Below are 57,671 nucleotides of genomic sequence, written 5' to 3' on the forward strand. Positions count from 1 at the left end.
ATTTGAAGCGGTTGAACCCCGCACCGGGGCGGCAATTCGATACAAGCCCCACACCCCTGGCCATGCCCGATATCATCGTTCGCTACGACACCGCAGACGACTTCAAGGTCGAGTTGAACACCGATCTCTTGCCCAAAGCACTGATCGACCGGGACTACTATGCCCTGATACGCCGCCATTCACAGACGCGCAGCGACAGAAAATTCATTGCCGACTGCATGAAGAGCGCGACCTGGCTGACCAAGAACCTGGACAGGCGCGCCCAGACCATATTGCAGGTGGCCAGTGAAATCGTCATCCAGCAGCGCGATTTCTTCGTCCACGGCGCGGACCACCTGAAACCGCTGTCGCTCAAGGATATTGCAGAGTCGGTTGGCCTGCATCAGTCCACGGTGTCCCGCGCCATTGCCAACAAGTATATCCTGAGTCCGCGCGGTCTGACCTCACTGAAGTTCTTTTTCTCCGAGGCGGTTCCGGTGTCCCAGACCCGCACGCAGGTCTCGGGCGAGGCCGTCCGCAACAAGATCAAGGGCCTGATCGAAGCGGAAATCGCCGGGGCGGTCCTGTCCGATGACGGTATCGTGGAGGAGCTATCGCGCAACGGCATCAACATCGCCCGCCGCACCGTTACCAAGTATCGCAAGATGATGCGCATCCCGTCCTCGGCGGTGCGCAAGAGGATCAAGAGAACACAGAGCGTTTCCATTGCCTGACGACCGGATCACCGACATGCCGTTCCGGCTTTCGAGGGATGCAAGCCCCGTGTCAGGCGACACCCAAACCGAAAAGCGCCCGTTCGTATCGGGTCTCCCCGACCTCCATCCGCACACACGACACCCTTCAGATAACAGGAACACATGATGCAAGACGTCTTTATCTGCGACTACATTCGCACACCGATCGGCCGCTTCGGAGGCGGGCTGTCCACAATCCGGCCCGACGATCTCGGGGCCGTCCCGCTGCAGGCCCTGATCACCCGAAACACCGCGGTAGACTGGGCGGCGGTGGACGATGTGATCTATGGCTGCGCCAACCAGGCTGGCGAAGACAACCGCAATGTGGCGCGCATGTCCCTTCTGCTGGCCGGGTTGCCGGAAACGGTGTCGGGCACCACGATCAACCGGCTCTGCGGATCGGGCATGGATGCGGTGATCACCGGAGCGCGCGCAATCCGCGCGGGCGAGGCCGATCTGATCGTCGCCGGCGGCGTCGAAAGCATGAGCCGCGCACCTTTTGTCATGCCCAAAGCCGAAAGCGCCTTCTCGCGTTCGAACGCGGTGTATGACACGACCATCGGCTGGCGTTTCGTCAATCCGCTCATGAAACAGCAATACGGCGCGGATTCGATGCCCGAAACGGCCGAGAACGTGGCCGGGGATTTCGACATCAACCGTGAAGATCAGGATGCCTTCGCGCTCCGCTCACAACAGCGCGCTGGGCGGGCGATGGAAAACGGACGCCTTGCACAGGAAATCACCACCGTGTCCGTTCCGCAGCGCAAGGGCGATCCCCGTCAGGTGACAACCGATGAACACCCGCGCCCGGACACCACACTCGAAAAGCTCGCGAAACTGCCTGCACCGTTTCGCGACGGCGGGACCGTTACGGCGGGCAACGCGTCGGGCGTGAACGATGGGGCTGCGGCCCTTGTTCTGGCGTCCGAACAAGCCGCCAAGGCGCACGGCCTCACCCCCATTGCCCGCGCCCTCGGCGGGGCGGCTGCCGGCGTCGCCCCTCGCATCATGGGGTTCGGCCCGGCCCCGGCCTCACGCAAACTGATGACCCGGCTCGGGATGACCGCCGAGGATTTCGACGTGATCGAACTGAACGAAGCCTTCGCCAGCCAGGCCCTGGCCACCATGCGCGACCTGAAGATCGCCGATGACGATCCTCGTGTGAATCCCAATGGCGGTGCCATCGCCTTGGGTCATCCCCTGGGCATGTCCGGCGCCCGGCTTGCAGGCACGGCGGCCCTGGAACTCAAACTGACGGGCGGGAAAAAGGCACTCGCCACCATGTGCATTGGCGTCGGCCAGGGGATCGCCATCGCGCTCGAGGCGGTCTGACGCCTCATTTTGCGCCCTCCGACAGCGGATACTTCATTGCAATGTCCGCTGTCGGCCAGCACCGGATGACCTGAATCAAGACACTTTAAATTCAGGCATACCGACCGGGAACAAGCGCCGCGCAAATCATTTTTCTGCCGCCGCGCCGACACCGGAAAAAATTGCCCGATCACGCCCCGCCCCCGCGATAAAGACAAAAATGGAACAGGTCTTTAACCCAAAAACGCCAGTTCCCCGGCCACAGCACACGAAACAAGGGTGCCGCCGACATCTCCCGCCCTTTCCGGGATAAAAATTCACGCCCAAAATTAAATAATGGCACGCATTTTGCGTCACTCCCTGTGGCCGTCGCAGTGACGTGACCTTCAGTTTACCTGACCCTAGGGAGGAGACCAGAAATGAAACTTTTGACAGGAGTAACCGCGACAATCGCGCTGTCGACCGGCATCGCCATGGCACAGGAAGTGTCCGGAGATGCGGTCAAGATCGGCGCCATGGTCGATATGACCGGCGTCTATTCCGCGAATGGCGGCATGGGTGCCGTCCTCGGTGCGGAAATGGCCATCGAGGATTTCGGCGGCGAAGTGAACGGCAAACCGATCGAACTGCTCTCGGCAAACTACCAGAACCGGGTCGACGTGGCCTCCAACCTTGCGCGCGAATGGGTCGATCAGGAAGGCGTGGACATGATCATCGAGTCCACCGACTCGGCTGCAGCCATCGCCATTCAGAATATCGGCAAGGAAAAGAACATCCTCACCGTCGCTGCCGGTTCGGCCTCGACGGCGCTTACGAACAAGGAATGCACGCCGACCGGCATCCACTATGTCTATGACACGTTCGCGCTGGCAACCGGCACGGGCAACGCCATCGTCAAAAGCGGCCTCACCGATTGGTACTTCATTACCGCCGATTACGCGTTCGGCCATTCGCTTGAGGAAAACACCGCATCCGTCGTCAAGGAACTGGGCGGCAATGTCGTCGGAACCGTTCGTCACCCGTTCAAGGCAACGGATTACAGCTCGTTCATCCTTCAGGCGCAATCCTCGGGCGCGGATGTCGTCGCCTTTGCCAATGCCGGCACCGATTTCAGCACCGCGCTGAAGCAGGCCAGCGAATTCGGCGTGGTTCAGGGCGGACAGACGATCGCCGGTATGCTCGTCTTCCTGACCGATATCTATGCCCTTGGCCTCGACGTTGCACAGGGCCTGACCTACACCACCGGGTTCTACTGGGATTACAACGATGAAACGCGCGCCTTCGCCGAACGCTTCAAGGAACGCCACGGCAGCATGCCCACGATGATCCATGCCGGGTTCTACTCGGCTGTCACGCATTACCTGAAGGGCGTCGAAGCCACCGGTTCGGACGATCCCGCAACGGTGCGTGCATGGATGGGCGAAAACCCGATCAACGACTTCTTCGCCAAGGATGGGTATATCCGCGAAGATGGCCGCATGATGCACACGATGTACCTGGCACAGGTGAAATCGCCCGCGGATTCGCAGGGTGAGGATGACGTTGCCAAGGTTCTGCGCGAAATCCCTGCCGAGGAAGCCTATATGCCGCTCGCCAAGAGCACCTGCTCCTTGGTGAATGGCTGACATCATTTCCAAAGCGGTGCCTTTGCCTCAAAGGCACCGCCAATCAGCAAGGACATCCTTCCCATGACATCCCGCCATGATGACGGGGCCGATTATGTTCTCACGGCCAAGGGTTTGACCAAGGTCTTCGGGGGCATAAGGGCCGTAGACAACGTGGATCTTTCAGTGCGGCGCAACTCCATTCATGCGCTGATCGGTCCGAACGGGGCAGGCAAGACGACCTGTTTCAACCTTCTTACGAAATTTCTGACGCCATCCAGGGGCACCATCACTTACGAAGGCGAGGACGTCACCAATCTGGCCCCTGCAGCCATCGCCCAAAAGGGATTGGTGCGTTCGTTCCAGATTTCGGCTGTATTCGGTGGCATGACCGTTCTGGAGAATGTTCGCCTCGCCCTTCAGCGGCGCCTGCACGGTCGCTCCTTCGATTTCTGGCGGTCCAGCAAGTGCCTGAACAGCCTTGAGGACGAAGCCGTTCAGCTGCTCGAGGACGTGGGACTGGAGGATTTCCTTCACGATCGCGCCGCAGACCTGCCCTATGGCCGTAAACGGGCGCTGGAGATCGCGACGACCCTGGCGCTGGACCCGCGCCTTCTGCTTCTGGACGAACCGCTGGCGGGTATGGGCCAGGAGGATATCGGCCGCACGTCGGATCTTATCAAACGTGTCGCGGAGACGCGGACCGTCCTGATGGTCGAACACAACCTTTCGGTCGTCGCCACACTTTCGGATCGCATCACGGTGCTCGCACGCGGCGCGGTGCTGGCCGAAGGAAGTTATGCCGAAGTGTCCGAGGACCCGGCCGTTGTGGAAGCTTATATCGGAGAGCCGAATGACACATACGATTGAGAAATCCCAAGCGGACGCATCCGGCCCCGACGCCCAGACCATGCTTGAAGTTCAGGGGTTGAACGGCTGGTATGGCGAAAGCCACGTGCTGCATGACGTCAACCTGACCGTCAACAAGGGCGAGGTCGTCACCCTTCTGGGCCGCAACGGCGCCGGGAAGACGACGACGCTCAAGGCCATCATGGGGCTCCTGAAATCCCGCAGCGGCAGTATCCGCTTCAATGGCACCGAACTCATCGACCTGCCCGCGCGCGATATCGCCAGGCTCGGCATCGGGTATGTGCCCGATGATCGCGGGATATTCGGCAGCCTGTCGGTGCTCGAAAACCTGCTTTTGCCGCCCAAGGTGGCGGATGGCGGCTTTGACCTGCCGGCGATCTACGAGTTGTTCCCGAACCTGGAGGAACGTCTGGACAGCTATGGCAACAAACTGTCGGGCGGGGAACAGCAGATGCTGTCCATCGCGCGGATTCTCCGCACGGGCGCATTGTTCGTTCTCATGGACGAGCCGACCGAAGGGCTGGCCCCGGTGATCATTCACCAGATCGGCCACACCGTCCGGCGCCTCAAGAAAGCGGGATTCACGATCCTGCTGGTGGAGCAGAACTTCCACTTCGTGCGCGAACTCGCCGATCGTCATTACATCGTGCAGGAGGGCAAGGTCGTCGACCAGTTCCGCAACGATGAGATCGCGGACAACCTGGAAAAAATCCAAGGCTATCTTGGCATATAAGGAAACTAACTATGTTCGAGCTATTGGGAATTCCGCCACAGGCTCTTTTCGGCCAGGTGCTCCTTGGACTGATCAACGGATCCTTCTATGCGGTTCTGAGCCTTGGTCTTGCGGTCATTTTCGGCCTGCTGAACATCATCAACTTCGCGCATGGGGCCCTTTACATGATGGGCGCTTTCGTGTCGTGGATGCTCCTGACATATCTGGGCATTCCATTCTGGTTTGCCCTGGTGATCTCGCCCATCGTGGTGGGCGCACTGGGCATGGTGATCGAACGCACCATGCTTCGCCCGCTGCATGAGCTGGATCACCTCTACAGCCTGCTTCTGACCTTCGGCCTGACACTCGTCATCACCGGGGTGTTCCAGAACTTCTATGGCGTCTCCGGCAAGCCCTATCCCATTCCGGCGGCCCTGACCGGCGTCATGAATCTGGGCTTCATGTTCCTGCCCATATATCGCGGCTTCATCATCGTGATGGCGGTGATCGTGTGTTTCGCCACCTGGTTCCTGATCGAGAAAACGCGACTCGGCTCCTACCTGCGCGCCGCGACCGAAAATCCGGAGATGGTCAGCGCATTCGGGATCAACGTCCCGCTTCTGGTCACCCTGACCTATGGCTTCGGCGTTGCCCTGTCGGCATTCGCGGGGGTGCTGGCGGCGCCGGTCTACTCGGTCAACCCGGTGATGGGCAACGACCTGATCATCGTGGTGTTCGCGGTCATCGTGATCGGCGGTATGGGTTCGATCATGGGGGCGATCATCGGGGGATTTGCCCTGGGTCTGGTCGAGGGGCTTACCAAGGTTTTCTACCCGGAAGCCTCGACAACGATCATCTTCATAATCATGGCGCTTGTTCTGCTGTTCAAACCCAGCGGCATCTTCGGGCGGGAGGTTTAAATCATGTCAAAACAAGCCGAGACAACGAACCGGACCACGGTAATTCACCAAAGCCGCCCGCCTTCGGATGCGCGCGCACGGATGACGCGCCATCACATGATCATCTTTGCCCTGATCGGGCTGTTCGTCGTGATCGCACCGCAGTTTCTGTATCCGGTGTTCGTGATGAAGCTGCTTTGCTTTGCGCTGTTCGCAATGGCCTTCAACCTGATGCTCGGGTTTGGCGGGCTGTTGTCCTTCGGGCACGCGGCCTTCTTCGGCGGCGCGGCTTATGCCGCGGGTCATGCGGCCAAGGTCTGGGGGTGGCCGCCGGAACTGGCCATCGCCTTCGCGGTGCTGGTCGCCGCGATCATGGGCGCAGCGTTCGGGTTCCTGGCGATCAAAAGCAGGGGCATCTATTTTGCCATGATCACGCTGGCCTTTGCCCAGATGGTGTATTTCTACGCATTGCAAGCCCCCATAACGGGCGGCGAAGACGGCATGCAGAGCATTCCGCGCAACGCCCTTTTCGGCCTTGTGGACATGTCCGAGGACGGCCCCTTCTACTGGATGGTGGTGGCGATCTTCTTCATCGGCATCCTGTTCATGTACAGGGTCATCCACTCGCCCTTCGGCGAGGTCCTGAAGGGTATCCGCGAGAACGAGCCGCGCATGATCTCGCTCGGGTATCAGGTGCAGCGCTACAAGCTTCTGACCTTCGTGATCTCCGCCGCCCTGTCGGGCCTTGCGGGGGGCACCAAGGCGCTGGTCTTCCACCTGGCGTCACTGGTGGATGTTCACTGGACCATGTCCGGCGAAGTCGTTCTGATGACCCTGATCGGTGGAATGGGAACGATCTTCGGCCCGATTGTCGGGGCGACGGTCATCGTGACGATGCAGAATTATCTCGCCAATCTGGGCTCGCTCGTGCTGATCATTCAGGGGGCGGTATTCATCGTTTGCGTTCTGACCTTCCGCGAGGGGATCGTGGGCGTTATTGCCAAATGGCTCAAAACACGCATGTAATCGAAAACGTGGCCCGCCTGCGGGCGGGCCGCCTCTGCGAACCACTCGAAACTTCAAAACCTCCGAGGCAAACTCATGGCAACCCCATTGGACAATATCCGCGTTCTGGATTTTTCGACCCTTCTGCCGGGGCCGATGGCAACGCTTTTCCTGGCCGAAGCCGGAGCGGAAGTCATCAAGATCGAACGCCCCGGGCGCGGCGAGGAAATGCGCAGCTATGTTCCGAAATGGGGCGAGGACAGCGCCAATTTCGCCATGCTGAACCGCGGCAAGAAATCGCTGGCGCTAAACCTCAAGGAAGCCGGGGAACGTGAGCGCCTGATCCCTCTCCTGAAAGAGGCCGATATTCTGGTCGAACAATTCCGGCCCGGAGTGATGGAAAGACTGGGATTTGGCTATGACGATGTCGCCGCGATCAATCCCGGCATCATTTACTGTTCCATCACCGGCTACGGACAATCCGGGCCAAAGGCTTCGCGCGCCGGGCATGACCTCAACTACATCGGGGACAGCGGATTGCTGGCCCTCGCTTGCGGAACCCCCGACACGCCCGTCATCCCCCCCGCCCTGATCGCGGACATCGCAGGCGGCACATATCCTGCGGTGTTCAACATCCTTCTGGCGCTGCGGGAACGCGACCGGACCGGCAAGGGAGCCCATATCGACATCGCCATGTGCGACAACCTTTTCCCATTCATGTACTGGGCGCTGGCCGAAGGGCAGGTTGCCGGCGACTGGCCCGGCAACGGCGACTCTCTCGTGACCGGGGGCTCCTGTCGGTACCGGCTCTATCCGACGCGTGACAACCGTTTCGTTGCCGCGGCCCCCCTCGAACAAAAGTTCTGGGATACATTCTCCGAAGCCATCGGGCTGGACCCCGCTCTTCGTGATGACGGCAACGACCCGCAAGCCACAACCGATGCCGTGGCCCGGATCATTGCCGCGCATGACGCCGAACACTGGCAGGCCGTTTTCGAAAAGGCCGATTGCTGCTGTTCCGTAGTTCAATCGCTGCAAGACGCCGTGTCAGATCCGCATTTCAAAAGCCGTGGGGTCCTAGACCGCACAGTCGAAAACGCCTCGGGCGAGCGCACCATGGCGTTGCCCGTACCGGTAGCCCCGCAATACCGCACTTCACAGGAAACATCCCGCGCCCCGTCCCTCGGCGCCGACAACGATATGGTGCCCCGAACCGGAGCCTCGGAAACAACGGAGAAGCCGCAATGAAGGCCGTTCTTGTCCGTGAATTCGGCCCCGTGGAAACGGCCCGCGTCGAAGACCTTCCCGAGCCGAAACCCGGCCCCGGCGAGGTTGTCGTCGACCTGCGCGCCGCCGAAGTGAATTTTCCCGACATTCTCGTGATGGAAGGGAAATACCAAGTAAAGCCCCCCCTGCCCTTTTCGCCGGGCAAGGCCGGGGCCGGAGTGATTTCGTCGATAGGGCAAGACGTAAGCGGCCTGCGGGTTGGCGATCATGTCGCCATTCAGGCCGAATACGGCACCTATGCAGGTCAAATCGCGATTGCCGCAGACAACTGCCACCCGATGCCGGATGATATGCCATTCGAGGTCGGGGCGGCGCTCGGCCTTGTCTACCAGACAGCGCATTTCGCGCTGATCGAGCGCGCCGCGATGAAACCCGGCGACACAGTGCTGGTATTGGGGGCGTCAGGCGGTGTCGGATCGGCCGCCGTGCAACTGGCGCGCGCGATGGGGGCCGGTGTCGTGATCGGTGGCGTCAAGGGCGCGCGAAATGCCGAACTCGCGCGCGCGGCAGGATGTGACGAAACGGTCGACCTGGGGATGGACAATCTGCGCGACGGGCTGCGCGACAAGGTTCGCACGGCCACTGACGGGCACGGTGTCGATGTCGTCATCGACCCGGTCGGCGGCGCTGTGACCGAGGCCGCGCTGCGGGCGATGGCCTGGCGCGGGCGACTGGTAGTCGTGGGCTTTGCCGCAGGGGAGATTCCCACGATCAAGGCCAACTACCTGCTGGTCAAGAATATCGCCGTGTCGGGCCTGCAATGGTCGGATTACCGCGAACGCGACCCGGCATGGGTACATCGCGTGCAACAGGACATCTTCGACCTCTGGTCACAGGGCAAGCTGTCGCCGCAAATTGCCGACACCCTGCCGCTGGATCAATTCTCGGACGCGCTGCAACGCCTGCAAGAAGGCCGCGCACATGGCAAGATCATCCTGACCCCTTGAGCCGGACGCGCAGGGCCCGCCCCCCTGTCAGGCGGGTGCGGGGTTGCGGCTCGGCGGCTCGTGCAGCACGAAAATCAAATCGTCGTCAGGATGGGCCGGATACAGCCCGGCCACCAAAGGATCGTGGCCGGGGATCAGCCGGTCATACCCCCCGGCAAGTTCCAGAATGCGGTCATGGCCATCCAGCGCCTGCCCCACATGCGTCGTGATCCGAAACGGGCTGCCAAGCGTGAGATTGTCGAAAAAATGCACCGTGTCCGACGCAAGGCACAACCGGCCACGACGGGTATCGACCGTCACCGCCTGAAGACCCGGCGAATGCCCCGGCACATGATGAAGGCGCACGCCATCCGTCAGATCATGCGCACCGTCCACGAAACGGACCCGTCCCGCATAATTCTGGCTGACCATCTCGAGCACATCCGACAACGCGAACGGCACCCGGATCAGATCGTGGCGCATGTAGCGCCCGGTCGCAAAACGCATCTCTTCTTCCTGCAGAATGAACCGGGCGTTCGGGAACAGGTCAAGATTTCCGGCGTGATCGTAATGCAGATGGGTGATGACCACCGTATCCACATCCTCCGCCCGAACACCAAGCGCACGCAACCCGTCGCTCGGGCATCGCAGAAAATCCCGCCCGCGTTCGCGGGCCCGCATTTCGCTGAATCCGGTATCGACCAGAATGCAACGCTCTTCGTTCCGGATCAGCCAGACGTAATAATAGATCGGTGCAGGCCCGTCATGCGGGTCCGCGCCCAGAAAATAATCCGAAGAAGGCCGGATCGAGCGGGCATACTGGATGGCGTGAACTTCGAATTCAGGGATAGTCGTCATGGCTGCATCCTTTCGACATGGCGCAACGCGCTCAGGAAATGGGGCCGAAACGCCGTCGGGTCTTCGATCATCGGAAAATGACCAAGTCCGGGCATCTCGGCAAACCACAGGGCCTCCGAGGCCACGGCCCGACACAGGCTGCGGGTGTTGTCGGGCGATGCGGAATAATCGTAACTGCCCGTCAAAAGGGCCAGCGGGCGGGCACTGTCACGCAGCGGCCCGGCAATGCGCGCGCCATCGTATTCCTCGCTGTAATATGCCAGATCGCCCATATAGACGCCCGGTCGCGCCTGCGCGTAGATCGCGCAGGCCTCGTCGCGCTGGCGCTGCGGACAGGCCGGCCCCAGCATGGCGCGCACATAGGCCGGGTTGTGCTGACTGTCGGCGATGCGCGCATCGGTCAGCAGATCGCTGCGTCGGCCCGGCGCGGCCATCGGCGCCTCGAGCGCGATACAGCCGCGTATCAGTTCGGGGTGCCGCGCGGTCACCGTCAGCGCCATGGTCGCGCCCATCGAACAGCCGACCAAGATCACGGGTTCCCCGGCAGTTTCGCTGATGAACGCGCAAACCCACTCCAGATAGGCCGCCTCGGTCAGCCGGTAATCCGCCGTTATCTCATACCCGTTCTCGCCCGAAGAGACCCCGTGCCAGGGCAGGTCAAAGGCCATCATCCGATACTGGCCCTGCAATTCTGTATCGGCCAGTTGATGAAGATACTGGCGGCTGTCGGCCCCGGCAGTATGCAGAAACACCACCGGCGGCCCTTCCCCCGATTCAATCCAGTGAATCAGCGCCTCTTGCCCACCCGCACGGCGCAACATCCGCCGCCACCCCACAACGGAGGTGGCGTCATGTGCAAACTCGTGCCCCTCGAAATAAGGGGCTTCGGGACGCGCCAGTTCGATCAGACGCTCCAGCGCGGCCAATGACTGGGCCTGCGGCAGCGGATCGGCGGAAATCGCAAGCCCCGTGTCATGGCGCAAAAGCGCCCCGAACGAATGGCTTCCCGGTGGCGGGTCGGCCTGCCCGACCTGGTCAAACGCCTCCTGCGGCCCTTCGATCAGAATGTCGGGCCGCTCCAGGTCTTCGGCTTCGAGCGGTCGCGGCGCATCGGACAACAACAACCCGCACATCCCTTGCGTTGATCGCAGGACAAGATGCAAGGACAGGCCGCGGCAATGCCACGCAAAAACGCGATCCGCCGCGGCCCGCCCGATCCAGTCACCCAGATCAAGCGCCATCGCGTTCGGCCAGTGTTTCGAGATAGCTGAAGATTTCCGTGTGATCGGCGTCTTTCTCCAACCTGTTCCGGGCGTCGGTCCACAGATCGCTGACTTCGTCGATACAGGGCAAATCGAGCCCCAGATCGGACGACAAGGACTTGGCCAGCGCCACATCCTTGGCCATCAGATCCAGCGAAAAGCCCGCCTTGCGGAATTCGCCGTTCAGCACGAATTGCTTCAGCTTGTTTTCCGTGGAGTTGTTGCGCCCGGTCGAAACATTCAGAACATCGACAAGCGTTTCGGGGTTCAAGCCAAACTTGCGCCCCACGATCAACGCCTCGCAAGCGGCCGCCAGACCGGCGGCAGACACGTAGTTGTTCAGCGCCTTCGAAGCATGCCCCGAGGCCAGCGGCCCGGTCAGGATGACATTGCCCATCGCCTCGAGCACCGGCGTGACACGACCTGCGGCGACCTCATCGTCACTGCCCAGCATGATGCTCAGGCTTCCGGCGATCGCCTTGCGCAAACCACCCGACACCGGCGCATCCATCAAGGTGACACCGGCCTTTGCCAACTCGCCTGCCAGCTTGCGGGTTTCCATCGGATCGGATGAGCTCATGTCAACCACGAGCGCACCCTGTTTCAGCCCGTCAACCAACCCCGGAGCATCGTCACCCGATCCAAGGCAGACCATGCGCACGATTTCCGAACGCGGCAACATCAGGATCACCAGATCGCAGGCCTGGCCGATCTCGGGCAGATTGCCCATCACATCCAGCCCGTTTTCATCGGCAACCCTGCGCGCCGCCTCATGATCGACATCGAACAGCGCCGGGCGCAAACCGGCCTTCACAAGGCACCGGACCATGGGTGCCCCCATGGTCCCGATCCCGACAAACCCGATCTTCATGTCCGGCTCAGATTTCATCCATCTCTCCCAGAACGGTGCGGGCCACGCGGAAACTGTCGACCATTGCCGGAACCCCGGCATAAATTCCGACCTGAAGCAGGATTTCCTTGATGTCGTCCGGTGTCAGCCCATTGTTGATCGCACCACGGATATGGGCGGCCAGTTCGTGCTGACGGTTCAGCGATGCGATCATCGCGATATTGATGGTCGAGCGCGTCTTGCGATCCAGCCCTTCGCGGCCCCAGATCTCGCCCCAGCAATAAGTCGTCACCAGTTCCTGGTAGTCACGTCCAAAATCGTCGGCATTCGCGAGCGCCTTGTCGACATACTCGTCGCCAAGCGTCGCGCGGCGGATTTCAAGACCCTTTTCATAGGTTGCCTTGTCCATGGTGGGGTATCCTCTTCATTGGTTAGGTGTTCGTATTCATGTCCAGAAAGCTCTGATCTGCGGCCCTGGCGGCCGAGGCCACATGCACCTCTGCCAGACGGCGCGCCGCCTTGGCATCGCGCCGCATGATCGCGGCGACAATGTCCTGAATTTCCGAGAGCATCCTGGGCAAGCGGCCCTCTTGAGACAGCGACCGGCGACGCAAAAGAACTACGCGGTTGTTCAACTGGTTGAGAATCTTTTCAAGCGGCTGATTTTGCGCCCCCGCGAACAGGCAGCGGTAAAAATCGTTCTTCGCAGCGACCAGCGCCTGTTCGGGCGCACCCTCGGCCACCAGTTTCGCCATACGCGCAGTGATCGCCTCAAGCTCGTGAAACTCTTCCGGCGTGGCATTGGCCGTAAATTCCGCACAGGCCAACCCTTCGACAGCCCCGCGCACACGGTAGAGATCCTGTGCCGATTTGCGGTCGAGGCGGGTCACCATCGGCCCCTTGTGAGGCACATGTGTGATCAGATCCTCGGCGGCAAGCGCCTTGATCGCCTCACGCACAAGGCTGCGGCTGACCCCGAACATATCGCACAGAGCACGCTCGCTCAGGTGCTGGCCCGGCTCCAGCACACCGTCCAGGATGGCGTCACGCATGGAGCTCAGCAAACGCCCGCTCAGTGTAACGCCGTCTCTTTTCAGGAACAGATTCTGCTGTGGGATGTCGTCCATCATGGCAAGACATCATCATATTGTCCTACAATATGTCAATTACCTATTTCCGTAATGCGATCCAGTATCGCCCGCAGAACAACCTCAAGACCCGACGCGGGGCTCGCTGGCACCGCCCTGTCCAGCAAAGTTGACAGCCGCAACTCGCTCAAGGGTCCCAAGCACGCCCTCTGAGGGCGATCAGCAAGGCGGTTTCCTGTCGCTGCAAAATGTGAAGGATGCGTGCAAGCGGCCTCTACCCACGGCACGACTGCCGAAGCGGCAGGCATCCCCGGAGCTTCGGCGGCTAATAAAGGGCGTTGACCTCATGAAGGATCGGCGCCGGGGTCAGCGCTTTCAAATCGCCCTTTCCCGCCACGGTCCGGCAGCGTTCGGCGCGGGGCGAGCGCCCGTAGAGGGTTTCGTAGTGCTTCTTCATTGCCTGCGTCGTCCCGAAGCCGCAAATCAGGGCGATCTCCGTCAGGCTGTGGTCACTGTATTGCAGGAGTTGCCGCGCAAGCGACAAGCGGATGCTGCGATAGAATTTCTCGGGCGTTGCACCGAGTTCGGCTTTGAACTGACGCTCCAACTGACGCACGCTGGCACCTACATCCCTTGCCAGGTCCTTGATTTTCCGGGGTTCGCCAATGTGATCGTTCATGATCGCAATGGCATCCAGCAGCAGCTTGTTCGACGTGCCGTAACGAATGTGGGGCATCAGGTTCGGGCTGTCCCGCCCGTCACGGATACGATCCATGACCATCCGCGTGGCCACGTCCAGAGTCAGGTCAGACCCCAGTATCCGTTCGAGATATGCCAGCATCATATGCGCGCTGGCCTCACCGCCCGCGCATGTCGAAATGCGATCGCCCAGTTCGAAAATTCTTTCGGTCACATTGATCCTGGGATGATTTTCCCGCAGGCGGGGGCTGTCCTCCCAATGTGCGGCACAATCACGCCCGTCCAACAGGCCCGTGCGCGCCAGAACCATGACACCGGATGACACGGCCCGTATGCCGCCCCCCTGACGGTGATGGAACCGCAGCCAGTTTTCGACAGGCCGGGTGTGTGACAGGTCGGTTTCGCTGCCGGAAAACACTAGGACATCCGTCAGCCCCGGCACATTTTCCAGATCGTAATCCACCAGACAGGCGACACCGTTGGATGCCGACACCTGACGCATTCCATGCCCGATCAGGGACCATGAAAAAACCTCCCGCCCCATCAGGATATTTGCGCTTCTCAGGGGCTCCAGTGCCGCCGAAAAGGAATAATGCGAAAACCCCGGCAAAAGCAGAAAGCCGATGCGATGCTTGCGACCGGGATCACCTTTCCCGGTGGCCCCAGGAGACATTCGCGGCATACCCATCGTATTTCTCCTTTTTCGGCCTCGCGCCCCCCCTCGCGCCTGAGCGGTGGCGGGCTTTCGTCAGTGCACGGGGCCAGACAGCAGCCCCATGCGCCCGCCCCGCGCGGCGGGCACATCGCCCGCCATCAAGGTGGCAGATCCCTCGCTCAGCACTTCACGCGCTCCATCCGGGGATCATACAGCGGGCCAAGTTGCACCGCGCAAGGCACGCGTTCGGTCGCGACCTCAAGCTCGTAATCTCCGCTCAGAACGAAATCCCGTCCGATGGCCTCGGCGGCGCGGACATAGCCATAACCGATGGACTTGCCCACCGTGTACCCATAGCCACCGCTGGTCAGCCACCCGACGCGCTCGCCGTTGCGATAAATCGTTTCGCGGCCCGACAGCACGATATCGGGTTCAGTGGTGAAGCAGGCCAGTATCTTTTTGACTCCGCTGTCACGCTGGCCCTCGGCGGCCTTGCGGCCCTTGAAGTCGATGTTTTGCTTCAACTTCACGGCCCAGGCCAAACCAGCCTCGGCGGGCGTATGATCGGCCCCGATGTCAGAGCCCCAGGCGCGATATCCCTTTTCCAGCCGAAGGCTTTCGATGGCCCGGTATCCCGCATCCCGCAGGCCGGAGTCGCGCCCAGCCTCCATCAGCGCATCGTAAACGGTGGTGGCGTATTCCACGGGCAGGTGCAGTTCCCACCCCAGTTCGCCCACATAGGTGACCCGCAAGGCATTGACCGGGCAACCCGCGATGCCGATCGTTTTGGCGGTGCCGAACTTGAACCCTTCGTTCGACACGTCATCGCGCGTGACCTGTTGCAGGATGTCGCGCGCCTTGGGCCCCATCAGCGACAACACCGCATAGGACGAGGTGACATCGACAAGCTGAGCATTCATGCCCTCAGGGATATTGCGCGAAATCCAGTCGAAATCATGGGTGGCATATCCGGTGCCGGTCACGATGTAGTATTCATCCTGCGCGACGCGAACGACGGTCAGGTCGCATTCGATCCCGCCCCGGTCATTCAGCATCTGGGTATAGATGAGCGACCCAACGGGTTTGGCCACGTCGTTGGCCGCGATCCAGCTCAGCGCGGCCTCGGCATCCGGCCCCTTCAGGGTGAACTTGGCGAACGAGGTCTGATCGAACAGCACCGCCGCCTCGCGGCAGGCCTTGTGTTCATCGCCGACCGCACCAAACCAGTTCTGCCGCCCGAAGCTGTAGACATCCCTGGCTTCCATACCGTTCGTCGCAAACCAGTTCGGACGCTCCCAGCCCAGTTTTTCACCGAAACAGGCCCCTTTCGCGTTCAGCTTGTCATAAAGCGGCGATTTGCGGCAGGGCCGCCCCGAGCTGTGTTCTTCGAACGGCCAGGCCATGGTGTAGTGCTTGCCATAGGCCTCGACCGTGCGGGTGCGGACCCAGTCGGTATCGAAATGCGGACGCCCGAACCGGCGGATATCGACCGGCCACAGATCGAACGGCGGCTCGCCCTTGGCGACCCATTCGGCCAGCGCCATCCCCGCACCGCCGCCAGCGGCGATCCCGTAGGCATTGAACCCTGCCCCGACGAAAAAGTTCTTCAGTTCCGGCGCCTCGCCCAGAATGAAATTGCCATCGGGGGTGAAACTTTCGGGGCCGTTCACGAGTTGCTTGACCCCCGCCGTTTCCAGCGCCGGAACGCGGCCAAGCGCCAGTTCGACCAGTTGTTCGAAATGATCGAAATTCGAGTCGAGCAGCGTGTAGTGGAACCCCTTGGGAATGCCGTTCATCGCCCAGGGGATCGGGTTCGGCTCATAGCCGCCCATCACCAGACCGCCGACTTCCTCCTTGTAATAGGTCAGCCTGTCGGGATCGCGCAGCGTGGGCAGGTCCGAGGTGACGCCGTCGATCCGCTCGGTCACCATGTATTGATGCTCCATCGGCGCAAGCGGCACGTTGACACCAACCGTCCTGGCGAAATCACGCGACCACTGGCCGCCGCACAGCACCACCTTTTCACATTCGATAAAGCCCTTGTCGGTCATCACGCCCTTGATGACACCATCCTCAAGCTCGACCTTGGTCACTTTGGTGTCCTCAAAGATCGAAGCCCCCGCCATCCGTGCGCCCTTGGCCAGGGATTGCGTGATATCCGACGGGTTGGCCTGCCCGTCCGTCGGCATGTATGCCGCGCCGACCAGATCGTCGGTGGTCATCAGCGGCCACAACTCCTTGGCTTCGGACGGGGTCAGAAGCTGCATCTCCAACCCGAAGGAATGCGCGGTGGTCGCCTGCCGCTTGACCTCGGTCCAGCGTTCCTCGTTGCAGGCCAGTCGCAGACCGCCGTTCATCTTCCAGCCCGTGGCCTGCCCGGTTTCCTGCTCCAGCTTGTTATAAAGGTCCACGGAATATCCCAGAAGCTGCGTGATATTGGCGTTCGAGCGCAATTGCCCGACCAGCCCCGCGGCGTGGAACGTGGTTCCCGAGGTCAGCTTCTTGCGTTCGAGCAGGACAACATCGGTCCAGCCCATCTTTGCCAGGTGATAGGCGGTCGAACATCCCACGATGCCCCCCCCGATGATGACGGCTTTTGCGCTTGTCGGAAAATTGCTCATCTTGGTCCTCACATGGATTGAAAATCGGACAGGGCTGCCCGAAACCGTGACAGGTTTTGTTCGGTGTAGTCGGCGTAATCGAAGTCGATGTCCGAATGGATTTCAGAAACCATGCTCCACATCGTTTCCCGCAGAAGTGATGCGCATTTCATGGCATGGTATTTCCGGTTCAGTTCGCCGGTCAGCGGCGTCTCGAAATAGGTCTCCAGAAGCCGTGTTTCCTGCGCCGGGCTCAGTTCGTTGTTCGAGGCCAGACCGGCCAGGTCGAACAGCGGCGAGTTGAACCCCCCGTATTCCCAGTCCAGCAGCCACAGCCGCTGCCCGTCATCCAGAAAATTGGCGGCCAGCAGGTCGTTATGGCCCAGAACGATATCGACCTGACCCACCGCCTGTTCCAGACCAGCCGCGATCTGCAACAGCTCATCCAGCCGCGCGATATGGCACGAGCCGGCGTCGCGCAATGTGGCGGCATAGTCACGCAGCACATGAAAGACCCAGAACGCCAGGACCGGCCCGCGCAGATGCGCGGATGCTTCGGTATGGCAGCGTTTGAGAACCGGCAGGATACGCTCCAGCATCGCGTCGTCGCGAATGGCGGCCTCGTCGAGTGCGACGCCATCCACGAATTCGATCACCAGAATTCCGGGTTCGCTATGCCGGATGGCCGGGGCGATCCCGATGGATTGCGCCGCGCGATGCACCGCGAGTTCGTTGAACCGCATGATCTGATGCAGCACGATATCCTGCCCGACGCGCACGACATACTTGCGCCCCTTGTCGGTCAGTGTGACATTGAAATTCGTGATCCCCCCGCCCAGCAACCGAACATCCGTCGGCGCGCTCCAGATCGGAAGCGACGCGGCGGTTTCGAGGGCGGCTTTGGCTGCGTCGTTCATCATTCCAACCCCAGATTCTGACGTGCGCGACGGGCCGAGGCCGACAGGACGCGATCCGCACAGATGGCGATGAAGGCAACAGCCAGACCGGCCACGATACCCTGACCCGAATTGGCCTTGGTCAGCGCGATATAGACCTCCTGCCCCAGATCCCGCGTTCCGACGAGCGCGGTGATCACCAGCATCGAGAGGGCCAGCATGATCGTCTGGTTCAATCCCAGCAGAAGCTCGGGAACCGCCATCGGCAGCTTGATGCGCCACAGAACCTGCCGCGGCGTGCAACCCGAGACCAGCCCGGCCTCGATCAGTTGCGGGTCGATGCTGCGGATACCGTGAGCGGCATAGCGAACAGCCGGGGCCATGGCATAGAGCACCACGGCGATCATGGCGGAAAAGTCACCGACCCGGAACAGCATCACCACCGGGATCAGGTAGACGAAACTGGGCAGAGTCTGGAGCGTGTCGATCAACGAGCCGACGATGCGGTTCGCCATATCGTTCTGCGCGGCCAGTATCCCCAACGGAATTCCGATGACCGAGGCCACCAGCACCGAAACGCCGCACAGGTAAACCGTGGTCATGGCCTTGTCCCACAGCCCCACCGCAGCGACCAGCGCGGTCAGCATCCCGGTCAGCAGCGCCAGGGAAATCCCGCCGATACGCCAGCCGATGATGGTCATCACCAGGATACCCCAGGCCCAGGGAATGCCGGTGAAGAAGCGCTTGATGGGGAGCAACAGATAGGTCAGGAACGCCGTCTTGACCGCCTCGAACGCGTCGAAGAAATTCACGTTTATGTAGGTCATGAAATCCGACCAGAACGTCCCGGTCGAAATCGTCGCGCTTTCCGGATAGGTCTGGAACGCGGGCGATACTTGCGCCAACAGGAAAGTGGACACCGCGACCAGCAGAACGACAGAGGTCCAGGGGTGCCTGCGAACCAGGTTCTGGTCGGCATCTATGGCATGCAGATCCGCCGTGCGGGTCGCGAAGGCCTGGCTCAGACGGTCCAGTGCAATGGCCATGACCACGATGGCCAGCCCCGCCTCGATCCCGCCGCCGATGTCCAGACGCCGCAGCGCCCCCAGCACGTCAAAGCCAAGTCCCCCGGCCCCGATCATCGACGCGATGATGACCATGTTCAGCGTCAGCATGATGACCTGGTTCACCCCCACCATCAGCGTCGGCGCCGCCGAGGGCACGATCACCTTCCACATCAACTGCCGCCGGGTGCAGCCGACCATCACGCCGACATCGCGGATTTCCGACGGAACGCCATGCAGCGCCACCGTGGTGACGCGCACCATCGGCGGCATGGCATAGATGATCGTCGCGACGAGCGCCGCCACCGGGCCGAACCCGAACAGGAACAGGATCGGCACCAAATAGGCAAAAACGGGCACGGTCTGCATGAGGTCGAGGACCGGGCGAAGCATGGCCTCGAACAGCGGAACGCGATAGGCCAGAATGCCCAGCAACAGCCCCCCGACCGCCCCGATCGGTACAGCGATCAGAACCGAGGCCAGCGTGACCATGGCACTGTCCCACTGTCCGAACACCGCCAGATACAGAAAGCACCCACCGACCAGAGCCGCCAGTTTCCAATCCCGCGCATAGTGCCCCATGGCCCCAAGCGTGACGATAACCGCGATCCAGCTCAGCGACGGGGCGATCTTGACCGCATCGCTCCCGAGGCCGACCGAGAAGCCGTCGATCAGCAGGTCGCGCACGAAATCATAGGGGTATTCGATCAGCGCAGCGATGAACCGCGTCACATCGCGAAAGGAGAAAAGGCCGAAGGTCGCGTCCTCGACAAGCCATTGCATGAAGGCGCTGATCGACGTCTCGGCTTTCAGCAGGTAGGCGCTCGGGTATTTGACGATCCAGCGTGCATCGAGCGCCTTGTAGATATCCCATGAATAATGGGACAGCGCCCATGTGATCGCGAAAAGACCCAGCCAGAACCAGCCGCTGCGCCCCGGCAGAAGATCGCGCAGCCGGTTCATGAGGCGACCTTGCGACCGATCAGAACGTCGACCACGGCCTGACGACCGATCGTGCCGACGACAGAGCCGTCATTGTCCAGAACGCGGAACGGCAAGTCGCTGGCCTCGATCTGATCGGCAACCGCCTCGATGCGTTGATCCTGCTGCAAATCGCCCGCTGTCTCGCCTGACGGTGCGCCGGGCGTCATCACGCTGCGTAGTGTCAGAACCTTTGAACGCGGGATGTGGCGGGTGAATTCCTCGACATAGTCGGTGGCCGGGTTCAGCACCAGTTCCTCGGGTGTCGCGATCTGAACCACCTCGCCATCCTTCATGACGGCGATGTGATCCGCCAGCCGGATCGCCTCGTCAAAGTCATGGGTGATGAAGACAATGGTCTTGTGCAGCATGCCCTGAAGGCGCAGGAATTCGTCCTGCATCTCGCGGCGAATCAGAGGGTCGAGTGCCGAAAACGGCTCGTCCAGGAACCAGAGGTCGGGCTCGACCGCAAGCGACCGTGCGATACCCACCCGCTGTTGCTGCCCGCCAGAAAGCTGGCGCGGATAATAGGCCTCCCGCCCTTTCAGCCCGACCAGTTCAATCACCTCACGGGCGCGCGCCTCGCGTTCGGCCCTGGGCACGCCCTGCACTTCCAGCGGGAAGGCGGCGTTCTGCAACACCGTCAGGTGAGGCAACAGCGCGAAATGCTGGAACACCATGCCCATCTTCTTGCGACGGATCGCGATCATCTCCTTGTCGGTCATCGACAAGAGATCGCGCCCCTCGAACAGTATCTCGCCCCCGGTCGGCTCGATCAGGCGGGACAGGCAACGCACCAGGGTGGATTTGCCCGACCCGGACAACCCCATGATCACGAATATCTCGCCCTGCCGTATCTGGACCGAGGCATCCCGCACAGCGCCGACGAGGCCATGCGTCCTGATCTCATCGGCACTCAGCTTACCGTTGTTGCGGGAAAAAATATCCTCGGCGTGCGCTCCGTAGAGCTTCCAGATGCCCCGGCAGTCAAGCAAGATCGGTTTTTCCATATCTGTCCTCAGGCACTAATGAACCACCCGGGCCGCAACCGGGCCAGGAAAGGCTGTTCATGGTGGAAGGGCGGAGAACGGCGGACCGGCAAGACCGATCCACCGCAGACTATCGGATCAATCGGCAATCCAGGTGGACCAGACGTCCTTGTTCCCGGCAAGCCAGGCATCGGCCACCTCATCGACGGATTTACCGTTGAGATCGACATCGGCAACCATGGCGCCCATGTCTTCGTTATTGATATCGAACGCCTCGACCGCCTTCGCCGCACCGGGCCATTTTTCCACCACGCCGGACCATGCCACCTTCCAGATCGGGCCGGTGGGCTTGCCACAGTCATAGGCCATATCCGGGTTCGAGCCCCATGCGGGATCATCATAGCATTCCGCTGTATAAGGCGGGAATTCCACGAAGCTGCCTTCGTACTTGGCGGGGGCCCAATGCGGCGCATAAATCCAGAGAACGATCGGGGCCTTGCGCTGATAGGCGCTTTCCAGTTCCGCAAAAAGCGCGGCGTCGGTGCCTGCGTGGACCACTTCGAAATCCATTTCCAGCGCCTCGATACGTTCTTCGTCGAAACCACCCCAGGTCACGGGACCACCCAGATAGCGCCCCATCGGCGCGGTTTCCGGTGTCGAGAATTCACGCGCACAATCGTTGAGCGCCTTCCAGTCGGGCAGACCCGGACAGGTTTCTTCCATGTAGGCCGGATACCACCATTCCTCGATGGCGGTCATGCCGGTTTCGCCCATGTTGACGACATTGCCGGTGGCGACCGCCTCGTCCATCGCCTCGCGCCCGGTGGTTTCCCAGATCTCCATGGCCACATGCAAATCGCCGCTTTTCAGCCCGGCGAACTGCGCGATGTAGTCGGCCTGCACGTATTCCACGTTATATCCGGCCTCGGACAGAACCTTGCCCATGATGGTCGTGGTCAGCAACTGACCACTCCAGTCATGCAATGTCAGCTTGATGGGTTCTTGCGATTCCACTTCGGCAAAAGCCGCGCCGGCCATCGTGGCCCCGACCAATGCTGTTGCCGCCAATACATTTAAGCGCATCCTGAAACTCCCTGTGATTTCCCAGTATTTCGTCGATTGCCTGAGCCGGCTTTCGATTCTCCATTTTTGTGACATCCAACCTCCGACAAGACGCCACACAAATCAACAAAAAGTTTCACTCAATGTTGATTTATACGTTCTATTTGCGGCTTTATGTGGTTAACTGACCGAAAACTGCACAAAGCTTTTGCGGAGGGTCGTCAAGATGCCAGAAAATCCCACATCACCCGCACCGGACAAAAAGGTTCTTCCAGCTTCGCGCCGGGGCGCCGAAATCATTGATCTCGTGATGCGGGCGGGCGGTAGTATGCGCATCCAGTCGATTGCAACGGCGTTGAACGTGTCCGAGGAAACCGTGCGGCGGAACGTGCGGCGGCTCTCTGACGAGGGGCTGGTGCGCAAGGTGCATGGCGGCGTCCTGCTGCAGCACGGCTCGACCGAACTAAGCTTTGCGCAGCGCATGGCGGAGAATCCCTTGCCCAAGCAACGGATCGCCTCTCATGTGGCGGGACTGATCGGAAACGGGTCGTCCCTGTTTCTCGATATCGGATCGACCACGGCCTTTATTTCAGAGGCGCTCAAGGGCCATCAGGAACTGCTGATCGTCACCAATTCCGTTGCGGTCGCCTACAACCTGGCCGCCCGGAACAACAATCGCGTCTTCATGCCAGGAGGCGAGTTGCGCAATCACGACGGAGGAATTTTCGGCGCGCAATCCCTTGATTTCGTCAGCCAGTTCCAAACGGATTTCGCCGTGCTTTCCGCCGCCGCCATCAACATGCGCTCGGGCTTCATGTTGTTCGACATGGAAGAGGCGCTGTATTCCCGCGCGATCATGGCCAATTCCCAGACTCGCATCCTGGCCGCGGACAATTCGAAATTCGGACGCGCTGCGCCAATCACCCTTGGCGATCCGGCCACCATCGACCTGCTGATCACCGACGAACAACCGCCCGCCGATATTCGCGATGCTGCCGAGACCTGGGGCACGGAAATCGTGGTCGCGGACTGAAACAAAGGAAAACCCGATGCCCGATACCGCCGACCTGCGCCGTCACCTGGACATGGCCCTTGATATTACCGAAGCGGCAAGCCGCATCTCCCTGAGCCATTTCAATGGCGCATTCGAGATTGTTACCAAGTCCGACGCCAGCCCCGTTACGATTGCCGATCAGGAAACCGAACAGGCCATTCGTGCCGCCCTGCAACGGGCCTTCCCGGAAGACGGGATTTTCGGCGAGGAATACGGCACCGAGGGGCTGAACAATGAAACGGTCTGGGTCGTCGATCCGATCGACGGCACACGATCCTTCATTGCCGGAGTGCCGTTGTTCGGCATGCTTCTGGCCATGACGCGAAACGAGATACCGCAACTGGGCATCTGTCGGCTGCCCGCGTTGGGGCAGGTGTATGCAGGCGCGCGCGGCCTGGGGGCGACGCGCAACGGGTCGCCGATCCGGGTTTCCGGCTGCAATCGCCTGAGCAATGCGATGCTGTTCATCAACGAGGGCGAAAAAATCTATGCCGAAGACCCTGCGCTGTTCGATCGCCTGATGGCTGCCGGGCGCCTGCGGCGGCTGGCCTATGATTGCCAGCCCCATGCCCTGATGGCGGCCGGTCAGGTGGACGCGGTGGTGGATTTCGACCTGAAGCCTTATGACTACCTCGCCATGATTCCAATCATCGAAGAGGCTGGCGGGGTGATCACCGACTGGCAGGGCAAACCGCTCGACTTTTCCTCTGACGGGCGGGTGGTCAGCGCCGCCACGCCCGATCTTCACGCTGAACTCCTTGCGATGCTGGCAAAATAAAATGGGCGCGCGAAACACTCCGCGCGCCCCAGTTTCCAGAGAGAAGACACTCCCAGGAAGAGACTTACCCGGCCCGCACGGCCTCGACATGGCCGGCAAATGCCGGATCGGACATCAGTGCCTTGCAGCGTTCGAACCGCCCTGTTGAATAGGCCCAGAAATCCTCGGCCGGGTTGCCGTCCGCATGCTGGATCAATCCCCAAAGCGTCCAGAGCAGATCGCACATCGCCTTGTAGATCACTGTCCGGCCAATCTGTTCGGGCGTCGGAGCCTGCCCGAAATAGGCGGTCAGCATCTCGATATCCTGCTCATCGCTCAGCCCCGCCTCGACCGACAGATCACCCAGATCCCAAAGCGGGTCGTTCATGCCGGAATATTCGTAATCCACGATCCACATGCGCGCGCCATCGTCGAGGAAGTTTTCGCACAGCGGATCGCAATGGCTGGGCACCAGATCGCCCGGTTTCTCGGCCAGAAGCCGCTTGATCGGCTCGGCCTCGGCCACCACCTGCGCATAGCCTTCGGGCAGGTCGGTCTCTTTGGTGGACAGCACTTTCAGATAGTCGTCGATCATCGAAAACAACTCGAAGCGAAACTTGAACGGCTCCCTGGCGTCGTGCAACTGGCGCAACGCGGCCCCGGCCCGCGCCGGAGACCCGGCCCGGCTCTGGAACAGATCGGGCGTCATGGTGACGATCCCCTCGATACAATCGCACACCATGTTCCCCGTATCCGGGTCGGCCCACAGCACCTCGGCGGACACGCCCGCCGCCGCCGCGATGCGCGTGTTGTGAATTTCCACGGCCCGGTCGATATAAGATTCCGTTCCCTCGCCCGGAATCCGCACGATCACGCTGCGCCCGCCGCTTTCCACGCGGTAGACAAGGTTTGTCAGCCCGCCAAGCCGCTCAACGGTCACGGTCTCGGGGGTCACGCCCCCGAAACCTTCGACATTGCGCAAGACAGTCAGCACTTGTTCGGTATTGGTCTTTGTCATTTTTATACCTCCCCGTTTTCTTCAGGCTTTCAGGCGTTCATTCCTCGGATCATAAAGCGGCCCCTCGACCCGGCGGATCGCATGGCGTTCGCCGAAAAGTTCCAGTTCGAACTCGGTCTCGCCAGCGATATCCATCGGCAAATAGCCAAGAATGATCGTCTTGCCGACAGTGTGGCCATATCCCGCACTTGCCGCCAGCGACACCGTTGCGCCGTCCTTCAGGATGGTTTCGCCGCCTGTCGTTGGCAGTTTGTCATCGCAAGTAAAGCTGCACAGCTTTTTGCCGGTGCCGTCTGCCTTTTGTTTCTCCAGAACCGCACGCCCGGTGTAATCCCCCTTGCTCTTAAGATGAACGCGAAAGCCAAGTCCGGCCTCGACCGGGGTACAGTCGGGCGTGATATCGGCGCTCCAATAGAGATACCCCTTTTCAAGCCGCAGGGATTCGATGGCGCGGTAGCCGACATCGCGAATGCCGTGCGCCTGTCCTGCCTGCCACAAGCAGTCATAGACGTGGCGGGCGAATTCGGTGGGAACGTGCAACTCCCACCCTAGTTCCCCGACATAGCCGATACGCACGGCCTGCACATGGGCTGCGCCGACGACAATGCCCTGCGCGGTGCCGAACGGAAATGCCGCGTTGGACAGATCATTCTCGCTGACGGCCTGCAACACGTCGCGCGCCTTGGGTCCACAGATATTGATCACCGCCCGCCCCGAGGTCACGTCGATCAGATGCACTGACCCGTCCTTTGGCAAGGCGCGGCGAATCCAATCGCTGTCATGCATGCCAAAGCCCGATCCGGTGACGATATAGAACCTGTCCTCGCCCAGCCGGGTGATCGTCAGATCCGCCTCGATACCGCCGGTCTCATTGCAAAGCTGGGTATAGATCACGCTGCCCACGGGCTTGTCCATGTTCGACACGGCCATGTGCTGCAGGGCCTCCAGCGCCCCTTTGCCGAACAGTTCGAACTTGGCGAAACTCGACTGGTCGATCAGGGCCACGCCTTCGCGCACGGCCTTGTGTTCTTCGGCGGCGTATTTCTGCCAGCCCGGATCGACAAAGGCCAGTTGGTCGACCGGTTCCACCCCTTCGGGCGCAAACCACAACGGGCGTTCCCAACCGTTTTTCGACCCGTAAACCGCCCCGTGTTCCTTCAGCCGGTCGTAAAGTGGGCTCAGGCGCAACTCACGCGCCGTCTCGGCCTCCTGCCCCGGATAGCGCATTTTGTAGTGGTGCGCGTAATGCTCCACCGCACGCGGATACATGAAGGCGCGCGTGGCATGGTGCGGGCTGAAGCGGCGCACATCCAGCGGCCACAAATCAAGGCTTGGCCGCCCGTCGAGAATCCATTCCGCGATCATCTCGCCCGCGCCGCCGCCTGCGGCAATCCCGTAAAGGAACCCGGTGGACAGCATCAGGTTGTCCAGTTCGGGCGCCCATCCCATGACGAAATCACCGTCGGCCGAATATGGAATCGGGCCATTGATGACCTGCCGGATACCGACCTCGTTCACCACCGGCGTCACCTCTCCGGCCATTTCCGCCAGAGGCGCAAAACGGTCCAGATTGTCGGGCAGAAGCTGGCGCACGAATTCGCCCGGTATCCCCTTGTCGCCAAAGGGCAAGGTGCCTTCTTCATAGCCGCCGATCACGAGGCGGCCACCGGCATCGGGCTTGTAATAGACCAGCCGTTCGGGATCGCGCAGGGTGGGCAATCCCTTGACCAGATCGGGATTGGGCAGCGGCTCGGTCACGATATACTGGTGTTCGACCGCACAGGCAGGCACCGTGACGCCCAGCTTGTCGGCCAGTTCGCGGCTCCACATCCCGGCGGCAAGGATCACGTTCTCGGCTTCGTAATCCCCTTCCGAAGTCATGACCCTGGTGATCCGGCGCCCGGTAATCTCGAAATCGGTGACCTTAACGCCCTGCCGGATCTGTACGCCGCGATTGCGCGCACCCGCCGCGATCGCCTGGCACAGGCTGGCCGGATCGACATGCCCGTCCGACGGAATAAACGCCGCGCCCTCCAGCCCATCGGCGTCGATATACGGGAAAAGTTCCTTGGCTTCGGCTGGCGTGATGATGTCCATTTCAAGGTCGAAACTGCGCGCCATGGTCGCCAGCCGCTGCGCTTCCAGAAGGCGCTCCTTGGTGGCGGCAAGACGCAGGCTGCCGACCTTTTTCCAATCGAACGCCATTCCCGTTTCCGCCTCGAGCGCGTCATACATCGCGACCGACCGTTTGAGCATGCGCGTCGTGTTTCGCGACGACCGCAACTGCCCCACCAGACCGGCAGCATGCCAAGTGGCACCTTCGGTCAGCGACGCCTTTTCCAACAAGACGATGTCCTTTTCGCCGGATTTGGCCAGATGATACGCGATGGAGCATCCGATGATCCCCCCGCCCACGATAAGGTGCTTTGCCGCATGCGCCGCCATGTCTGATCATACCTTCTGTAAAATGGTGTCGAGGAAAATACATCCGAACTTTCAACATAAATCAACATTTTTGTATTATTTATGTTGAATTATGTTGATCACGCTGAAATTTTCCGCTCAAACTTTCCGGGGAAGGTGCGTAAAATAGTCGAACCATGTCCAAATACGAACACGATATCCTGAGTACGGTGAACTTGCGCGGCACGGTTTCGGTCACGGAACTGGCGCAGATTCTCGATGTGTCGGATCAAACGATCCGGCGCATCGTCAAGCCATTGGTCGAGCTTGGAAAAGTCCGCAAGGTGCACGGGGCGCTGGTCAGCACGCAAAATGTGATGGACCCGCCTTTTCTGGCCCGCATGAACGAGAACCGTTCGAAAAAGGTGGCAATCGCCAACAGGGTTGCGCAACTCATCACCGATGGCGGATCGGTCATGATCGACACGGGATCGACCTCTGCTTTCGTGGCTCAGGCCCTGGCCAACCGGAAGAATCTCACCGTGATCACCAACTCGGCCTATATCGCAAGCAAACTCGCGATGATCGAAGGAAACCGGGTGTTCATGGCCGGCACGCAATTGCGCAACCATGACGGCGCCGCCTTTGATCGGGCCGCGTTCGAGGTCATCGCCAGCGCATCCGTCGAGATGTCGATCATTTCCGCATCTTCTGTGCATCCCAAGCGCGGGTTTCTGGCATTCGACCAATGCGAGGTGGATATCGCCCAGGCGATGATGGAAGTCTCCGCCCGAACCGTCATGGCGGTCGATTGCACGAAATTCAAGGAAACCGGAACAAAAGCGTCATTGCGCATGCCGCCTCTCAGAGCCCAGGACATCGTTGTCTGCGACTCGCGCCCTGCCGAAAGATTCGATGATCTGCTGAACGCACAGGAATTTATTTCTGCAGACACATAAAGACAGGGCGGCAAGTCCATCGTAAATCCGGAGTCTGCGTGTCCTGACCACGGCACCGGCTTGCGGGAAGGCCCCTGCGATCTCGGGCCAATATGGCAAAGACCGCGCCATCGGTTCCGAGTGTCATCTAGGTTTTACTTGGAAAGCGGCCCATTCCTGCACTAACAATAAATTGGACCAATCGGACAAATCCGTTCAAGACAGGGAAGTCTCATGAAAACCTACGCTACACAGTTGAAATTCGCTGCCGTCATCACCGGTGCCTTTACACTTGCCGCCCCCGCCAATGCGGACACGCTGCGTCTTCTGACATGGGGCGGCTATGCGCCCGAGAATGTCATCGAGAAGTTCGAGGCCGAAACCGGCCACACCGTCGAAGTGACGCTGTCGAACAACGAGGAAATGATCGCCAAGCTGCGCGCCACCGGCGGCGGCGGTTTCGATCTGGCGCAACCCAGCCAGGACCGCATCGCCGGGCCGCAGGCCGAATTCGGCATCTACAAGCCCATCGACCTGTCCAAGATCGACGAGTCGCAATTCATCCCCTCGATGCTGATGGCCACCAAGGCCAACACCACCGTTGGCGATGAAATCTACGGCGTGCCGCATGTCTGGGGCACCTCCGGGCTGGTTCTGGACACCGCAAAGGCCAACATGGTCAAGGATTACACCGATCTCTGCGCACCCGAGGTGTCGGGCAATGTCTCCTATCGCCTGCGCCGCCCCACGCTGATCGGCTTTGCCTTTTCGATGGGGATGGACCCCTTCGCCGCCTATGGCGACGAGCAGGCCTATACCGAGATGATGGAAAAGGTCGAAGCCAAGCTGAAAGAGTGCAAACCCAACGTCAAAGCCTACTGGTCGGGCGGTGATGAGCTGATGAACCTGCTGCGCTCGGGTGAAGTCGTAGCTGCGATGGCATGGGACACCGGCGGTTGGAAGCTGAACGACGACAATGCCGATATCACCTTTGTCGCACCCGCCTCGGGTGCGCTTGGCTGGATCGACACCTTCGTCCTGCCCGCCAAGGGCCGCGCGGACGATGCCGCCTATGACTGGATCAACTTCGTGATGCAGCCCGAGGTATCCGCCATGATCACCGATTCCGTCGGCAACTTCACCGCCTCGCAGGGCGCCGACGAATATGTTTCGGACGCCCTGAAAGCCAAGTATCAGGCCAGTTTCCCGCCCGAGGCCGTGGACAACATCAAATGGTACCCCCCGGTTCCCGCCGGGCTCGAGGTGATCGAGGGCGCTGTACTGGATCGCGTCAAGGCCGCCAACTGAGACCGGACATACTCTGAAAGCCCCCGTTCAACCGGCGGGGGCTTTTTGCTTTGCAAGGACAACGATACCCCATGACGGCACCTGATCTTGAATGCACTCACCTGACCAAGCGTTTCGGCGATACCACCGCCGTTCAGGATGTCAGCTTCGAGGTACCACCGGGCTCTTTCTTTTCGATCCTCGGGCCGTCGGGCTGCGGCAAAACGACGATCATGCGCATGATCGCCGGGTTTCTGGCCCCCACCAGTGGGGATATCCGCATCAAGGGCCATTCGGTTCTGGATGTCGCCCCCAACAAGCGGCCGGTGAACATGGTGTTCCAGCATCTTGCGCTGTTTCCGATGATGACGATTTCCGAGAACATCGGTTACGGGCTGCGCCGCAACGGCCTGCCAAAGGCCGAAATCACCCGCAAGGTGGGCGAAGTGCTGGAACGCATCGGCCTGCCCGACATCGGCGCGCGCAAGGTCGATGAACTTTCGGGCGGGCAGAAACAGCGCGTGGCCATCGCCCGCTGCATGGTTCTGGAACCCGATGTGCTGCTGCTGGACGAACCGCTTGGCGCACTCGACCTGAAACTGCGCGAGCATATGAAAATCGAACTCAAATCCCTCCAGGCCGCCTTCGATACCACCTTCGTCTACATCACCCACGACCAGAGCGAAGCCCTGGTCATGTCCGACAACATCGCTGTGATGAATGCCGGGCAGTTCGAACAGGTCGGCAGTGCACGCGATCTGTATTACCGCCCTGAAACGGCCTTTGTCGCCGGGTTCGTGGGCGACAGCAACCGCTGGCGGGGGCAGGTCACGGGCGTGTCCGGCGACACGTTGCAATTGCGCAGCGAAAACGGGCTCGAGTTGCGCGGAGCCTGTCACGGACGCACCCTGGCCCGGAACGATACCGCCGAAATCTTCGTCCGCCCCGAGGCCATTCGCCTTGGCCACAGTGCACAGGACGTTTCGCATTTCGACAACCGCCTGTCCGGCGAGGTCACCAGCCTGCTGTTCAATGGCGCGGCCAGCCGCATCCTGATGCGCCCCGACAGCGGCGGCGAGGAAATCGAGGTCACCCTGCCCCAGTCGGGCGAATTCGCCCATCTCGACCGCGGCGCACAGGTGCATGTCGGCTGGTCCAGCGATCAGGGAAGCTGCTTTGCAGCGGGGGCAGCCTGATGCAGACCGCGCATCGCCTCGGCTTCGTGCTGCTGCTGACACCACTGGTTCTGTGGCTCGCCCTGTTGATCATCATTCCCCATATCGACATGTTCTTCGTGTCCCTGCGCGAACGTGTCGGCGTGGGGGAATACCAGACCAGTTTCGCCAACTACCGGACCTTCCTGGAAGAACCGCTTTACCTGATGACCTTCGCGCGCACGGCGGTCATGTCGGTGCTGGCCACCGCGCTCACCCTGCTGATCGGCTTTCCCGTGGCCTATTACATCGCCAAGATCGCCCGCGGGCGGGTTCGCTCGGCGCTGTTCCTGTTGTGCCTTGTGCCGTTCTGGGTGTCCGAACTGGTCCGCACCTTCGGATGGATGATCCTGCTGCGCGAAACCGGGGTGTTCTCGTCGTTCTTGCAGTGGGCCGGCCTGGCGCAAGGCCCGGTCGAAATGCTCTATAACGACGCCGCGATCATGGTCGGGCTGGTCTATACCTCGATGCTGTTCATGGTGGTGCCGCTGGTGACGACGCTGGACAGCCTCGATGACGCCGTGATCGAAGCCGGGTACGACCTTGGCGGGTCCGGTCCGTCGATCCTGCGCGAAATCGTGATCCCCCATGCCATGCCCGGCATCGTTTCGGGCTCGATCGTGGTGTTCATGCTGTCGCTCGGCAATTACCTCACACCGATCATGCTGGGCGGTAAGGACAGCCTGTGGTTCACCGAACTGATCTATTCGCAGTTCATCGTCCGCTTCAATTGGGAACTGGGCGCGGTGTTCGGCTTCATGCTGCTCATCCTGTCCTCGGTCATCGTCTGGGGCACATTGCGCCTGACCGGCCAGACCCTTGAAAAGACGATGGGATAAGGAGGCGCGCCATGATCCCTACCATCCCGCAAAGCCGCCTGATCCGCGCCACCTATGGCGCTTATGTCGCTCTGTTCTTCATCTACCTCGCCCTGCCATTGGCCGTCGTCGCCATCTTTGCCTTCAACGACAGCCAGTTCCCGTCGCTGCCGTGGGAAGGTTTCACATGGGACTGGTTCTTCGGCGACGAGCGCCCCAAGATCGGCGTGTTTCACGAACGCCCGATCCTGCGCGCCATCGGCACATCGGCCTTTGTCGGGCTGTGTGTTTCGCTCTTGTCCGTGGCGGTCGGGACTTCGAACGCCTTCCTGTTCAACCGCTATGATTTTCGCGGCAAGGGAGTGTTCTATGTCCTGATGCTGCTGCCACTGGTCATTCCCGGCATCGTTCTGGGTATCTCGATCCTGGTATTTTCTTCGACCGTGGCAAATGCGGCGTGGAACGTCATGGAGTGGGACATCATGGCGCTGCGTCCGGGGTTGTTGCTGGTGATCCTCGGGCAATTCTCGTTCATCACCACCATCTCCACCCTGGTTATCGCGACCCGGCTTCAGAAATTCGACCGCTCACTGGAAGAGGCCGCGCTGAACCTCGGGGCTGGCCGGTTGACCGCCGTGCGCACCGTCACGATCCCCTTCCTCATGCCCGCGCTGATCGGCGCTTTCGTCGTTGCCTTCCTGATGAGTTTCGAGAACTTCAACACCACGCTGATGCTTGTCGGCTCGGACGCGCCCCTGACCATCGCGATGTTTGACCGCCTCAAGGAAGGCTCAACCCCGCTGCTGAACGCAGTCTCTCTGCTGCTGATGGTCGGGTCCAGCCTGCTGGCGCTGGTCATGATCGCATTTCAGCGCAAGTAATTGCCAGAGGCATCATACGGTATCTCGACATCGGAGGCGCCGCCGCCCTGTCGCGCTCCTTCAGTTCTTGCGGAACAGACGTGTCATTTCGAACAGCTTGTCCAGCCGCTCGAAGCGCTCGCGCGCCTCGGGCCAACGCTCTTCTTGCGTGGCCGCGATCAGCGCCTCGATCAAGGACAGCGTGGCAATGTTCGAATCCCACGCCGACGGAATTTCACCCCAGCAGTGAAACGTCGCCTCCGCCAGACCGGCAACGGGGCTGGCCCATTGATCAGTGATCAGGATAACGCGCACTCCCCGGTCCGATGCGATTTCGGCCAGCCTGAGCAGGTTTTCCTCGTATCGGCGTACATCGAAGATCAGAAGGGTATCTCCTTCGACCATGTCCAGCACGTAATGCGGCCACGTGGCCGGCGACGAGGTCAGATGCGTCACGCCTTCACGGATCGCCTGAAAATGCGTAAAGGCATATTCGGCCAATGACCGGGTTATCCGCCCCCCCACGATATACAATCCCGGAGCCGACGCCATCAGCCGCGCCGCGGCATCGAATTGCGTCGTGTCGATATTCGAGAACGTCTGGGCAAGGTTCTGCGTCACAGCGCCTGCAAAACGATTGAGCATGTGCGATTCCGGGGCTTCCGCCGCCCAGACCGCACGCCGCTCCGTCGGGCCCGACACCTTGGCCTGAAGCTCCTGCAAAAGCGCCTGGTGAAACTGCGGGAACCCTTTGAACCCCAGCTTTTGCACCATTCTCGCGACCACCGGCGTCGAAACCCCTGCCCCCTCGGCCGCAGCCGTGATCGTTGCCAGCCCCGCATTGGGGTAGTTTTCAACCAGGGCATTGGCGAATTTGCGCTCTGACTGGGTGAGCGTCTGGTAATGTTTGCGGATCAACTGGCGCACCGTCGGCGTGGCCGCGGCCACGGAAACGGGCAGGTCGGTATCGGCTTCATCGGTCACGGGCGTGCCCCCTTGCGGCTGCTTTCCTGAGCAGAACCCCGGATATGCGACGAGGCTGTCGGGTTTCTTTCCTCAGGCTGCTGGAAAAATATTGACGAAAAACTTTCCTCGTGGAAAGCTTTTTCCAACAACGAGGGGGCGACATGGCCAATAATGACGAAAAGGCCTTTGAAATACTGAACGCGGATGGCCGGGGGGCGGCTGTCATCGTGTGCGAACATGCTTCGAATCACTTTCCGGCCCGGTATCGCAACCTGGGACTGAGCGAGACCGACCGCCAAAGCCACGCCGCCTGGGACCCAGGTGCCGAAGCCCTGGCGCAACGCCTGTCGCAAGCACTAGATGCCCCATTGATCGTGGGCCGCGTCTCGCGCCTCGTCTACGATTGCAACCGCCCGCCCGAAGCGCCGGGAGCCATGCCCGAACGTAGCGAAGTCATCGACGTGCCGGGCAATGTCGGGTTGAGCGACGAAGACCGCGCCGAGCGCGTGCATTGCGTTTACGATCCCTTTACCACAGCGCTTGGCAATCTCCTGACGCGGCAGGCTCAGCGCGCAACGCCCCCCGCCCTGATCACCGTGCACAGTTTCACTCCGCTCTGGTTCGGCGAACATCGAAGTGTGGAAATCGGCATCCTGCATGATGACGACAGCCGCCTTGCCGATGAGATGCTGGCCCGGGCCGAAAGCATTCCGGGGCGCAAGATCAATCGCAACGATCCGTACGGCCCCGATGACGGCGTCACACACACGCTGCGCCTGCACGGGCTGGCCAACAATCTGGCGAATGTGATGATCGAGGTTCGTAACGATCTGATCGAAACCCCGGCAGAACAAGATGCCATCGCAGAAGAGTTGTTGACGCTTCTGCGTCCCGCACTGGCCCGACTGACACAGGCGGAGGCCGGCGATGCATAAGGCGATGCAGGCATATATCCGCGCGATAGACCGGATGAACCACGTCATAGGACGGGTCGCGATGTATCTGATCTTCGTTCTCATGGGCGTGCTTTTGTGGTCCTCGGTTTCCAAGACCTTTCTGACACCATCCATCTGGACCCTGGAAACCGCCCAGTTCGTCATGGTGGCCTATTACGTATTGGGCGGTCCCTATTCGATACAGCTTGGATCGAATGTGCGCATGGATCTGTTTTACGGAGACTGGTCGCCACGCACCAAGGCCTGGGTCGACGGGTTCACCGTCTTCTTCCTGCTGTTCTATCTGGTGGTCCTGTTCATGGGCGCGGTCAGTTCGACGGCCTATTCGCTCGGGTATTTCGGGATGGAGCCCTTTGCCTTCTTCGGTGACCTGTTCATGACGCTGATCACACAGGGGTTTGCCGCGGCCCATGAAAAACTGGGCTTTCTCGAAAAAAGTCCCACCGCATGGCAACCGCAACTCTGGCCGATCAAGGTGGTGCTGTGCCTGGGGGTATTTCTGATGATCCTGCAATGCGTTGCGGAGTTTTTCCGCGACCTGGAACGTCTGCGCGGGAGTGAAGCCTGATGTCGCATGACCTGATCGCAATCGTCATGTTCTCGGGCATGATGCTGATGCTGATGACCGGGCAGCGCGTGTTCGGTGCAATCGGCTTCGTCGGGGCGCTGGCCGGGGTTCTGCTATGGGGCACAGGCGGGGTGGAAATTCCGTTCTCGGCGGCCATGAAGCTGATGAAATGGTATCCGCTGCTGACGCTGCCGATGTTCATTTTCATGGGCTATGTCCTGTCCGAAAGCCGCATCGCCGATGACCTCTATAAAATGTTCCATGTCTGGATGGGCCCGGTACGCGGCGGGCTTGCCATCGGCACGATCGGGCTCATGGTCCTGATTTCGGCCATGAACGGGCTGTCGGTGGCGGGCATGGCAATCGGCGCAACCATCGCGTTGCCGGAACTGCTCAGGCGTAACTACGACAAGATCATGGTCACGGGGGTCATACAGGCCGGATCATCGCTTGGCATTCTGGTTCCGCCCTCGGTGGTGCTGGTGCTGTATGCCATGATCGCACGGCAGCCCGTGGGGCAACTGTGGCTGGCCGGAGTCATCCCCGGCCTGCTCATGGCCTCGCTGTTCATTCTGTACATCTACATCCGCTGCCGGTTGCAGCCGAACCTCGGCCCGGTCCTGCCCGAGGACGAGCGCAACGTATCCATGGCCGAAAAGCTGCGCCTGCTGCGCGCCGGAATCCTGCCGCTGGTTATTTTCGCCGTCATGATGGTGCCCTTCGTCAAGGGGTGGACCTCGCTGGTGGAAAGTTCGGCCATCGGAGCGCTGGCCGCCTTTCTGGCTGCCGTTCTCAAGCGGCGCATGACGCGCGAGGTGTTCGAGAGATCCGTTCGTAGTACGCTGGCGATTTCCTGCATGTTCATGTGGATCATCCTTGCCGCGTTAGGCTTTGGCGCGATCTTCGACGGGCTTGGCGCGGTGCGCGCCATCGAGGGACTGTTCACCGAGACCTTGAATCTCAGCCCGTGGATGATCCTGATCCTCATGCAGTTGAGCTTTATCATCATGGGCACGTTCCTGGACGACACCGCCATGCTGGTGATCGTCGCGCCGCTTTATGTGCCGCTGGTCGGGGCGCTCGGGTTCGATCTGATCTGGTATGGGGTGCTGTACACGATCACCACGCAGATCGCCTATATGACACCGCCTTTCGGGTATAACCTGTTCCTGATGCGCGCCATGGCCCCGCCCGAGATCGGGCTGCGCGACATCTATCGCTCGATCGTACCCTTCGTGGCGGTCATGGTGCTGGCGCTGGCGCTGGTGATGATCTTCCCGCAGATCGCGCTCTGGCTGCCGGAATACGTATACGGGAAATAATCAACACAAGAAGCCCTGCCAAAGGGCCGCATTTTCAACAAGGAGAGAAGACAATGACCACGACAAGACGCAAGTTCCTGAAAACCGCCGGGGCCAGCGCCGTCGCCGCGCCGCTGGCCGCCCCGGCCATCGCGCAATCCACCATCACATGGCGGATGCAGACCTATGCAGGTGCCGCGCTGGCCGAGCATGTCGTGAAACCGGCTATCGACACGTTCAACAAGATCGCCGGAGACCGCATGCAGATCGAGCTGTACTTCGCCGATCAGCTGGTTCCCACGGGCGAGTTGTTCCGCGCGCTTCAACGCGGAACAATCGACGCCGTGCAATCGGACGACGATTCAATGGCATCGCCCACCGAAGTGACCGTTTTCGGCGGCTATTTCCCCTTCGGCTCGCGCTATTCCCTGGATGTGCCAGTGCTGTTCAACCAGTACGGCCTCAAGGAAATCTGGGACGAAGAATACGCCAAGGTCGGGGTCAAGCACATCTCGGCCGGGTCCTGGGACCCCTGCCACTTTGCAACCAAGGATCCGATCAACAGCCTTGAGGATCTCAAAGGCAAGCGCGTCTTCACCTTCCCCACTGCGGGCCGCTTCCTGTCGCAATTCGGCGTCGTGCCTGTCACGCTGCCTTGGGAAGACATCGAGGTCGCCGTGCAGACCGGCGAACTGGACGGCATCGCATGGTCGGGCATCACCGAAGACTACACCGTGGGTTGGGCCGACGTGACCAACTACTTCCTGACCAACAACATTTCGGGTGCATGGGTCGGCCACTTCTTTGCCAATATGGGCCGTTGGGACGAATTGCCCGAAGACCTCAAGCTGCTGCTGGCCACCTGCATGGAGCAATCGCACTATTACCGCCAGTGGTGGTACTGGGGCGGTGAGGCCCGTTTGCGGGTGAACGGCGAAAAGATGCAGCTAACCACGATCCCCGATGCCGAATGGGCCACGGTCGAAAGCGCCGCGCGCGAATTCTGGGACGAAATCGCCGCAGAGTCGGAAACCAAGCGCAAGGTCGTGGAGATCTTCAAACAATACAACACCGACATGGAGAAGGCGGGCCGGCCTTACCGCTACACCTGAGCGGGCCAAACCCCGCCATTGAAAGCCGAAGGGGGCCAGAAACCAGCCCCCTTCCCCAAGCCTGAACGGAGCAAATCAAAATGACAGCCCTGACCCTGGACGAGCTGAAAACCAAGGCCGCGAGCGGCGAAATCGACACCGTGCTTGCCTGTGCCGTGGACATGCAGGGCCGCCTGACAGGCAAGCGGTTTCACGTCTCGAACTTTCTTGAGACCGGGTTCGAGGAAACCCATTGCTGCAATTACCTTCTGGCCACCGACCTGGAAATGGCCACCCCGGATGGCTATGCCTCGACAAGCTGGGCGTCGGGTTATGGTGATTACGTCATGAAACCCGACCTGTCCACGCTTTGCCCGGTGCCGTGGCTTGAAGGCACCGCGATGGTGCTGTGCGATTACCTTGACCACCACGATCATGCCCCGGTGCCGCATTCCCCGCGCCAGATCCTCAAGGCGCAGATGGATCGGGCCGCCGCGTTGGGCTTTACCCCGATGATGGCGACGGAACTGGAATTTTTCCTGTTCGCCAAGACCTATGATGAAATCCGCGCCAGCGATTACCGCGATCTGGAAACGCTGGTGAAATACAATCAGGACTACTCGATCCAGTTCACCAGCCGCGAAGAGCACGTGATGCGTCCGGTGCGCAATGCGCTTTACGCAATGGGCATCCCGGTCGAAAACACCAAGGGCGAAGCCGAGATCGGCCAAGAAGAGCTGAACATCCGCTATGGCGATGCCCTGGCTGCCTGCGACCAGCACACACTGGCCAAGCACGCGATCAAGGAAATCGCCGCCCAGCAGGGCCACGCCGCCACCTTCCTGCCAAAATGGCGCTCGGACAAGGTTGGCAGCGCCGCGCATATCCACCAGTCGTTGTTCAATGACGACGGCAACGTGTTCCACGATGCCGACGGCGCCTATACCATGTCGCAGACCATGCGCCATTACGTGGCGGGCCTGCTAAAATACGCGCCGGACTGCATGTTGCTGATGGCGCCCTATATCAACAGTTACAAACGCTTCGTACCGGGCACCTTCGCGCCCACGAAAACTGCATGGTCCATCGACAACCGCACCGCCGGGTTCCGCCTGGTGGGTGAAAACACCAAGGGCGTGCGGATCGAGTGCCGCATTCCCGGCTCGGACATGAACCCCTATCTGGCCTGCGCCGGGCAACTGGCCGCCGGTCTGGCCGGGATCGAGGAAAAGCTCGACCTGCCCGATCCGGTGCAAGGCGACCTGTACAGCATGACGGACATACCCGACGTGCCGCACACGCTGGCCAGCGCCACACAAACCTTCCGCAACTCGGACATGCTGCGCAAGGCATTGGGCGATGATGTGGTCGATCACTACACCCGCGCCGCCGAAGTCGAACAAGAAGATTTCGACCGCGCCGTCACCGATTACGAATTGCAGCGCGGTTTCGAACGCGCCTGACCTGAACCTCAGAGGACATCATGACAACGCTGACTTGCACATCCCCAATCGACGGATCGGTTTTCGCCACACGCGAGACGCTGAGCGCGCAAGACGCCCGTGACGCCATCGCCGAAACCCGCGCCGCACAGGCCGAATGGGCCGCCCGCCCCTTGCAGGAGCGCATTGATCTGGTCATGGCCGGGGTCAAGGCCGTGGGCGAAATGAATGACGAAATCGTACCGGAACTGGCGCGCATGATGGGCCGCCCCGTGCGCTATGGCGGCGAATTCGGCGGTTTTGAGGAACGTGCCTCGAAAATGGCCGAACTGGCAGAGGAAGGCCTTGCCGATATCGAAATCTCCAACGACGGCGATTTCCACCGCTATATCAAGCGCATCCCGCATGGTGTTGTCTTCGTGGTTGCGCCCTGGAACTACCCCTACATGACGGCGATCAACACCGTCGCCCCGGCCCTGATCGCGGGCAATACCGTGGTGCTGAAACACGCCACGCAAACGCTTCTGGTGGGCGAGCGCATGGCGCAGGCCTTCCACAAGGCCGGCGTCCCCGAAGCGGTTTTCCGCAACGTGTTCCTCGATCACGAGACCACCTCGACACTGATTTCCGAAGGCCTGTTCGATTTCGTGAACTTCACCGGCTCGGTTGGCGGCGGCAAGGCGATGGAACAGGCCGCCGCGGGCACCTTCACCGGCCTCGGGCTGGAACTGGGCGGCAAGGACCCCGGCTATGCCATGGATGACGCGGACCTCGACGCGGCCGTTGCCGTGCTGATCGACGGGGCGATGTTCAATTCGGGGCAATGCTGCTGCGGGATCGAACGGATCTACGTGCATGAAAGCCTGTTCGACAGCTTTGTCGAGAAGGCCGTCGAGATCGTCAGGGGCTACAAGCTGGGTGATCCTCTGGACCCGGAAACCACCATCGGCCCGATGGCCAATACCCGCTTTGCCGCCGAAGTTCGCGCACAGATCGCCGAGGCCGTCGAAAAGGGCGCGACCGCCCATATCGACACCTTTGCCGAGGACGATGGCGGCACCTACCTGACGCCGCAAATCCTGACCGGGGTCACCCATGACATGCGCGTGATGCGCGACGAGAGCTTCGGCCCTGTCGTGGGCATCATGCCAGTGCGCGACGATGCCGAAGCGATCGCATTGATGAACGACAGCCCCTTCGGCCTGACCGCCTCGCTCTGGACACGGGACGAGGCGCGCGCCGCCCGCGTGGGCGATGCCATCGAAACCGGCACGATCTTCATGAACCGCGCCGATTACCTTGACCCGGCGCTATGCTGGACCGGCTGCAAGAACACTGGCCGTGGCGGCGCGCTTTCGGTCATTGGCTATCACAACCTGACACGTCCCAAATCCTACCACCTCAAGAAGGCCACGACATGACACTGACTGCCAACTGGTCCTATCCCGCCGCCATCCGTTTCGGTGCCGGCCGCATTTCGGAACTCGCCGATGCCTGCACGCAATCCGGCATATCGAAACCCCTGCTTGTCACCGACAAGGGGCTGGCCAGCCTGCCGATCACCGGGCAGGCGCTGGACATCCTTCGCAAGGCCGGGCTGGACGCCGCAATGTTTTCCGAGGTCGATCCCAACCCCAACGAAAACAACCTTGCCGCCGGGATCGCCGCCTATAAGGCGGGCGGCCATGACGGCGTGATCGCCTTTGGCGGCGGCTCGGGGCTCGATCTGGGCAAATGCGTGGCCTTCATGGCCGGGCAAACGCGCCCTGTCTGGGATTTCGAGGATATCGGCGATTGGTGGACCCGCGCCGATGCCGATGCCATCGCCCCGATCATCGCCGTGCCCACCACCGCCGGAACCGGCTCGGAAGTAGGTCGCGCTGGCGTTCTTACCAATTCCGAGACGCATGAGAAGAAAATCATCTTCCATCCCAAAATGCTGCCCGCAGCGGTGATCTGCGACCCCGAACTGACGGTCGGCATGCCCAAACCCATCACCGCCGGCACCGGGCTCGATGCCTTTGCCCATTGCGTCGAGGCCTTTTCCAGCCCGCATTATCATCCGATGTCCCAGGGCATCGCGCTTGAAGGCATGCGGCTGGTCATCGAAAACCTGCCCCGCGCCTACGACAATGGCACCGATATCGAGGCCCGTGCCCACATGATGAGCGCCGCCGCGATGGGCGCGACTGCATTCCAGAAAGGCCTTGGCGCGATCCACGCCATGAGCCACCCGATTGGCGCACATTTCAACACCCACCACGGCACCACCAACGCCGTGTGCATGCCTGCCGTTCTGGACCTAAACGCTCCGAAAATCGCCGAACGCTTCGACCGCGCGGCGGGCTATCTGGGCATTGATGGCGGGTTCGAGGGCTTCCGCGCTTTCGTGGACCGGTTCAACGACCAACTGGGCGTTCCCAAGGGGCTTGCCGCGCTTGGCGTGACCGAAGATACGATCCCCGATCTGGTCAAGGGCGCGATCAAGGACCCGTCCTGCGGCGGCAATCCCGTCGAACTGACCGAGGAAAACCTGACGGCTCTGTTCAAGGCCGCGATGTAAGCCGGTCCGGCCTCATTTCACGACCTCGACTCATGGCGGCATTCGTGCCGCCATGTCCCTTCCCGGCCAATCGCCTATTCGTATTTCCTATAGCTATCCGACACCTGCCCTGCGCGGCTTACTTCCGCCTTGCAAACCCGGTTTCTCATAGTAGCGTAGCCTGGGAAACAAGAGGGAATGATCATGCAAAAATGCGCCATCGTGACCGGGGCCGCGCGCGGCATCGGGCTGGCCACGGCCAAACAGTTTCTGGAACAGGGCTATGTTGTCTCAGTCGTCGACCGCGACGAGACAGAGCTGGAGAAGGCACTGGACGAATTGGGCAAAGGCGCAATCGGCTTGCCCCATGACATTTCATTCCCGGAAAAGGCCGAAGCCATGGTGGCCGAAACGCTGGAGGAGTTCGGTCGGGTCGACGTGCTGGTCAACAATGCAGGCGTAGCCGATTTCGGCCCGGTCGAAGACACCGATTTCGCCCGCTGGCGCAGGGTCATGGAAACCAATCTGGACGGTGTGTTCCTGTGTTCGCAGGCCGCCACACCGGCGCTCAGGGAAACCAAGGGCGCGATCCTGAACATCGCCTCCATTTCCGGGCTGCGGGCCTCGACGCTGCGGGTCGCTTATGGCACCTCCAAGGCCGCCGTGATCCACCTGACGCAACAGCAGGCTGCGGAACTGGGCGAGTACGGCATTCGCGCGAACTGCGTATGCCCCGGCCCGGTACGCACCAAGCTGGCGATGGCCGTCCATACCCAGGACATCATAGATGCCTATCACGACGCGATCCCGCTGAACCGCTATGGAACCGAGGAAGAACTGGCCAATGTCATCACCTTCCTGTGCTCGGACAAGGCCAGCTATGTCACCGGCCAGATCGTGGCGGTCGACGGTGGCTTCCAAAGCACGGGCGTCGGTCTGCCCGCCCTGCGCAAGTGACCTGAAAGCCGCGGCGGCATAAGCATATCGGTGGTCGGGGTCAGCCGGCCTCGATCACCATCAATTCAAAGGTCACGCAAACCGGCGCGCCACCGGCGACGATGTCACCTGAAAACTGACCATCGTCAGGATCGACGCAATACATCGGCAGGCGCAATTTACCCTCGGCCCATTGCGCGCCGGGCGTTATCACGACCTCGGAAATGGGTGACTCCATCGGAGTCCCGGCTTCGAACCGGGCTCCGATCAGGCTCCCGACCCCCAACACCTCGGCGCGCGCGAAACCCGCGTCCCGGACAATCTGCGATACGGTCTGGTGAATGTCGTGATGCGGGTTCACCTTGGCGATCAGGGCATTGCCGTCGGACGCCCCGTCAACAGGATGGAAGATGGGAAACAGTGTTTCTTCGTTCAACGAAACGTCGAACGCCCCCCCATTGAAGGCATACAGCACGACCCCGGCATCATTCGGCAAGGTCACGTCGTCAGGCAGAAGATGACCGCATTTCACGCTATCGCCTTCGTCCCAAACCGCATGGCAATGCAGCCACCAGGCCCCGTCCCGCTTGCCCACGATGGCCGATCCGTGGCGGATACGGGCGTGCGCTCCATGATGGGTGGCGCTGTACCATGCCGCATGAATCCCATCATCGGACGGCCCCGGCATGACGTAATCGTAAGGGCCGATGTCTATCCCGTCGACAACGATCACCCCGCTGTCGCTGCCGGTCTTCTCCATCACGTCCGCAACCGCATCCATCAACGACTGCCCGCCTTGCAAGGTAACGGGCAGCTTGCGCCCCTGCCCCCGCGCGACCGCATACGGCTTGGGCGCAGGCGGGCCGGGATGGCGGATGACATCACGGGTCATGCCCCCTCTCCGGGCCAGATCCCCTGCGCTTCCAGTTCTTCACGGACGAGTTTCTTGGTAATCTTGCCATAGCCCGTCTTGGGCATCTCATCCAGAAACACGTAGTGATGCGGCAGTTTGTATTTTGCCAGTTTCTGTTCAAGCATCTGCGCCAGATCTTCGGGCGCAACCGACTGACCCGGCTCGCAGGTGCACACGGCAACCCCCACTTCGCCCCATCTGGGATGGGGTGCGCCAAGAATGGCCACCTCGGACAGGGCCGGATGGGTCAGCATGATTTCCTCGATCTCGCGCGGATAGACGTTCGAGCCGCCCGAGATATACATGTCCGATGACCGCCCCGTGATATATAGATACCGTTCGGCATCCATATGGCCCAGATCGCCGGTGCGGAACCAGCCATCGCGGAACGCCTTTTCGTTGGCGCCGTCATCCATGTAATAGCCCGCGCAAACCGCAGGCCCGGCCACGCAGATTTCACCGGTTTCACCGGGGCTCAGGTCACGCCCGTCATCGTCCTGAATGCTGACATGCAACCCCGTGCGTTCGATCCCGCACGACCCAGGGCGCGTGTCCGTCCCATCCTCGATATGATGATCCTCGCGCGGCAGATAGGTGATGCACCCCGTCACCTCGCCAAGACCGAAATACTGCACCAACACCTGCCCCAGTTTGCGCAGCGCGTGCTTCTGGTCCTCCCGATACATCGGGGCCCCCGCATAGATCACGAAGCGCAGGCTGGAATGATCGTACTCATCGACAGCCGGGTGTTCCGTCAGCATCTTCACGATGGTCGGCACCGTGAACATGTTGGTGATCCTGTATCGCTCGACCAACGCCCAGGCTCTGGCCGGATCGAATTTGCCCGACGGCATGAGCACCGAACACACGCCGCCCGCGATCATCATCAACTGGTGCATTCCGGCCCCGTGCGACAAGGGCGCCACCACAAGGCTCATGTCCTCGGGTGTGGTTCCCGGCGTCAGATCATGCAGGTGATTGAGCGCCGTAAAGGTCAACTGGCCATGGGTCAGCACCACGGCCTTGGGCCGCCCGGTGGAACCCGACGTAAAGAACAGCCAGCAGGGCGCATCCCTGTCCACCGCCGCGTCAGGCACATGCACCCCGTCGTGGCGCGCGATCACTTCGTCATACGCGGTACCGAACCCCTGCCCGATGCAAATCACCTGCTCCAGCTTGGGCGCGGCTTCGATGCAGGCGGCGGCATGATCGGGAAACCCCTCTTCACAGAACATCAGCGACACGTCCGATTTCTGCGCCAGATAGGCCACCTCATCGGGTCTCTGGCGATAATTCGACGGCACCCAGACCGCCCCGATCCGCCAGCAGGCCAGCATGATTTCGGTGATCTGGTTGTTGTTGGGGCTTTGCACCATCACCCGGTCGCCAGGCTGCAATCCGTAGTCGTCCCGCATCGCCGCCGACATCGCGCTGACGCGCCGATCCAGATCGCGCCAGCTCAGCTGCAGGTCGCCCCAGATGATCGCGGGCCGGTCCCTGAGCCGCGCGGCGTTCTTCGTCAGGAAATGCGCCAGGTTATGGCTGCGCACGGACCAGGGTAGTTTCGGATCACGGTTCCGCTTCATTTCACGCGCTCCAGAATCGACACGTAAGAGGCCACAGCCGCCCCGCCCATGTTGAACACACCCGCCAGCTGCACATCGTCAAGCTGCATATCGCCAGCCTCGCCCATCAATTGCATCGACGCCATGACGTGTTGGGATACGCCCGTCGCCCCGATGGGATGCCCGCGCGATTTGAGCCCGCCCGAGGGGTTTACCGGCAACCTGCCGTCCCGCACCGTGATGCCCTCACGGATCACGCGCCCGCCCTGGCCACGCTCGGCCAATCCCATGGCTTCGTATTCCAGCAACTCGGCAATGGTGAAACAGTCGTGGGTTTCGACCATGTCCAGATCGTCCAGCGCGAGACCGGCCTGTTCCAGCGACTTGCCCCATGCCGCGCGGGGGCCTGCGAATTCGGTGGGATCGCGACGCGACAAGGCCAGCACATCGTTCACATGGTTATGCGCGCGGAACGCGATGGCGCGGCGCATCTCGGCGGCCACATCGGGATGCGCCACGATCAGCGCCGCCGCCCCGTCCGACACCAGCGAACAATCCGTCCGGCGCAACGGCCCGGCCACCAGCGGGTTCTTGTCGCTGACGGTATTGCAGAACTCCGCCGTAAAGGGCTTTTGCATATGCGCATAGGGGTTGCGCATCCCGTTTTCGTGGTTCTTGGCCGCGATCATCGCCAGTTCCTGCGAATGGTCGCCATGCTGCTGGAAATAGCGGTTGGCGATCTGCCCGAACACTCCGGCAAACCCTCCGTCGATATCGCCCTCCTCGGCGCGGTATGACGCGGTCAGCAGGATATCTCCAACCTCAGGCCCCGGTGTGGCGGTCATCTTTTCGCCGCCCACGACCAAAGCAATCCTGCCACGCCCGGCGGCGATGAAATCCAGCGCCGCATACAGCGCCGCCGACCCGGTGGCGCAGGCATTTTCCAGATGCACCGCCGGAACATGCGCAAGCTCGGGCACCGCCATACCCACAAGCGCGCCCTCGAAGGCCTGTTTGGAAAACCCGTTATTGTAGGCCCCCACGAAAATGCCATCCACATCTGCTGCGCCAATTCCTGCATGATCCAGCGCCTCGGGCACGACCACGCCCATCAGTTCGGTCAGGTCTTCCTCGGGCGCCTTGCCGAATTTCGTATGCGCCCAACCCACGATTTGCGGCTGATTGTCCATCTTCGATCCTCTCATAGTCCAGGGCTCCGGCCCGGTTGAATTCCCTTACATAGCGCATGCTCCACCTGCGCCACTTCGCGCCGCAAGAGAGCGGCCAGTTCTTCCTGCCGCTCGGGCTGCATCCGCGTGTCGATCGCGGCAATCGACAACGCGCCCAGAACCTCTCCGGCGGGGCCGTGCACGGCCATGCCGATGGCCCATGAATTGGGCAGATACAGCCCCGGATTCAGTGCCCAGCCTCGCTCCTGCGCCTTGGTGAGCGAGTCTGAAACGACCTCGGGCGAGTAGCCGGGATATCCTCCGGCCAGTTCCGGCATGATCCTGTTCAGCACTTCACTGCGTTCACCTTCGGGAAGTGCCGCCAGAATGGCCATCCCACCCGCTCCGACACCCAAGGGATGCCTGTCTCCGGTCCTGAGCGCTTGGCTGCGGATCGGATAAGTGCCCTCCTCGCGGTGAACGCAAATACCGTAGGAACCGCGCCGCAACGACAGATAGGCATTGTCCTCGCTCTCGGCGGCCAAGCGCAACAAGCCGTCGGCCGCCGCCCCCAGCAGATCCACCCGCCGCGCGGCCATCAACCCAAGCAGATAGGCCTCGTCGCCCAAAAAATAGGCACGGGTATCGGCATCCTGTTCGATCATACCGGACCGCATCAGGGCAAGCATCAGCCGCCGCACGGTTGGCCGACTCAGCCCCGTCGCCTCGGTCAATGCGGTGATAGGCACCGGCGCACCGGCGCCCTGCCCGACCAGGACCAGCAAAGCCAGAGCCCGATCGACACTTTGCGCACCACCACTGTCCTTTGCTATCGGCATATAGTCCACATTATGGATGCTTGAAATTAATAATGATGACATGCTGCAATATATGCAGTCAATGAACAAGAAGAAATGCACCTGTTAATAACGACAAGTAACGACCCGCACCCGAAACCTGACTTTATATCCATATTGTGTATATGATAATTTCATATTGCCTCACAGCGATAACGAAAACGGATGACCGCCCCTATCGGCGCCCCGGACAGCCGCCAAGGCTCGCCTGGTTTCGCGCAGGACACCGGCACGCCATTCACCATCTGCCCCTCGATCAAACCCAGCCTCCCTGAGCTCTCGCGACCGGAGAGGATCCGGCGTGACAGCCCGATGCGATTGCTCCCCCCGGACAATACAAACAGTCTTGACTGTTTTTTTGACGGAGGTACTCTTTCAGAAAACAATTTCAGCCACAGGGAGTTCGAAACATGGCGCATGCGGACGATTACAAAAATCGAAGCTACGGCGAGATACCCGTGGGAACGGGCTTCAAGCCGGGGATCGTCGTGGTCGATTTCCAGATCGGCTTTACCGACGCGCAATATCCGCTTGGCGGCGCGCCCCTCGTGATGCGGGCGCTCGAAAACACCGCAAAGCTGCTCAAGGTGGCGCGCGCCTGCGGCGTGCCGGTGGCCAATTGCAATACCGCCTACATGAACGAGCGGGAAATGCCCTATTGGAAAATCACCGCCGTGCGCGAAACCTTCCGCCGCGACCATCCCAGCGTGGCCTTCGACGAGCGCATCTACGATCCCGACTACGATCTCACCGTCTGCAAAAAGGGCCCGTCGATCTTTTTCGGGACCGACGTCAGCGACTATTTCACCAAGGAACGCGTCGATACCGTCATCGTGACGGGCTGCAACACCAGCGGATGTATCCGTGCCTCCTCGATCGATTCATTCAGTCACCGCTACAGAACGCTGGTTCCCGAGGATTGCGTCGGCGACATCGAGGAACAACCGCACCGCGACAACCTGCGCGACCTTGGCCGCCGCTACGTGGATGTCGTCGACCTTCAGACAACGCTCGACTACATTCAAAGCTGGCACCAGTCGCAAACCCGCAAAGCCGGCTGACGTTCGACCGGCCGGGCACAGTCGGGCCGATGCCCTCCTGAACCGCCGGCAAAGACCACCCCGGCAAGACCACTCTCATATTCGACACATCCGCCGAAAAGGAACGATGAAACATGGCCGACCTCCTCGTCAAAAACGCCCGGATCGTTGACGGCACGCAACCCGAGCCGACCGATCCGGTCGATATCGTCGTCGAAAACGGGCTGATCACGGATGTCGGCCCCAAGCTGTCGGCCAAGGCAAACGGCGAACTCGACCTCAAGGGGCTGACCGTCATGCCCGGTCTTGTCGATTGCCATGTGCACGTGATGGCAAGCACGGCCAATCTGGGCCTGAACGCATCGCTTCCGTCTTCCCTGATCGCCGCCAAAAGCGCCCGGTTAATGAACGATATGCTGATGCGGGGCTTTACCACCGTTCGGGATCTCGGCGGTGCGGACCGCGGATTGCAGCAGGCGGTGGACGAGGGCTATTTCGTCGGGCCGAGGCTCGTCATCTGCGGCAAGGCCTTGTCCCAGACGGGCGGCCATACCGATTATCGCGGCCCCTACAACAACCACGATGTCGGCTGGTACAATGACCGCCTCGGGGCGATGGGCCGGATTTGCGACGGCGTCCCCGAAGTCCAGCGCGCCGCGCGTGAAGAAATCAAGAACGGCGCGCAATTCATCAAGGCAATGGCGGATGGCGGGGTGTCTTCTCCCTCGGATCCGATCGGATATCTGGTTTTCTCGGTCGACGAACTGAAGGCGATGGTCGAGATCGCGAAGGGTTTCGGCACCTACGCGACAGGGCATCTCTATTGCGACGAAGCAATCGTCCGGGCGCTGGACTGCGGATTCGAGTGTATCGAACACGGCAACCTGATTTCGGATGCCACCATCGAACGCGTCGCGCGTGACGGGATTTTCGTGGTGCCGACCAACATCACCTATGACCTCCTGGCGCGCTGCGGCGCCGATTTCGGCCTGCCGCCCGAATCCGTCGCCAAGGTCTCGGACGTGCGCGAGGCCGGGCTCGAACGGTTGGGCAAGATGCACAAGGCCGGGGTTATCATGGGCTATGGCTCGGACCTCCTGGGGGGGATGCAAACCGAACAATCGGGCGAATTCCCGCTGCGGGGCCGTTACATGCCTGCCGATGCGGTGATCCGCTCCGCCACGGTGGACGCCGCCAGGGTGCTGCGCATGGAAGGGCAGATCGGCACCATCGCGCCCGGTGCGTTTGCCGACCTGATCGCCGTGGATGGCAACCCGCTGGACGACCTCGATCTGCTGACCGGACAGGGCGCGCATATGCCGCTGATCATGAAAGGCGGCGAAGCGATCAAGAAAGCAGCGTCTCTCTGACATTTTGCGAAAGGAGCGATGACCATGCTCACGGATTACACGGCCCTCAGCTTTGACGTTTACGGCACCCTGATCGACTGGGAAAGCGGCATTCGGGAAAACCTGCGCCCCCTCACCGACCGGCTCGACCACGAGATGAGCGCGGATGACGTGCTGGAACTGCATGCCAAATGCGAAAGCAGCCAGCAGGCCCAGACCCCTGCACGGCGGTATTCAGACCTTCTCGCCACGGTCTATCGCCGGTTTGCCGAGGTCTGCGGCCTTGCCGTGGATTGGGACGAATGCAGGCGATACGGGGAAAGCGTCGGAAACTGGCCCGCCTTTCCCGACAGCGCCGACGCGCTGGCCTATCTCAAACAGCACTACAAGATGATCGTGCTGTCCAATGTCGATAACCAGAGCTTCGCCGGATCGGCAGAAAAGCTCAAAATCCAATGGGATGCGATTTGCACCGCTGAGGATGTCGGCGCCTACAAACCCGCACAGGCGAATTTCGACTACCTCCTTCTGCGCCTCGATGAATTGGGCATTGGGAAGAGCGACCTGCTCCATACCGCCGAAAGCATGTTTCACGATCACGTCCCGGCACGCGCAAACGGATTGACCAACGCCTGGATATACCGGCGTCATTCCAAACAGGGGTTCGGGGCAACCATGGACCCCGGCCAACTGGCCGAAACGACATTCCGGTTCAACAGTCTCGCAGAGATGGCCGAAGCCCACCAGAAGGCCGTGGCCTGAATACCCGGAAAAGAGGCGAACAAGACAGGCCTGCACCTCGAAAACCCAAAAAAACGACAGGGAGAAAGAAATGAAAAACCTAATCAGGATCACGGCCCTTGCAGGGCTGATGGCCGCACCGGCCGCGGCGGAAACCACATTCATCGCCAACAGCTTTTATGACGGCGCCGTGCCGATGTCCGGCGAAGGCTACGTGAAATGGGCCGAACTGGTCAAAGACCTGTCCGGCGGCGATCTGGCCCCTGAGGTCTATACCGGCACCGTCCTTCTAGCCCCCCGCGCTGCCCTTCAGGGGGTGCGAGACAACGTCGTTCAGGTAGCGCACCACGCCGCAGTCTACACCCCTTCGGAACTCCCGGTCGCCAATGCCGTACAGGAACTCGGCTTCAACTATTCCAACCCGGTTCCGACGATCTTCGCCGTGGCCGACTTTTCGATGAACAACGCGGCGCAGCTGGCCGAATGGAAGGACAAGGGCGTCGTCTATCTCGGGGCCTATACCACCCCACCCTATGTGCTGATGTGTTCCAGCCCTGTGCGCAACCTGGCGGAAATCAAGGGCAAGCGTATCCGCACCGCCGGGTCCGCGGTTTCGGTCTGGGTGGAAGAGGTCGGCGGCATCCCCGTCAACGTGCCGTCCAGTGAAATGTATACCGGGCTTGAACGCGGCACGCTCGACTGTGCGACCAACGCGGCCAGCGATCTTGTCGACCGTTCGCTGATGGAAGTTGCCGAACACACGACCCTGGTTTCGACCGGCATGTACTGGTCGGGTCCGCAATGGGGCTACAACCCGGCGTTCTGGGCCGGTCTGACCCCCGAGCAGCGTTCTGTGCTGATGGAAGCCTCGGCGCGTTCGATGGCACGCATGGTGATTGCGTATAACGAAAAGGTTCAGAACGGGCTGGAAGCCTCCAAGGCCGCTGGCGGCAATGTCTACGAACCCGAGGACGACCTTGCGGCATCGCTCGCCAGTTTCCGCGAGAAGTCGCTGAGTTCCGTCTATGACAAGGCGCGCGATCAGTACGGCCTTGAAAACGCCGAAGAGGTCGTCGACGATTTCCTCGCAGCGATGGACAAGTGGGAAAAACTGCTCGACGGTGTCGATCCGTCCGACGAAGATGCCCTGACCGCGCTGGCGATGCAGGAGATTTTCTCGAAAATCGATCCGGCAACCTACGGCGTCGACTAAGACCCTTTCGGGCGGGCGCGTCCCTTCCGGCGCGCCCGTCAAAAGCACATTGCTGACACAAGGATTGCGGCCATGTCGTTTCTCATCCAGACAATCCGCTGGCTGAACATCGGGGGGCTGACATTGTCCGCCATCGCGATGCTGGTGATGATGTTGCACATCACTCTCGATGTCGGCATCCGCTATTTCTTCAACGGTCAGATCGTCGGCACATTGGAAGTCGTCTCTTTCTACTACATGGTCGTGCTCGTGTTCCTTGCGCTGGGCTATGTCGAAAACCGCAATGAAAACATCCGGGTCGATCTGTTTGCGCAGATGATGCCACGGCGCGCGCAGCTTGCGCTCTATATCTTTGCCTGCCTCGCGGGGCTCGTGTTTTTCGGAATGCTGTTCTGGCAATCGCTGCATGACGCGATCGGCTCGACTCAGCGCAAGGAAGACGCGATGAGCAATTTCACCTTTTTCATCTGGCCCGCACGCTGGGCTTTACCGCTCGGTTTCGCCGGTGTGTTCCTGGCCACGGCCTCGAACCTGCTCAAGTCCATCGCCCGTCGGCAAGCCCTGTAACACATCCCGGAGACTGAAAAATGAGCAATCTGGACATCGGTATCTGGGGCACGGTTCTGGCGCTTGTGATGATCGCCCTGCGGGTTCCGGTGGGATTGGCGCTTGGGCTCGTTTCGATTGGCGGCATCGCCATGATGTTCAACATGAATGTCGCCTGGGGCATGATCTCGGCCACCCCGTTCGATTACGTGGGCCAATGGGAACTGTCGGCGGCCCCCATGTTCCTGCTGATGGGCTTTGTCTGCTCGTCCACCGACATGACGCGCGGGCTGTTCATGTCCCTGCGGCTCTACCTTGCGCGTCTTCCGGGAGGGCTTGCGATCACGTCGGTCGGGGCCTGCGCGTTCTTCGCCGCCGCCTCCGGCTCGTCGGTCGCGACCGCCTCGGCCATGTCGCGCATGGCCGTCCCCGAAATGCTGGACAACGGCTATGACCGGGGCCTTGCCACCGGAACGATCGCGGCCTCCGGCACGCTCGGATCGCTGATCCCGCCTTCGGTCCTGCTGATCCTCTTCGGCGTTTACGCGCAGGTATCGGTGGGGCAATTGTTCATGGCCGGGTTCATCCCCGGCATCCTGTCGGCGCTGATCTATATCGCCATGATCGTGATCCGGGTGAAACTGAAGCCCGAACTCGCCGGAACCGTGACCGTCGACCCCACCCCCGAGGAACGCGCGGCGGCGCTGCGCGATGTCTGGCCGCTCCCGACTCTCATCCTTGTCGTACTGGGGGGCATTTTCACCGGCATCTTCTCTCCGACCGAGGCAGGTGCCTTGGGCGCATTCGCCGCCGTGATCATCGCCATCATGCGCCGCAAGTTGACCCGCAAAGCCATGATCGAGGCGATGCGCCAGGCCGTGGTGTCCACGGCGTCGATTTTCATCATCCTGATCGGCTCGCTTTTCTTCACACGCTTCCTGGCCCTGTCCGGTTTCCCCCGTGCATTCGCCGACGCCATTCTTTCGGTCAGCGATCAGGTCTGGTGGATTCTGTTCGCCGTCGCGGTCATCTACCTCGTTCTCGGCATGCTGATCGACAGCATCGGGTTGCTGCTGCTGACGCTTCCGATCCTCATTCCGCTGGTCAACGCGGCGGACATCAACCCAGTCTGGTTCGGGATCATCGTGATCAAGCTGCTGGAGATCGGGCTCATCACCCCGCCCATCGGGCTGAATGTCTACATGATCAACGGAGCCCTGAACAACAGGGTCACCTTGCCGGAAATATTCCGGGGCATCACCTGGTTCCTGGCCATGGATTTGCTGACGCTCATCATCCTGATCGCGTTCCCGATCCTGTCGCTGTGGTTGCCCTCCATCGCGTATTGAGCGGCCGGTCACCCCTATGATCCGATGCCGCGCCATCACGGGCGGAAAACGTCGGAAACCTTGGCAACATGCCATGTATTGCGTAACCGGTGGCGGCCAGACCCAGGCCACCAAAGACACAAGGCGTAGAGGAAATGGTAAAACGTGAGAAACAGGCACGCAGTATCGCCACGCGGGAGAAACTGATCGAGACCGCGCTCGATGTCATTTACGATGTCGGGTATAACAGGGCGTCCACACCGGAATTTTCCGAACGCGCCGGCGTATCGCGCGGGGCTTTGCTGCACCATTTTCCGACACGCGCGGATATCATCGTCGCGGCGATGGAAAAGCTGCTGAGCGACGGCACCCGCGATATCCGCAACATCGCAGGCAAAGTCACGCAAAAACAACTGGGTACCGACGAGTTCGTCGATTTTCTCTGGAGCATGTTCTCGGACCGGTTTTATTACCTCTCCATCGAATTCATCAACGAGGCCCGCACGGATGAGGAACTGCGGCTGAAAATGATGCCGGTGGTAAAGAACTTTCATGAGGCCCTCAATGAAATCTGGGCCGAATTTCAGACCCGTGAGCACCCGTCCTCCTCTCATGAGGCGCAGGTCATCCTGAACCTGACCGTGTGCCTGGTGCGCGGGATGGGCATTCAGACCGTCCTGAAAAACGATCCCGAATATTTCGCGACCTTGCTTGACGCATGGAAAACCATTTTGCGGCAACTGGTCAAAAAACCCTCCGAGGTCGGGAAAACGCCCCTGTTTGCAACGCAAGACACCCCGTAGCGGGCGGCAAAGGCCAATAAATCCGGCGGTATTGAGATTCTTTATGGGCACCATATAAATTCCATATACCCCACCCTTCGTATCGCTCCAATCTTGTCGCTCTTCATCCTTACCGCTAACAAGACGACAGATACTTGGGAGGATCTGCTATGACATCAATGTTCCGTAAACTCGCCACCGCCGGCGCAATCGCGATGCTGGCCGGAAGCGCAGCCGCACAGACCGAAATCAAGATCGGCTATGCCCTGGCCCCCGACAGCCACTACGGCGTCGCCGCCAAAAAATTCGAAGAGGTCGTTCTGGCCGAAACCGGCGACGATTTCACGTTCCGCCACTTCCCCTCCTCGGGTCTGGGCGGTGAGCGTGAGGTGATCGAAGGCCTTCAGATCGGCACCGTGGAGGCCACCATCGTGTCCTCGGGGACGCTGGCCAACTTCGTGCCGGAAACCGGTGTGTTCGACATCCCCTTCCTGTTCCGCGATCTCGGCCATGCGCGCCGGGTACTGGATGGCCCCATCGGGCAGGACATCCTGGCCAAGTTCGACGATGTCGGGCTGCACGCGCTGGCTTGGGGCGAGCAGGGCTTTCGCCACATCACCAACAACCGCAACCAGATTCAGGGGCCCGCCGACGTTCAGGGCCTGAAACTGCGCACCATGGAAAACCCCGTGCACCTTGCCGCCTTCGAGGCCATGGGCGCCGCCCCCACCCCGATGGCCTGGCCCGAGGTGATCTCGTCGCTGCAACAGGGCGTGATCGACGGGCAGGAAAACCCGCTCTCGGTGATCGTGTCGGTCAAGCTGAACGAGGTTCAGGAATACCTGACACTGTCGGGCCACGTCTATTCGCCCGCGATGCTGCTGGTGTCCAAACCTTTCTGGGAAGGTCTGAACGACGATCAGAAAGCCTCGCTTGAAAAGGCCGCGACCGAAGCCGTGACCGCCATGCGCGCCTATGTCGACGATGTCGAAACCTCGGGTGTCGAAACGCTCAAGGAACGCGGCATGAAAGTGGGCGAGTTGTCGGCCGAGCAAAAAGCCGAGTTCCAGGCCGCGATCCAGTCGGCCTACGAAGGGTACTACGAGACCTACAGCAAGGAACTTGTCGACGCGATCGTCGCAACCGAGTAAGACAATTCAAAATCCGGATGTGGCCGGTGCCCAGGGGTGCCGGCCCATTTCTATAAAGGTCTCTGGTGCGGAAACTGGAACGCATAATCGTCGCGCTGAATGCCTGGGCGCTGATCGTCATGCTGTCGGCCATGGCTCTGGTCGTGGGCGCGAATGTCGCGCTGCGCTACCTGACGGCGCATTCCCTGCCCTGGGCGGACGAGGCCGCGCGCTACCTGATGATCTGGATGACCTTCGGCGGGGCCGGTCTGGCGCTGCGCGTGGGCGGGCATGTGGCCATCACCAACCTGCACGATGTCTTCCCAACTCTGGGCCGGCGCCTGTTGCGCGGGGCGATCGTCCTGGCGCTGCTGGGCTTTTTCGTCTTCATGGTCTGGGTCGGCTGGACCTATGCACAACGCATGCAATATCAGGTCACACCGGCCATGCGACTGCCGTTTTTCTATGTCTACCTGGCGATGCCCGTGGGGTTCGGTTTGCTGATCCTGCACCTGCTCATGATCGCGAAACCTTTCGTCATGGCAGGGGATTACAAGGGCCTGAAAGGCGACGCGACACAGGGCGAAACCCTGCCGGGGGGCGCCAATGGCTGAAATCCTGTTTCCCGCGCTGTTCATCCTTCTGGCCCTTGGCCTGCCGGTGGCCTTCGCCATGGCCATTTCGGTCTTTCTCGCGCTCAGCTTCGGCTCCAGCTATCCGCACCTCGTCGTCGTGAAAGAAATGTTCGCGGGGCTGGACAGCTTCCCGCTGCTGGCGGTGCCGTTCTTTATCCTCGCCTCGGAAATCATGACCGGCGGCGCGGTCACGCAGGCCCTCTTGCGGCTGGCGCAATCGCTGGTGGGGCACCTGCGCGGCGGGCTTGGCCATGCCAATATCGTCAGCTCGGCCATGTTCGCGGGCATCTCGGGCAGCGCACTGGCCGATGCCGCAGGGCCCGGCGCGATGATGATCCGCATGATGGAAAAGGGCGGCTATGACAAGGGCTATGCCGGGGCGCTGACCATCGCCAGCGCCGTGGTTGGGCCGATCATCCCGCCCTCGATCACCATGATCATCTACGCCATGCAGGATCAGACCGTTTCGGTCGGCTCGCTGTTCATGGCCGGTATCCTGCCGGGCCTCCTGATCACTGCGCTCGTGCTGACCGCCAACGCCCGGATGAGCCACCTGCGCGGCTATGCCAGCGGCACCGCCCGCCCGCCACTATCCGAAATCGCGCGCATCGCGCTTTACGCCGTCCCGGCGCTGTTCCTGATCGTGCTGATCGTCGGCGGCATCCGCTTCGGAGTCTTCACCCCGACTGAGGCCTCGGTCATCGCGGTGTTCTACGCGCTGTTCGTGGGCATGTTCGTCTACCGCTCGCTGCGGCTGCGCGACCTGCCGCAGATCGTGCTCCAGGCGGCGCTGACCTCGGCTGCCGTGCTGCTGATCCTCGGGGCCGCACGCGCCTTTGCCTGGGTGCTGATCATCGAAGGTATCCCGCAATTCCTGGCCGAAACCATCATTTCATGGGACCTGTCGCCCATCGTCTTCCTGCTGGCGGTCAACCTGCTGCTGCTGGCCTTCGGCCTGTTCATGGATCCGCTGCCGGGGGTGATGATCCTTGTCCCGATCCTCGCCCCGATCAGCCATTCACTGGGGATCGACCCGAACCATTTCGCCATCGTCGTCATCGTCAACCTGACGATGGGGCTGACGACGCCGCCGGTGGGCAGCCTGATATTCGTCGTCTCCTCGACGGTCGGCCTGCGCCCATCCACCCTGATCAAGGAAATGCCGCCGTTTTTCCTGGCGCAGCTGATGGCGCTTTTGCTGATCACCTTCCTGCCGTTCCTGTCCACATGGCTGCCCGCGGCCAGTGGCTTCTGACGCGCACCATTTGCCGCCCGCACCTTTGACGCTGGCACTCGCTGCCCGGATCGCCTAGATGCAATGACATGAAATTGACCCTGTCCGATCTGGGCGATCTGGCCAATCTGCCCGCCGACACCGTGATCGACGCCCGCTCCCCGTCGGAGTACGCCGAGGACCACCTTCCCGGTGCGATCAACCTGCCCTCGCTCAGCGACGCCGAGCGGGCCGAGGTCGGCACGATCTACGTTCAGCAAGACCGTTTCCTGGCGCGCAAGATCGGCGCGGCCCATGTCGCGCGCAACGTGGCGGCCCATCTGGAAGGGCCATTGGCCGACAAACCCGGCGGCTGGCGGCCTCTGGTCTATTGCTGGCGCGGCGGGCAGCGCTCGGGCGCCTTCGCCACGATCCTGTCGCAGGTCGGCTGGCGGGTGCGGCTGCTGGACGGCGGATACCAGTCCTACCGCCGGCTCGTCGCACGGCTCTTGCACGACACGCCACTCGCGCTGCGTCCCGTGCTGCTCGATGGCAATACCGGCACCGCCAAAACCCGCCTTCTGGCGCTGCTGGCGGATCGCGGCTGGCAGGTGATCGACCTCGAAGGGTTGGCCAATCACCGTGGCTCGGCCCTCGGGGCACAGGACGGCGGACAGCCCTCGCAAA

The 57,671-nt window shown here is 61.1% G+C and carries 53 protein-coding genes (2 of these 53 only partly in view); 35 read left to right on the forward strand and 18 right to left on the reverse strand.

Features of this window, described 5'->3' with window-relative positions; translation table 11 throughout:
- The 9 genes from rpoN to KPG71_RS01720 all read left to right on the forward strand — a co-directional run.
- Positions 1–713: the 3' portion of an RNA polymerase factor sigma-54 gene (rpoN, locus tag KPG71_RS01680; RefSeq protein ID WP_301182879.1), read on the forward strand. The gene continues 670 nt to the left of window position 1, outside the view; the window shows 713 of its 1,383 coding nt (coding positions 671–1,383); the start codon falls outside the window, past its left edge; it ends in the stop codon at positions 711–713.
- Positions 714–860: 147 nt separating this feature from the next.
- Positions 861–2,066, forward strand: a complete 1,206-nt coding sequence (pcaF, locus tag KPG71_RS01685) for a 3-oxoadipyl-CoA thiolase (protein ID WP_216336279.1) — start codon at positions 861–863, stop codon at positions 2,064–2,066.
- 398 nt (positions 2,067–2,464) lie between these two features.
- Positions 2,465–3,670 (forward strand): ABC transporter substrate-binding protein, encoded by a 1,206-nt coding sequence (locus KPG71_RS01690; protein WP_253196003.1) that lies wholly within the window; start codon positions 2,465–2,467, stop codon positions 3,668–3,670.
- 63 nt (positions 3,671–3,733) lie between these two features.
- Positions 3,734–4,519, forward strand: coding sequence for an ABC transporter ATP-binding protein (locus KPG71_RS01695; protein ID WP_216336281.1), 786 nt, complete (start codon positions 3,734–3,736; stop codon positions 4,517–4,519).
- Positions 4,503–5,252: an ABC transporter ATP-binding protein gene (locus KPG71_RS01700; RefSeq protein WP_216336282.1), complete on the forward strand. Its 750-nt coding sequence runs from the start codon at positions 4,503–4,505 to the stop codon at positions 5,250–5,252. The genes KPG71_RS01695 and KPG71_RS01700 overlap by 17 nt, the downstream gene beginning before the upstream one ends.
- A gap of 11 nt (positions 5,253–5,263) precedes the next feature.
- Positions 5,264–6,151 carry a branched-chain amino acid ABC transporter permease gene (locus KPG71_RS01705; RefSeq protein ID WP_216336284.1) on the forward strand — a complete coding sequence of 296 codons (888 nt, stop codon included), beginning with the start codon at positions 5,264–5,266 and terminating at the stop codon, positions 6,149–6,151.
- A gap of 81 nt (positions 6,152–6,232) precedes the next feature.
- Positions 6,233–7,156, forward strand: coding sequence for a branched-chain amino acid ABC transporter permease (locus tag KPG71_RS01710; RefSeq protein WP_216336704.1), 924 nt, complete (start codon positions 6,233–6,235; stop codon positions 7,154–7,156).
- Between the two features lie 75 nt (positions 7,157–7,231).
- Positions 7,232–8,383 carry a CaiB/BaiF CoA-transferase family protein gene (locus KPG71_RS01715; RefSeq protein WP_216336286.1) on the forward strand — a complete coding sequence of 384 codons (1,152 nt, stop codon included), beginning with the start codon at positions 7,232–7,234 and terminating at the stop codon, positions 8,381–8,383.
- On the forward strand, positions 8,380–9,369 hold the full coding sequence (locus KPG71_RS01720; protein ID WP_216336289.1) for an NADPH:quinone oxidoreductase family protein: 990 nt from the start codon (positions 8,380–8,382) through the stop codon (positions 9,367–9,369). The genes KPG71_RS01715 and KPG71_RS01720 overlap by 4 nt, the downstream gene beginning before the upstream one ends.
- Positions 9,370–9,396: 27 nt before the next feature.
- Here the strand turns inward: KPG71_RS01720 and KPG71_RS01725 are convergent, their stop codons facing one another.
- From KPG71_RS01725 to KPG71_RS01775, 11 genes are all read right to left on the reverse strand, one after another.
- Complete coding sequence (locus tag KPG71_RS01725) at positions 9,397–10,206, reverse strand: N-acyl homoserine lactonase family protein (RefSeq protein WP_216336291.1); 810 nt, start codon at positions 10,204–10,206, stop codon at positions 9,397–9,399.
- Complete coding sequence (locus tag KPG71_RS01730) at positions 10,203–11,447, reverse strand: alpha/beta fold hydrolase (RefSeq protein WP_216336293.1); 1,245 nt, start codon at positions 11,445–11,447, stop codon at positions 10,203–10,205. The genes KPG71_RS01725 and KPG71_RS01730 overlap by 4 nt, the downstream gene beginning before the upstream one ends.
- Positions 11,437–12,357, reverse strand: a complete 921-nt coding sequence (locus KPG71_RS01735; protein WP_253196004.1) for an NAD(P)-dependent oxidoreductase — start codon at positions 12,355–12,357, stop codon at positions 11,437–11,439. The genes KPG71_RS01730 and KPG71_RS01735 overlap by 11 nt, the downstream gene beginning before the upstream one ends.
- Complete coding sequence (locus tag KPG71_RS01740) at positions 12,347–12,727, reverse strand: carboxymuconolactone decarboxylase family protein (RefSeq protein WP_216336295.1); 381 nt, start codon at positions 12,725–12,727, stop codon at positions 12,347–12,349. Before KPG71_RS01740 ends, KPG71_RS01735 begins: the two co-directional genes overlap by 11 nt.
- Positions 12,728–12,749: 22 nt before the next feature.
- Entirely contained in the window at positions 12,750–13,448 is a 699-nt protein-coding gene (locus KPG71_RS01745) for a GntR family transcriptional regulator (RefSeq protein ID WP_216336297.1), read from the reverse strand.
- 283 nt (positions 13,449–13,731) lie between these two features.
- Complete coding sequence (locus KPG71_RS01750) at positions 13,732–14,793, reverse strand: GlxA family transcriptional regulator (protein WP_216336299.1); 1,062 nt, start codon at positions 14,791–14,793, stop codon at positions 13,732–13,734.
- A gap of 146 nt (positions 14,794–14,939) precedes the next feature.
- Positions 14,940–17,381: an FAD-dependent oxidoreductase gene (locus KPG71_RS01755; protein ID WP_216336301.1), complete on the reverse strand. Its 2,442-nt coding sequence runs from the start codon at positions 17,379–17,381 to the stop codon at positions 14,940–14,942.
- Between the two features lie 8 nt (positions 17,382–17,389).
- Entirely contained in the window at positions 17,390–18,280 is an 891-nt protein-coding gene (locus KPG71_RS01760) for a choline kinase family protein (RefSeq protein ID WP_253196005.1), read from the reverse strand.
- Complete coding sequence (locus KPG71_RS01765; RefSeq protein ID WP_216336302.1) at positions 18,277–20,283, reverse strand: proline/glycine betaine ABC transporter permease; 2,007 nt, start codon at positions 20,281–20,283, stop codon at positions 18,277–18,279. Before KPG71_RS01765 ends, KPG71_RS01760 begins: the two co-directional genes overlap by 4 nt.
- The gene (locus KPG71_RS01770) at positions 20,280–21,311 is read right to left on the reverse strand and encodes a glycine betaine/L-proline ABC transporter ATP-binding protein (protein WP_216336303.1); all 1,032 of its coding nucleotides are present in this window, start codon (positions 21,309–21,311) and stop codon (positions 20,280–20,282) included. Before KPG71_RS01770 ends, KPG71_RS01765 begins: the two co-directional genes overlap by 4 nt.
- A gap of 117 nt (positions 21,312–21,428) precedes the next feature.
- On the reverse strand, positions 21,429–22,373 hold the full coding sequence (locus tag KPG71_RS01775) for an ABC transporter substrate-binding protein (protein WP_216336304.1): 945 nt from the start codon (positions 22,371–22,373) through the stop codon (positions 21,429–21,431).
- A gap of 205 nt (positions 22,374–22,578) precedes the next feature.
- Between KPG71_RS01775 and KPG71_RS01780 the strand changes: the two genes are divergently transcribed.
- Both KPG71_RS01780 and KPG71_RS01785 read left to right on the forward strand, forming a co-directional pair.
- Positions 22,579–23,385, forward strand: coding sequence for a DeoR/GlpR family DNA-binding transcription regulator (locus tag KPG71_RS01780; RefSeq protein ID WP_216336305.1), 807 nt, complete (start codon positions 22,579–22,581; stop codon positions 23,383–23,385).
- Positions 23,386–23,401: 16 nt separating this feature from the next.
- Positions 23,402–24,184 (forward strand): inositol monophosphatase family protein, encoded by a 783-nt coding sequence (locus KPG71_RS01785; RefSeq protein WP_216336306.1) that lies wholly within the window; start codon positions 23,402–23,404, stop codon positions 24,182–24,184.
- A gap of 64 nt (positions 24,185–24,248) precedes the next feature.
- Here KPG71_RS01785 and KPG71_RS01790 read toward each other — a convergent pair whose 3' ends face one another.
- Together KPG71_RS01790 and KPG71_RS01795 are read right to left on the reverse strand one after the other, a co-directional pair.
- Entirely contained in the window at positions 24,249–25,181 is a 933-nt protein-coding gene (locus tag KPG71_RS01790; RefSeq protein ID WP_216336307.1) for a choline/ethanolamine kinase family protein, read from the reverse strand.
- Positions 25,182–25,202: 21 nt separating this feature from the next.
- Entirely contained in the window at positions 25,203–27,626 is a 2,424-nt protein-coding gene (locus tag KPG71_RS01795) for an FAD-dependent oxidoreductase (protein WP_216336308.1), read from the reverse strand.
- Between the two features lie 155 nt (positions 27,627–27,781).
- Between KPG71_RS01795 and KPG71_RS01800 the strand changes: the two genes are divergently transcribed.
- The 5 genes from KPG71_RS01800 to KPG71_RS01820 all read left to right on the forward strand — a co-directional run bounded on the left by KPG71_RS01800 (position 27,782) and on the right by KPG71_RS01820 (position 32,722).
- On the forward strand, positions 27,782–28,543 hold the full coding sequence (locus KPG71_RS01800) for a DeoR/GlpR family DNA-binding transcription regulator (protein ID WP_216336310.1): 762 nt from the start codon (positions 27,782–27,784) through the stop codon (positions 28,541–28,543).
- 213 nt (positions 28,544–28,756) lie between these two features.
- On the forward strand, positions 28,757–29,830 hold the full coding sequence (locus KPG71_RS01805) for an extracellular solute-binding protein (protein WP_216336312.1): 1,074 nt from the start codon (positions 28,757–28,759) through the stop codon (positions 29,828–29,830).
- A 71-nt stretch (positions 29,831–29,901) separates the two neighbouring features.
- Complete coding sequence (locus tag KPG71_RS01810) at positions 29,902–31,005, forward strand: ABC transporter ATP-binding protein (protein WP_216336314.1); 1,104 nt, start codon at positions 29,902–29,904, stop codon at positions 31,003–31,005.
- Positions 31,005–31,862 (forward strand): ABC transporter permease, encoded by an 858-nt coding sequence (locus KPG71_RS01815; protein WP_216336316.1) that lies wholly within the window; start codon positions 31,005–31,007, stop codon positions 31,860–31,862. Before KPG71_RS01810 ends, KPG71_RS01815 begins: the two co-directional genes overlap by 1 nt.
- An 11-nt stretch (positions 31,863–31,873) precedes the next feature.
- Complete coding sequence (locus tag KPG71_RS01820) at positions 31,874–32,722, forward strand: ABC transporter permease (protein WP_216336318.1); 849 nt, start codon at positions 31,874–31,876, stop codon at positions 32,720–32,722.
- Between the two features lie 60 nt (positions 32,723–32,782).
- On the opposite strand, the gene KPG71_RS01825 is transcribed toward KPG71_RS01820, so the two are convergent.
- Positions 32,783–33,685 carry a MurR/RpiR family transcriptional regulator gene (locus KPG71_RS01825; protein WP_367397293.1) on the reverse strand — a complete coding sequence of 301 codons (903 nt, stop codon included), beginning with the start codon at positions 33,683–33,685 and terminating at the stop codon, positions 32,783–32,785.
- A 143-nt stretch (positions 33,686–33,828) separates the two neighbouring features.
- Between KPG71_RS01825 and KPG71_RS01830 the strand changes: the two genes are divergently transcribed.
- The 8 genes from KPG71_RS01830 (at position 33,829) to KPG71_RS01865 (ending at position 42,524) form a co-directional block, all read left to right on the forward strand.
- Positions 33,829–34,602, forward strand: coding sequence for an N-formylglutamate amidohydrolase (locus tag KPG71_RS01830; RefSeq protein ID WP_216336320.1), 774 nt, complete (start codon positions 33,829–33,831; stop codon positions 34,600–34,602).
- Positions 34,595–35,191: a TRAP transporter small permease subunit gene (locus KPG71_RS01835; RefSeq protein ID WP_216336322.1), complete on the forward strand. Its 597-nt coding sequence runs from the start codon at positions 34,595–34,597 to the stop codon at positions 35,189–35,191. The genes KPG71_RS01830 and KPG71_RS01835 overlap by 8 nt, the downstream gene beginning before the upstream one ends.
- Positions 35,191–36,513, forward strand: coding sequence for a TRAP transporter large permease subunit (locus tag KPG71_RS01840; RefSeq protein WP_216336324.1), 1,323 nt, complete (start codon positions 35,191–35,193; stop codon positions 36,511–36,513). Before KPG71_RS01835 ends, KPG71_RS01840 begins: the two co-directional genes overlap by 1 nt.
- A gap of 53 nt (positions 36,514–36,566) precedes the next feature.
- Positions 36,567–37,604: a TRAP transporter substrate-binding protein gene (locus KPG71_RS01845; RefSeq protein ID WP_216336325.1), complete on the forward strand. Its 1,038-nt coding sequence runs from the start codon at positions 36,567–36,569 to the stop codon at positions 37,602–37,604.
- An 80-nt stretch (positions 37,605–37,684) separates the two neighbouring features.
- A complete protein-coding gene (locus KPG71_RS01850; protein ID WP_216336327.1) occupies positions 37,685–39,046 on the forward strand; it encodes a glutamine synthetase family protein in 1,362 nt (453 codons plus the stop codon).
- Between the two features lie 17 nt (positions 39,047–39,063).
- Positions 39,064–40,446 carry an aldehyde dehydrogenase family protein gene (locus KPG71_RS01855; protein ID WP_216336708.1) on the forward strand — a complete coding sequence of 461 codons (1,383 nt, stop codon included), beginning with the start codon at positions 39,064–39,066 and terminating at the stop codon, positions 40,444–40,446.
- Entirely contained in the window at positions 40,443–41,588 is a 1,146-nt protein-coding gene (locus KPG71_RS01860; RefSeq protein ID WP_216336329.1) for an iron-containing alcohol dehydrogenase, read from the forward strand. The genes KPG71_RS01855 and KPG71_RS01860 overlap by 4 nt, the downstream gene beginning before the upstream one ends.
- Positions 41,589–41,765: 177 nt before the next feature.
- Positions 41,766–42,524, forward strand: a complete 759-nt coding sequence (locus tag KPG71_RS01865; RefSeq protein WP_253196009.1) for an SDR family NAD(P)-dependent oxidoreductase — start codon at positions 41,766–41,768, stop codon at positions 42,522–42,524.
- Positions 42,525–42,564: 40 nt separating this feature from the next.
- On the opposite strand, the gene KPG71_RS01870 is transcribed toward KPG71_RS01865, so the two are convergent.
- Genes KPG71_RS01870 through KPG71_RS01885 form a run of 4 tightly spaced genes read right to left on the reverse strand, consistent with a single transcriptional unit; the run spans position 42,565 to position 46,989 of the window.
- Positions 42,565–43,395 (reverse strand): hypothetical protein, encoded by an 831-nt coding sequence (locus KPG71_RS01870; protein ID WP_216336333.1) that lies wholly within the window; start codon positions 43,393–43,395, stop codon positions 42,565–42,567.
- Positions 43,392–45,002 (reverse strand): acyl-CoA synthetase, encoded by a 1,611-nt coding sequence (locus KPG71_RS01875; RefSeq protein ID WP_216336336.1) that lies wholly within the window; start codon positions 45,000–45,002, stop codon positions 43,392–43,394. The genes KPG71_RS01870 and KPG71_RS01875 overlap by 4 nt, the downstream gene beginning before the upstream one ends.
- Entirely contained in the window at positions 44,999–46,186 is a 1,188-nt protein-coding gene (locus KPG71_RS01880; protein WP_216336338.1) for an acetyl-CoA acetyltransferase, read from the reverse strand. The genes KPG71_RS01875 and KPG71_RS01880 overlap by 4 nt, the downstream gene beginning before the upstream one ends.
- On the reverse strand, positions 46,183–46,989 hold the full coding sequence (locus tag KPG71_RS01885) for an IclR family transcriptional regulator (protein ID WP_216336340.1): 807 nt from the start codon (positions 46,987–46,989) through the stop codon (positions 46,183–46,185). Before KPG71_RS01885 ends, KPG71_RS01880 begins: the two co-directional genes overlap by 4 nt.
- Positions 46,990–47,417: 428 nt before the next feature.
- On the opposite strand from KPG71_RS01885, the gene KPG71_RS01890 reads away from it, so the two are divergent.
- From KPG71_RS01890 to mnmH, 11 genes are all read left to right on the forward strand, one after another.
- Entirely contained in the window at positions 47,418–48,068 is a 651-nt protein-coding gene (locus KPG71_RS01890) for an isochorismatase family protein (RefSeq protein WP_216336342.1), read from the forward strand.
- Positions 48,069–48,181: 113 nt separating this feature from the next.
- A complete protein-coding gene (locus tag KPG71_RS01895; RefSeq protein ID WP_216336344.1) occupies positions 48,182–49,417 on the forward strand; it encodes an amidohydrolase family protein in 1,236 nt (411 codons plus the stop codon).
- A gap of 18 nt (positions 49,418–49,435) precedes the next feature.
- On the forward strand, positions 49,436–50,158 hold the full coding sequence (locus tag KPG71_RS01900; protein WP_216336346.1) for a haloacid dehalogenase type II: 723 nt from the start codon (positions 49,436–49,438) through the stop codon (positions 50,156–50,158).
- A gap of 70 nt (positions 50,159–50,228) precedes the next feature.
- Positions 50,229–51,350 carry a C4-dicarboxylate TRAP transporter substrate-binding protein gene (locus KPG71_RS01905; RefSeq protein ID WP_216336348.1) on the forward strand — a complete coding sequence of 374 codons (1,122 nt, stop codon included), beginning with the start codon at positions 50,229–50,231 and terminating at the stop codon, positions 51,348–51,350.
- A 72-nt stretch (positions 51,351–51,422) separates the two neighbouring features.
- Positions 51,423–51,917: a TRAP transporter small permease subunit gene (locus KPG71_RS01910; protein WP_216336353.1), complete on the forward strand. Its 495-nt coding sequence runs from the start codon at positions 51,423–51,425 to the stop codon at positions 51,915–51,917.
- 20 nt (positions 51,918–51,937) lie between these two features.
- Positions 51,938–53,245, forward strand: a complete 1,308-nt coding sequence (locus tag KPG71_RS01915) for a TRAP transporter large permease (protein WP_216336354.1) — start codon at positions 51,938–51,940, stop codon at positions 53,243–53,245.
- Positions 53,246–53,379: 134 nt separating this feature from the next.
- The gene (locus tag KPG71_RS01920; RefSeq protein ID WP_216336357.1) at positions 53,380–54,027 is read left to right on the forward strand and encodes a TetR/AcrR family transcriptional regulator; all 648 of its coding nucleotides are present in this window, start codon (positions 53,380–53,382) and stop codon (positions 54,025–54,027) included.
- A gap of 158 nt (positions 54,028–54,185) precedes the next feature.
- Positions 54,186–55,157, forward strand: coding sequence for a TRAP transporter substrate-binding protein (locus tag KPG71_RS01925; protein ID WP_253196053.1), 972 nt, complete (start codon positions 54,186–54,188; stop codon positions 55,155–55,157).
- Between the two features lie 65 nt (positions 55,158–55,222).
- Positions 55,223–55,750, forward strand: a complete 528-nt coding sequence (locus tag KPG71_RS01930; RefSeq protein WP_216336361.1) for a TRAP transporter small permease — start codon at positions 55,223–55,225, stop codon at positions 55,748–55,750.
- Entirely contained in the window at positions 55,743–57,026 is a 1,284-nt protein-coding gene (locus tag KPG71_RS01935; RefSeq protein WP_216336363.1) for a TRAP transporter large permease, read from the forward strand. Before KPG71_RS01930 ends, KPG71_RS01935 begins: the two co-directional genes overlap by 8 nt.
- Before the next feature lie 68 nt (positions 57,027–57,094).
- Positions 57,095–57,671, forward strand: the 5' portion of a protein-coding gene (gene mnmH, locus KPG71_RS01940) for a tRNA 2-selenouridine(34) synthase MnmH (protein ID WP_216336365.1). It continues 485 nt past the right edge of the window; only the first 577 of its 1,062 coding nucleotides appear in the window; it begins with the start codon at positions 57,095–57,097; its stop codon lies beyond the right edge, outside the window.

It is taken from the genome of Roseovarius sp. PS-C2, assembly GCF_018862045.1.
GTDB lineage: Bacteria > Pseudomonadota > Alphaproteobacteria > Rhodobacterales > Rhodobacteraceae > Roseovarius.

Coding starts and splice junctions, on each gene's coding strand:
- KPG71_RS01690 (WP_253196003.1), top strand. CDS start 2,465: ATGAAACTTTTGACAGGAGTAACCGCGACAATCGCGCTGTCGACCGGC.
- KPG71_RS01755 (WP_216336301.1), bottom strand. CDS start 17,381: ATGAGCAATTTTCCGACAAGCGCAAAAGCCGTCATCATCGGGGGGGGC.
- KPG71_RS01895 (WP_216336344.1), top strand. CDS start 48,182: ATGGCCGACCTCCTCGTCAAAAACGCCCGGATCGTTGACGGCACGCAA.
- KPG71_RS01745 (WP_216336297.1), bottom strand. CDS start 13,448: ATGATGGACGACATCCCACAGCAGAATCTGTTCCTGAAAAGAGACGGC.
- KPG71_RS01920 (WP_216336357.1), top strand. CDS start 53,380: ATGGTAAAACGTGAGAAACAGGCACGCAGTATCGCCACGCGGGAGAAA.
- KPG71_RS01710 (WP_216336704.1), top strand. CDS start 6,233: ATGACGCGCCATCACATGATCATCTTTGCCCTGATCGGGCTGTTCGTC.
- KPG71_RS01935 (WP_216336363.1), top strand. CDS start 55,743: ATGGCTGAAATCCTGTTTCCCGCGCTGTTCATCCTTCTGGCCCTTGGC.
- KPG71_RS01900 (WP_216336346.1), top strand. CDS start 49,436: ATGACCATGCTCACGGATTACACGGCCCTCAGCTTTGACGTTTACGGC.
- KPG71_RS01925 (WP_253196053.1), top strand. CDS start 54,186: ATGTTCCGTAAACTCGCCACCGCCGGCGCAATCGCGATGCTGGCCGGA.
- KPG71_RS01765 (WP_216336302.1), bottom strand. CDS start 20,283: ATGAACCGGCTGCGCGATCTTCTGCCGGGGCGCAGCGGCTGGTTCTGG.
- KPG71_RS01865 (WP_253196009.1), top strand. CDS start 41,766: ATGATCATGCAAAAATGCGCCATCGTGACCGGGGCCGCGCGCGGCATC.
- KPG71_RS01715 (WP_216336286.1), top strand. CDS start 7,232: ATGGCAACCCCATTGGACAATATCCGCGTTCTGGATTTTTCGACCCTT.
- KPG71_RS01775 (WP_216336304.1), bottom strand. CDS start 22,373: ATGCGCTTAAATGTATTGGCGGCAACAGCATTGGTCGGGGCCACGATG.
- KPG71_RS01880 (WP_216336338.1), bottom strand. CDS start 46,186: ATGAGAGGATCGAAGATGGACAATCAGCCGCAAATCGTGGGTTGGGCG.
- KPG71_RS01725 (WP_216336291.1), bottom strand. CDS start 10,206: ATGACGACTATCCCTGAATTCGAAGTTCACGCCATCCAGTATGCCCGC.
- KPG71_RS01730 (WP_216336293.1), bottom strand. CDS start 11,447: ATGGCGCTTGATCTGGGTGACTGGATCGGGCGGGCCGCGGCGGATCGC.
- KPG71_RS01820 (WP_216336318.1), top strand. CDS start 31,874: ATGATCCCTACCATCCCGCAAAGCCGCCTGATCCGCGCCACCTATGGC.
- KPG71_RS01735 (WP_253196004.1), bottom strand. CDS start 12,357: ATGAAATCTGAGCCGGACATGAAGATCGGGTTTGTCGGGATCGGGACC.
- KPG71_RS01740 (WP_216336295.1), bottom strand. CDS start 12,727: ATGGACAAGGCAACCTATGAAAAGGGTCTTGAAATCCGCCGCGCGACG.
- KPG71_RS01905 (WP_216336348.1), top strand. CDS start 50,229: ATGAAAAACCTAATCAGGATCACGGCCCTTGCAGGGCTGATGGCCGCA.
- KPG71_RS01705 (WP_216336284.1), top strand. CDS start 5,264: ATGTTCGAGCTATTGGGAATTCCGCCACAGGCTCTTTTCGGCCAGGTG.
- pcaF (WP_216336279.1), top strand. CDS start 861: ATGCAAGACGTCTTTATCTGCGACTACATTCGCACACCGATCGGCCGC.
- KPG71_RS01750 (WP_216336299.1), bottom strand. CDS start 14,793: ATGGGTATGCCGCGAATGTCTCCTGGGGCCACCGGGAAAGGTGATCCC.
- KPG71_RS01805 (WP_216336312.1), top strand. CDS start 28,757: ATGAAAACCTACGCTACACAGTTGAAATTCGCTGCCGTCATCACCGGT.
- KPG71_RS01915 (WP_216336354.1), top strand. CDS start 51,938: ATGAGCAATCTGGACATCGGTATCTGGGGCACGGTTCTGGCGCTTGTG.
- KPG71_RS01720 (WP_216336289.1), top strand. CDS start 8,380: ATGAAGGCCGTTCTTGTCCGTGAATTCGGCCCCGTGGAAACGGCCCGC.
- KPG71_RS01695 (WP_216336281.1), top strand. CDS start 3,734: ATGACATCCCGCCATGATGACGGGGCCGATTATGTTCTCACGGCCAAG.
- KPG71_RS01885 (WP_216336340.1), bottom strand. CDS start 46,989: ATGCCGATAGCAAAGGACAGTGGTGGTGCGCAAAGTGTCGATCGGGCT.
- KPG71_RS01785 (WP_216336306.1), top strand. CDS start 23,402: ATGCCCGATACCGCCGACCTGCGCCGTCACCTGGACATGGCCCTTGAT.
- KPG71_RS01875 (WP_216336336.1), bottom strand. CDS start 45,002: ATGAAGCGGAACCGTGATCCGAAACTACCCTGGTCCGTGCGCAGCCAT.
- KPG71_RS01870 (WP_216336333.1), bottom strand. CDS start 43,395: ATGACCCGTGATGTCATCCGCCATCCCGGCCCGCCTGCGCCCAAGCCG.
- KPG71_RS01780 (WP_216336305.1), top strand. CDS start 22,579: ATGCCAGAAAATCCCACATCACCCGCACCGGACAAAAAGGTTCTTCCA.
- KPG71_RS01810 (WP_216336314.1), top strand. CDS start 29,902: ATGACGGCACCTGATCTTGAATGCACTCACCTGACCAAGCGTTTCGGC.
- KPG71_RS01800 (WP_216336310.1), top strand. CDS start 27,782: ATGTCCAAATACGAACACGATATCCTGAGTACGGTGAACTTGCGCGGC.
- KPG71_RS01850 (WP_216336327.1), top strand. CDS start 37,685: ATGACAGCCCTGACCCTGGACGAGCTGAAAACCAAGGCCGCGAGCGGC.
- KPG71_RS01790 (WP_216336307.1), bottom strand. CDS start 25,181: ATGACAAAGACCAATACCGAACAAGTGCTGACTGTCTTGCGCAATGTC.
- KPG71_RS01890 (WP_216336342.1), top strand. CDS start 47,418: ATGGCGCATGCGGACGATTACAAAAATCGAAGCTACGGCGAGATACCC.
- KPG71_RS01770 (WP_216336303.1), bottom strand. CDS start 21,311: ATGGAAAAACCGATCTTGCTTGACTGCCGGGGCATCTGGAAGCTCTAC.
- KPG71_RS01845 (WP_216336325.1), top strand. CDS start 36,567: ATGACCACGACAAGACGCAAGTTCCTGAAAACCGCCGGGGCCAGCGCC.
- KPG71_RS01815 (WP_216336316.1), top strand. CDS start 31,005: ATGCAGACCGCGCATCGCCTCGGCTTCGTGCTGCTGCTGACACCACTG.
- KPG71_RS01910 (WP_216336353.1), top strand. CDS start 51,423: ATGTCGTTTCTCATCCAGACAATCCGCTGGCTGAACATCGGGGGGCTG.
- KPG71_RS01795 (WP_216336308.1), bottom strand. CDS start 27,626: ATGGCGGCGCATGCGGCAAAGCACCTTATCGTGGGCGGGGGGATCATC.
- KPG71_RS01835 (WP_216336322.1), top strand. CDS start 34,595: ATGCATAAGGCGATGCAGGCATATATCCGCGCGATAGACCGGATGAAC.
- KPG71_RS01700 (WP_216336282.1), top strand. CDS start 4,503: ATGACACATACGATTGAGAAATCCCAAGCGGACGCATCCGGCCCCGAC.
- KPG71_RS01830 (WP_216336320.1), top strand. CDS start 33,829: ATGGCCAATAATGACGAAAAGGCCTTTGAAATACTGAACGCGGATGGC.
- KPG71_RS01840 (WP_216336324.1), top strand. CDS start 35,191: ATGTCGCATGACCTGATCGCAATCGTCATGTTCTCGGGCATGATGCTG.
- KPG71_RS01760 (WP_253196005.1), bottom strand. CDS start 18,280: ATGATGAACGACGCAGCCAAAGCCGCCCTCGAAACCGCCGCGTCGCTT.
- KPG71_RS01860 (WP_216336329.1), top strand. CDS start 40,443: ATGACACTGACTGCCAACTGGTCCTATCCCGCCGCCATCCGTTTCGGT.